Genomic DNA, 52,925 nt, shown 5'->3' on the forward strand with positions numbered 1-52,925 from the left:
TGGATGTGAAAGTTGCACATACAAAGGCAGATCGCTGAAAGGATATCCAATGCGAGCCTGGATCATGTCAGACCTACACATCGACACCCGCGACACTGCTGTTCTCTCCTCTCATCCAGAGGCTGAGGTGATCATCATGGCTGGCGATCCTTGCGATGGCGATCACGATCCTTTCCCGTGGCTGCTGTCGACCTTACCGCAATCGACGCACTGAAGCTGGCCAATGTCAGGTCACCAGCAGCCATAGCGCCAACCCAACAATAAGCAGCATCCCTGTGCTAGCGAGCACTAGGCCTGCAATCGACCAGGATTGCGTTATCCTTTTTCGTTTGAGCATTGCATCCCCCTCGGCGCGAGATGTCCAACACGTTAACCCCGTATTAATGGGGCCTCTTTTTAGTAGAATTTGCGTAGCTATGCCAGGCGGAACGTGGCCACGGCGCTTGAGGTCAGCAGGTTTTTAGGTCAAACTGACCTTGTTGACATTCAACTGGCCCAGGGCGTCACCTGGGCCTTCTTTTGGAACCTGCAGCGACGGATATTACGCGTCGACTTTCGGTTTCTTGGTCCGCTTCGTGGGCGCCACTGGCGTCGCCACGGGCTTCCGGCCCAGTCCGCTGGATTTTGCCATCGATGAGCGCGCAGCGGAATAATTGGGTGCAACCATAGGGTAGTCCGACGGCAGGCCCCATTTCGCTCGGTATTCATCTGGCGTCATGCCGAGCACGCTTAGGTGCCGCTTGAGCGATTTGAACTTCTTTCCATTATCCAGGCAGATAATGAAATCCGGGGTAATCGATCTTCTGATCGGCACGGCCGGCTTAAGCTGTTCCGCAACAGGCTGCACTTCGGCATCAGACAATGACCGCAGCGCCTGGTGCGTTTCAGCGATCAGCTTGGGCAGATCAGTTGGCGATATGGAGTTCTTCGAGACAAACGCGGACACGATCTCTGTCACCTGCTCCAAACGATCGGCGGCAAGCAAGGCGCCTTCAGCAACGTCATTCATTCAGTCGTCTTTCTTGAGATTTCAAGCGGCGGGGCAGGGGCGAAATACAGCGCGTCTGATGCTAGACAGCGCTAACATGTTTGTTGATTAGGGCAACATCAAGCCTTCGGGAGAAACATCCAGCGCTTTGGCTAATTTCTCCACAATGTCCAGACTGACATTGCGCTGGCCGTTCTCGACCTCACTGAGATAGGCGCGCTTCACCCCAGCCTCAAAGGCCAGTTGTTCTTGCGTCCAACCCTTGTCTTTTCGGGCTTGGCGAACATTGCGGCCAAAGGTTTCGATTAGCGTCATGTCCGCAAACTCTGTTGCGGCTGGCTGCTTCTCTATCCCCTATAGGGGACATTTCGGTTTACACGTGATCTATCCACCACTAATGTCCCTAATAGTGGACATTTGATGGCGAGGCACGCATGCGAGGATTGGTAGTGGTGGCGATTTTGGTGGTGGCGATGTGTGGAAGCTGCGCTGCAGCAGATCTTGCTGTGGTCGCGACAATGGACAGTTCAGGTCCGACCCAAGCCAACGTGATCAATCCATATGACCTGCTGGACCTGACACCCGAACAGTTGGCCGAACGCTTCCCCAATTTGCCCGCATCGGAACTCGACAAGCTGGTGTTCAAGATTGCTGACATCAACTCCATGCGCACGCTTCCGCGCTAACCCCATAGCAGGCGACAGATCCCTCTGCGCGCTTGCTAACTTGCCCTGTTGGTTCGACGCCCTGTCTGGCCAGCAGGGCATTTTGCCAATCCGAGCACCACTGCTCGTACCCGTGCACGGTGCCCTAAGAAGCCTTAGATCACGCCTTAAAGAGTTCGCTGCTAACAGCTATGCTGCTAGCCAAAGCCAACGCAAACAGGGTTTCGCTGACGCATTGTATTTGCTATCAAAATAGCGTGGTCTCGTAGCTCAGTTGGATAGAGCACAGGATTCCTAATCCTGGGGTCAGCAGTTCGAATCTGCTCGAGATCACCACCACAGTTTTCGGCACCAAATAGGCAAAGTTTTAGCACGTTGCTAGCACGCCCTAAAATTCATCATCAATTTCATGCGGTTAGACCCGCTGCGCGCAAATTCCTAATCCTGGGGTCGTGGGTTCGAATCCCGCCGAGATCACCACCGCATGTCGCATTTGTCAGTCAGCAGGGCGTCGTGGTGTATGGAGCTGCCGCACCATGATTTGGCCTTGGTGCCGCTTTATCGGCCTGCCAGCCACTTTTGCCATCAGGATTGCTTCATGCCCGCTCTGCGACACATCAAACCCGCCATTCTGCCGCTTGCGGCGCTTCTTGCCGCGCTGACGATTTCGGCCTGCTCCATGGGCGGCATGGCGGGCGGCAGCTCGGCGGCGGCTTTGGCCCCCGGCCTGTCAGCCCGCATGGACCAGCCCGGCGCCAGCCTGGACCGCGCCCAGGCCATTGCCATGATCAATGCCTATCGCGCCACCCAGGGCCGGCCGGCACTGACGCCCGATGCCGGGCTCGACGGTACTGCCCAGGCTCTGGCCGACCAATATGCCCGCACCGGCACCCCGCCGCAGACCCCACAGGATCTGGCCGGCATGAAGCTGAGCGCCGGCTACGCTACCTTTGCGGAAACCTTTTCGGGCTGGCGCAACAACCCAGCCGACGCAGCAGGGCTGACCAGCAGCGCCACCAGGGCCGGTATTGCCGTCAACTATAATGGCAGCTCGACCTATGGCACGCATTGGGTGCTGGTTCTTGCCCAGTGAGATCATCGACGCATGCGGGCTCAAATGCCCGCTGCCGGTACTGAAAATGGAAAAGCGTCTTGCGAGCATGGCCTCGGGCGCCACGCTGACCGTGCTGGCCACCGACCCGATGGCCCGGATCGATATCCCGCTCTTCTGCCGTCAGCACGGCCACGCCTGCAGCCTCGAAGCGGCGGCGGACACCATGCGCTTCACCATTGTGAAGGGCTAAGGCCCAGCGGGATTTCAGCGAAGCTGGCGCCACTTTTGCGCGTCGAAAACCCGGCCCATCAAGAGCCTAGAGCCGATTGGGACGTGGCTGCGGAAAAGGGGCCGGCGAACTGGTGCTTGCCAGGCTGGGCCGCAGATCCCCGCTCAGCGCCATGTCATTGCCCGGCGCGGCAAAGCGCGGCAGATGGGCCGGGCGTGGGCGCGGCAGGCTGACCCCGACGGCGATGCGCCCCAGATCGGTCGCTACATAGGCGCGCGGCGCCACGTGATCATTGAGATAGCTCGGCTGGCCCTTCAGCCCGAGCGGAAACGCTGCCTCCTGCGCCGCCACATAGGCCTTGGCTTCCTTGCCGCAAATCTGCGGGCGCATGTTCACCGGCGGCACGCCAGGCTGGTTAGCCAGTGTCAGCACCTGCTGCCCGGTCGGCTGGGCGGCGCCCGAAAACCCCTTCAGCAACAGTTCGGCGGCCCGTTCATTGCGATCCCGGGCGGATGCGCCGCCCAGCACGACCGCCAGCAGATTGCGGCCATTGCGCTCGACAGTCGCCACCATATTGAGCCCCGAGGCACAGACAAAGCCGGTCTTCATCCCCGTGGTGCCGGCAAATTTGGTCAGCAGGTCATTATTGGAATCCAGCTCGGCCGCACCCAGCTTCACCGCCTCGGTACCAAACATTGGCATGTATTGCGGAAAACTCTGCCTGATATAGAGCGAGAGCAGCGCCATATCGCGCGCCGAGCTGAATTGGGCCGGGTCATGCAACCCGTGCGGATTGGTGTAGTGCGTGGCGGTCAACCCCATGCGGGCGGCCACATCGTTCATCTTGGCGACAAACCCGGCCTCACTGCCGCCAACCGTTTCGGCAATGGCCATGGCCACGTCATTGGCCGATTTGACGACGAGAATATACAGCGCGTCCTTCAGTGTCAGCGCACTGCCCACCGCCAGCCCGGAGCGGGAGGGTGCCTGGCTGACGGCGTGCTTGGACAGCAGCACCGGGGTATCGAGCGTGATCGTGCCCTTGGCGATCTCCTCGAAGGTCACATAGGCCGTCATCAGCTTGGTCAGCGAGGCCGGGTGCCAGGGCTGGCCGGCCTCCTGGGCATAGAGCACATCAAGCGTCTCCATATCGACCAGCAACATCGGATTGGCCTGGGCCCGCCCCAGGCTGAGCACGGCAAGCAGGACCACAAGGGCAATCTGGCGAATAAACGACCGAACAAACGACAAGGACAAACAACTCCGACACAAGGCAGGCATAGCCCACCCCCCCTTAGCAGTGCCGACCGCCCGGCTCAACCAAGCGGACGCGCTGCTGACAGTGTTTTGAAGGCCCGCGTCGACGGTGATGATTTTTGCCGCATTTGCGTGCATGCTGAAGCCATTGTTTGCGGGGCCTGATTTGCGCACAACCAGTCTTGTTCAACTCGCCACGCTGGCGGCGCTCTCGTCAGTGTCGACTGCTGCCCTGGCCTGTCCCGAGCTGGCCATGGTGCCCGGCGGCGTGGTCGTTCAGGTCACCGACGGCGACACCGTGGTGCTTGATGACGGGCGCGTGGTGCGCATGATCGGCACCCAGGCGCCCAAGCTGGCGCTGGGTCGCGATGACTTTGACGCCTGGCCGCTGGCCCCCGAGGCCAAGCAGGCACTCGAGCTTCTGGTCCTCAACAAGACCGTGCAACTGGGCTTTGGCGGCGAAACCATCGACCGCTACGACCGCCAGCTGGCCCATGTGTTTGTCGACACACCAGACGGCCCGGCCTGGGCGCAGCAGGCCATGGTCGCGCTGGGGCTGGCGCGCGTCTATTCATTTCCTGACAATCGCCAGTGTCTCGACTTGTTGTTCGCTGCCGAGGGCCGCGCGCGCCTGTCCGGCCTTGGCATCTGGCGTGATCCCTATTACAGCGTACGTGCGGCGGCCGCGCCCGGTGACGTGCTCACCCGGGCAGGCCATTACGAACTTGTCGAAGGCAGGGTTCTGTTGGCCGAGCAGCGCGCCGGACGGATCTACCTCAATTTCGGCCGGTTCTGGAAACAGGACTTCACCGCCGTGATCGAAGCGCCCGCAGTGAAACTGTTCACTGCCGATGGCGTTGATCCGTTGATACTGGAAGGCGCACTGGTGCGGGTGCGCGGATGGGTGGATGACCGGGATGGTCCACGCATCGAAATTACCCATCCCGAGCAGCTTGAGGTCTTGGCGATACAATGATGGGTTCCGGGCATATCGCAAAGGGTTTGCGCGTCGGTCTGCTGGCCGTGTCGCTGCTGGCACTGTCGGCCTGCACGACTCTGACCAGTTCCAATATTGCCGTGAGCCAGACCGGCGACCGCCGGGCGCCCACCGTGGTGCCCGAGGGTACCGATCCCGATGACGCGGTGATCGGCCGCCGCGAACATCCGCGCATTGTCGCCGCCTATGGCGGCATCTACTCTGATCGCCCCGCCGAAATCATGGTGGCACGTATTGTCGGACGCCTGCTGGCTGCCGCCGACCAGCCCAATGCGCAGTTCCAGGTGACCATCCTCGACACGTCCGAAGTCAACGCCTTTGCCCTGCCCGGCGGCTATATCTACGTGACACGCGGCATTCTGGCGCTGGCCAGCGACACCAGTGAACTGGCCGCCGTGCTGGCCCATGAAATTGCCCACGTCACCCTGCGCCATGCCCGGGCCCGCACCGACCGCACCCGCACCACCGAAATCGTTGATCGCGTCATCACCAGCGTCTTTGGCGGCGACACCTCCACCGACGCCACCGCCAACCGCACCCGTGAATCCCTGGCCGCCTTTGGCCAGAGCCAGGAACTTGAGTCCGATCGGGAAGGCATCAAGTTTTCCGGCAAGGCCGGCTATGACCCGCAGGCCGCTGCCCGCTTCCTGGGGGTTATGAGCCGTTTTGCCAGTTTCTCGGCGGGCGCCGGCCAGGGCACTGAAGGGTTCCTGTCCTCCCATCCCTCCACCCCGGCCCGCATTCAGAAGGCCATCGACATCGCCAGCTCCATGTTCGGCAAGGCTGGCCTGGGCGAGGTCGATCGCGATGGCTATCTGGCCTCGATTGCCGGTCTGACCTTTGGCGACAGCCCGGCCCAGGGTTCCATCATCGGCCGCCGCTTCGTGCATCCGGCGTCAAAATTCACCTTCACCGTGCCACAGGGCTATGCGCTGCAGAACGCGCAGAGCGCCGTGGTTGGGGTAGCCGGTGATGGCGAAGCCGTGCGCTTTGACAGCGCCGATGTACAAGCCAATGTGGCGCTGACTGATTATCTGAAATCGGGCTGGATCGCCGGGCTCAAGACCGACAGCGTCACCAGCCAGACCCGCAATGGCATCGACATGGCCTCGGGCGTCGCCCAGACTGACCAGTGGTTCTTCCGCGTCTCCGTGATGCGGCTGGACGGTCAGGTCTATCGCTTCATCTTCGCCGCCAAGGCCGACAGCACGCGCTTTGCCCAGGGCGCCGCCGCCACGCTGGAGAGCTTCCGCCGCACCACGGCCAGCGATCTGGCCAATATCCGCAAGCTGGCGATCCGCATTGTCAGGGCCAAAGCCGGCGACACTGCCGAGAGCCTCGCCAAGCAGATGAACGCGATCAGTCGCGGTGCTGATCTGTTCTACATCATCAACAACCTCTATCCCGGCGACCCGATTACGGTGGGTGAGCAGTACAAGATCGTCAGCCTGCAATAGCTATTTGGCGTTGGCGGCTGCCAGCGCCTCGCTCGCGCCATTGTTGAACAGCTCTTCCAGACTATTGCCCAGCACCGCGAAGCTGCCGATAATAGCCACCGCGATCAGCATGGCGAGCAGCCCGTATTCGATGGCGGTCGCGCCCGATTCCTCGGTGAGGAATGTCCTGATCTTGCCTGCCAACATGTCCATTCCCCCAAGCTCCAATCCCGCTGCGCTAGAGCAGATCGCACAGGGCGGCGATCAATGGCGCGTCGGCCGGCGGCATGGGATAATCGCGCAGCGCCTGCGGGCGCACCCATTTGAGCGCGCTATGCTCCCGGGCCTGCGGCGTACCCTGCCATTTCCGGCACACATAGAGTGGCATCAACAGGTGAAATTTCTCGTAAGAGTGACTGGCAAATGAAACCGGTGCCAGGCAGGCGGTCTGGGTCGCTACACCCAGCTCTTCTTCCAGTTCGCGGATCAGCGCCGCTTCGGGCGTTTCTCCCGCTTCCACCTTGCCGCCAGGAAACTCCCAGAGCCCGGCCATGGCCTTGCCCTCGGGACGCCGCGCAATCAGCACCCGGCGATCCGCATCAACCAGCGCACAGGCAACGACCAGAAGTATCGATTGGCTCATGCGGTCCCCGGCAGTCGGTAATGATAGTCATATTGGTGGGCATAGCCCAGGCTCTGATAGAGCGCCTGCGCCCCCAGATTGTCCGCCTGCACATTGAGCGCGGCGACCCGCGCCCCGGCCGCATGGGCCCAGGCATGGCCGGTGCGCATCATGGCACCGGCATGGCCCTGGCGGCGCCGGCTGGCATCGGTCACCACATTGCCGGTAACGACAATGCCATCGGCGATGGCCATCAGGGCGGTGGCGACCGGCGCGCCATCGTCATCATGAAGTACCACGCCGCAGGCTGCCACCGTCATCGCGGCCAGCAGCGCATCGAGCTTGCCGAGTCGTTCGTCATCATAGCCCGACAGCCGCTGCTGCACGGCGAGAAAGGCCGGATCGCGCACCTTGTAGATCTGTCCGCGCGGATCGGGTTCGCCGGCCGCAAGCTGCATGGCAAAGAGATAGCTCGCGTCGATGCTCCGCCAGCCCAAGCCATCCAGCGCGATGGCGAGGCCGGGGCCCGCCAGCGGCGTCATGCGGAAAACCGGCGGCAAACCGCGCGCCGAGAACCAGTCCACGGCATTGGCGATGCGGGCGTCAACGTCGCCTTCATCGCTCGGGTCGAGGCACTGCACCGAATTGGCCCGCTTGGTATAGCCATTGGCGGCGCGGCGCACCCAGCCGCCATCCCAGTCGACTTCGATACCGGGCCAGGCGGCGAGCCCGGCGCGTTCAAGAACGCTCGCGTCAGGCAGGCCCATGGCTAGCTCCGGTAATCGCCATTGATGGTGATGTAACCATGGGTCAGGTCGCAGGTGTAGACGGTCGCCTTGCCGGTGCCGAGCCCCAGGCTGGCCGTGATCTCGATCTCCTCGCCCCGCATATAGGCGCTGGTGGCGGCTTCATCATAGATCGGCGCGCGTTCACCATCCCTGGCCACCAGCAGGTCGCCAAAGCGGATCGCCAGCCTGTCGCGGTCAGCTGGCTCGCCCGCCTTGCCCACCGCCATCACCACGCGCCCCCAATTGGCGTCTTCCCCGGCAATGGCCGTCTTGACCAGCGGCGAGTCGGCGATCGACTTGGCGATGCGGAAGGCGCTGGCGTCAGTCACCGCGCCCTCGACATGAATGCAGACCTGCTTGGTGGCGCCTTCGCCATCGCGCACCACCTGAATGGCCAGGTCGAACAGCACATCGCGCAGCGCTTCGCCGAAGACCTCCGCACGCGGATCATCGAGACTCTCGATCGGCTCGACCGCCGCCTTGCCGGTGGCAAAGGCCAGAAGCGTGTCCGAGGTGGAGGTGTCGCTATCGACCGTGATGGCATTGAAGCTGGTGGCGACATGGCGGGCCAGCAGCGCCTGCAGCACCGGGGCGGCAATCGGCATGTCGGTGACCACAAAGCTGAGCATGGTGGCCATGTCCGGCGCGATCATCCCCGATCCCTTGGCAATGCCGTTGATCTTGACCTCGACCCCGTCGATCTCGAGAATCGCGCCATTGAGCTTGGGAAAGGTGTCGGTGGTCATGATCGCCTTGGCTGGGTCCATCCAGGGCGTCGTGCCGAGCTGCGTCGCCATGCTGTCGAGCACGCCGGCAAATTTGTTGGCGTCGAGCGGCTCGCCGATCACCCCGGTGGAGGCCAGAAAGATCTCGTCCGTCGAGCAGCCCAGTGCCTTGGCGGCAAAATCGGCCGTCAGCTGCACGCTGGCGGCGCCCCTGGCGCCAGTAAAGGCATTGGCATTGCCCGAATTGACCACGAGGCCCCGGGCCAGGCCACCCGCCAGCTTGGCCTTGCACCAATCCACCGCCGCCGAGGAGCATTTCGACCTGGTGAGAACGCCAGCGACAGTGGTGCCGGCGTCGAACGCCATCAGCAGCACATCGGTGCGGTTCTGGTATTTGATGCCCGCTGCAGCCGTGACAAAGCGCACGCCGGCTATGGCCGGCAGGTCCGGATAAGATTTGGGGGCGAGCGGGGAAACCGGATGGGCAGCCATGGTGAAGTCCTCATGCGACGTGGCAAGGGTTTGCCCGAAACGTACGGCAATCGCAAGACATGCCAAAGCGCCGCCTGTAGTGCGGTTGTCGTTTTGTCAGGGTTCGCTCTGGCTAGAGCGATGGTGGCGAGGCGCTTGCCTCGATCAATTGTTAGAGTGTGAGGCAATTGCCTCGCCACCATATCGGGATTTTTTGCAGGTCCGGTTCAGGCGGTACCACTATTGCAGGCCCGGCTGCCGAGTTTCCAACCCGCACGAGGAAGGCGACCCCTCCTCCCCGACAATTCCCACGACCATCACTCGTCATGACTGGGCTCTGACGTGGGCAACGTGGAACAGTATGCAGCAGGTGAAGCTGGCGGGGACAAGTTTTATCGAGGGACGAAATCTGCCCGGTCGCCGGGCGTCACCCTCGGGTCAAGCCCGAGGGTGACGATCGAGTGCGGGAGGGACCAAAGGCCCCAGGCGCCGGAATGGCGGATGCGCTCCCGGCGTAGCGATGGCTGGAGGTCGTCAGGCCGTCGCGGCAGTGGATTTCCTCTTGCCGGCGATGAAGGCGCCGAAATACCGGCTGATGAAGGGCACGATCAGCATGACGATGGTGGTGGCCATGAAGGGGACCAGCACCAGGCTGCGCTGCCACATTTCCCAGCCGGGGGTCAGCGGCATCAGGATGTAGAGATAGAGGGTGACGATGGGATAGACGGCCAGGCTCATGACCAGTGCCATGCGCAGCCTGGAGGCAAGGGAGGGTTGCATTTACGATGCTCCTAATAGAAACGGTACGTTCCGTTACGTATCGGAACGGCACGTTTCGTTCAAGTGCTTTCTTTCGCGTTTCTTTTGACCCATATTGGGGCCATGAACGAAGACACCAACGAGCGCCGCCGGTCTATCGGCGCACGCCGCAACCCCGAGACGGAACAGGCCATTCTCGAAGCCGCCGAGGCGATCATGGCCGAGGAGGGGATCGCCGGCTTCTCCATCGACGCCGTGGCCAGGCGGGCGCGGGCGGGAAAGCCGACCATCTACAAGTGGTGGCCGGGCAAGACGGCCTTGCTGCTTGACGTCTATCACCGGCACAAGCCCGCCTCGGTTCATATGGATACGGGCACCGTGGAGGGTGACGTGTTCGCCTTCCTGACCGGGGTGTTTGCTCATTGGGGCGATACCGGCGCGGGACAGGTGTTTCGCTTCGTGATTGCCGAAGCGCAGCGCGACGCGGTGGCGGCGGCGGCGCTGGCTGAATATTCAGCGGAGCGGCGCATCCAGAGCGGGAGAGTTTTCCAGCGCGGCGTCGAGCGGGGCGAGTTGCGCTCCGATGTCGATGTGGGGCTGTGTGCGGACATGCTGGCCGGGTTCATCTGGCAGCGGCTGCTGACCGGGCGGATCGAGCGCGATCCTGAACAGTTGCGGCTGGTGGCGCGGCAGATGGTGCAGGGGCTGCTGGCGCCCTAGCGCGGCGCCAATGGCCACCGGACGTCACCCTCGGGCTTGACGCGGGGGTGACGATCCGGAGTAGCGGCGACGTGCGGTGTCGTCAGCGCTTACTGCGCCGGCGCCTCGCCGGCGGTCGCTTCGGTTTCGGTCTGTGCCGCAACAGCGGCGGCCAGATCGGCATCAGGAATGTCGATCGCCACCCCTTCCATCAGCCTTGCGACGGTGTCGTCAAAGCTGGTCATCAGCAATTGCTGCTGCAGCTGCGGGGCCAACTGCTCAAATGTCGGCGGCGCTGACTGGCGCTTTTCTTCCAGACGAATGACATGCCAGCCGAACTGGCTCTCCACCGGCTCGGACACCTGGCCGATATCGCTCAGCCCATAGGCCGCCGTCTCGAACGGCGCCACCATCATGCCCTTGCTGAAAAAGCCCAGATCGCCGCCATTGGCAGCGCCCGGATCGATCGACTTTTCCTTGGCCAGCTCGGCGAAATCGGCGCCGCCGTCAAGCTGCTCCTTGATCGCCTTGGCTTCGTCTTCGCTTGGCACCAGAATGTGGCTGGCCCGGATTTCCTCGGTCGGCTGGAAATCGGCGACGCTCTTGTCATAGGCTGCCCGCACCGCCTCTTCAGTGATGCCCTTGGCAATGGTATCGGCAAAATAGGCGCGGCGCAGCGAACGATCCTTGAGATAGTCGAGGCGCTGCTGGAACAGCGGCGTATCGGCCATGCCGGCGTCGGCACCGGCCTTGGCCATCACCTTCATGTCGATCAGCACCCGCAACAGGAACGGCTTGCGCTGCGCGGGCGGCATCTGCTGCAGTTCCTGGCTCAGATCTTCAGCAGCAAAGCCCAGATCAGCCTCGGTGATCGGGGCACCATCAACGGTGGCTACCACGGCTTCGGGCGACACTGCGGCCGGTGCGGCATCCTGAGCCGGTGCAGCTGGTGCGGCATCCTGCGCCAGAACCGGGGTCAGCGCCGTCGCCGCCACCATGGTGGCAATAACGCTCGCGGTGCGGGCAAGGCGCAGGGGGGAAAACTTCATCAGGTCGATCTCCTTGGCCGGTGCCAACGGGCAGCGTCCCGGCGTATTGATGGCTGGCAAACAGGTGCCACTATATAGTCGGGTGACTGGCTGACACGACAAGGGGGCCAAATTGCGCCACAGGCCATTTTGTCAGCAACCAAAGCGGGCAAAGCACCATTTCGGTCCGGTTTTCGGCAGGCCAAAACAGGTGTGGCTGATTTCGGCGACGTTGACAAGACAGGGGCCCGCTCTTACATCTCACGCGCTTTTCCGTCGCTCGGCGGGGATACATGAATTCAAAGCCGGAAAGGCTTTCTCATCGCGCTGACGATGGCCTGGCGGAGCCTGTCCGCTTCCCCAACCGCGCCCCGATGAGTCATCGAAGGACCTGACATATGGCACTTGCTGCGCTCGCCCGGCGGATTTTCGGGTCTACCTCCGATCGGCACGTCAAGCGGTACCACGGCAAGGTTGCCGCCATCAACGCGCTGGAGACAGAACTCGAGCAACTCAGCGACGAAGCGCTGCAGGCCCGCACTGCCCAGTTCAAGCAGCAACTTGAACAGGGCGCCGATCTTGACGATCTGATTGTCCCCGCTTTCGCCACCGTGCGCGAAGCGTCCAAGCGCGTGCTCGGCATGCGCCATTTCGACGTGCAGTTGATCGGCGGCATGGTGATGAATGAGCGCGGTATCGCCGAGATGCGTACCGGTGAAGGCAAGACCCTGGTGGCAACGCTGCCAATGTATCTCAACGCCCTGACCGGCAAGGGCGCCCATCTGCTCACCGTCCACGACTATCTGTTCAAGCGCGACGCCGCCTGGATGGGCCATGTCTACAATTTCCACGGCCTGACCACCGTCACCATCGTGCATGGCATGACCGATATGGAGCGCAAGGCCGCCTACGCCGCCGACATCACCTACGGCACCAATAACGAGCTCGGCTTCGACTATCTGCGCGACAATATGAAATATACCCGCGAGCAGATGGTGCAGCGTGGCCATGTCTTCGCCATCGTCGATGAGGTGGACTCCATCCTGATCGACGAGGCGCGCACACCCCTGATCATCTCGGGCCCCTCGGAAGACCGCTCCACGCTCTACACCACGCTTGATGCCCTGATGCCGATCATCGAGGAGGGTGATTTCGAGCTCGACGAAAAACAGCGCGCCGCCACCTTTACCGATGCCGGCATCGAAAAGCTCGAGGCCCGGCTGGCCGCCGACGGCCTGCTCAAGGGCGATTCCATGTATGACGTGGAAAACGTCGCCCTGGTGCACCACGCCAATTCGGCCCTGCGCGCCCACAAGCTGTTCCGCAAGGACAAGGACTACATCGTCCGCGACACGCCTGAGGGCGGTGAAGTGGTGATCATTGATGAGTTCTCGGGCCGCATGATGCCGGGCCGCCGCTATTCGGAAGGCCTGCACCAGGCCCTCGAAGCCAAGGAACACGTCAAGATCCAGCCGGAAAACCAGACCCTGGCCTCGATCACCTTCCAGAACTATTTCCGCCTCTATGAAAAGCTTGCCGGCATGACCGGTACGGCAGCCACCGAGGCCGAGGAATTCGCCGACATCTACAAGCTCGACGTGGTGACCATCCCCACCAACCTGCCGGTGATGCGCGTCGATGATGAAGACGCCATCTTCCGCACCGCCGAGGAGAAATTCGACGCCATCGCCACGCTGATCAAGGAATGCCAGGATCGCAACCAGCCCGTACTGGTCGGCACCACCTCGATCGAGAAGTCGGAAATGCTGGCCGACCTGCTGCGCAAGAAGAATGTCGGCAGCATGAACGTGCTCAATGCCCGTCATCATGAGCAGGAAGCCTTCATCGTCGCCGATGCCGGCCTGCCCGGCGCCATCACCATCGCCACCAATATGGCTGGTCGCGGCACCGATATCCAGCTTGGCGGCAATCTCGAAATGCGCATCGAGCGCGAAACCGCGGGCCTCGAAGGGGAAGCCCGCGAGGCCAAGATCGCCGATATCAAAACCACCATCGCCGCCGACAAGGCCAAGGCGCTGGCCGCTGGCGGGCTGATGGTGATCGGTACCGAGCGCCATGAAAGCCGCCGCATCGACAACCAGTTGCGCGGCCGTTCCGGCCGTCAGGGCGACCCGGGCCATTCGGCCTTCTTCCTGAGTCTGCAGGACGATCTGATGCGCATCTTCCCGGTCGAAAGCATGGATTCCATGCTCGGCAAGCTGGGGCTCGAACAGGGCGAATCGATCACCCATCCCTGGGTGTCCAAGGCCATCGAACGCGCGCAGGGCAAGGTGGAAGCCCGCAATTTCGACATCCGCAAGAACATCCTGAAATATGACGACGTGATGAACGATCAGCGCAAGGTGATCTTCGAGCAGCGTCTCGAAATGATGGACGCCGAGGACATCAGCGAGATCGTCATCGATATGCGGCACGACGTGATCGACAACATCGTCGCCAAGGCCATTCCACCCCGCTCCTATCCCGAGCAGTGGAAGGCCGAGCAATTGCAGGCCGCCGCCAAGACCTATCTCAATATCGACGTGCCGGTGAGCGAATGGGTCGCCGAGGAAGGGATTGATGCCGAGACGGTCACCCAGCGCCTGATCGAAGCCGCCGATGCCCAGACCGCCGCCAAGGAGGCGCGCACCATTGCCGCCATGCAGGCAGCCGGCTCGGCCAATCCGGCCGTCATGCGCCAGGTGGAAAAATCCATCGTGCTGCAATCGATCGACGGGCTGTGGCGCGAACATCTGGTGACGCTCGACCATCTCTCCAAGGTGGTGGGTTGGCGCGGCATTGCCCAGCGCGATCCGCTCACCGAATACAAGCAGGAAGCCTATGAGCTGTTCCAGAGCCTGCTGGAAAACCTGCGCGAGCTGGTGACGACCCAGCTCAGTCATGTCGAGCTGCAGCCGCGCCCGGTAGCACCGCCCGCGCCTGACCTGACTGGCCTGCGCGAGACCCATATCGACCCGCTGACCGGCGAGAACGACGCAAGCGGCGACGACACCGTCTACGACGCCGTGGCGGGCGCCGACAGCGATGCCGCGCTGCGGCCGGTTGATCCCAAGCTGCTGGTTGGCGTGGCCCGCAACGCCCCCTGCCCCTGTGGCTCGGGCAAGAAGTTCAAGCACTGCCACGGCCAGTTCTAGCCGCAGGCTGCGATAGTCAAAGGCCCGGGAGCGATCTCGGGCCTTTTTTATGTGTCGCTCGGCAAGCGCCTAGACCAGCGCGGTGATGGTTTTCTTCTTCCACACCAGCATGTACCAGGCGCCCTGCAGCACCATCATCATGGTGAAGCTGGCGGCATAGGCCACCCAGATTCCGGTCAGTCCCAGGCTGGTCTGGCTCAGCCAGATGGCGCCCGGCAGCTCAATGCCCAAAATGCAGGCCAGCGACAGCACCATGGGCGCCAGCACCGTGCCGCTGGAACGCATCACCCCCGAGAACACGACGCTCCAGCCAAAGGCGATGACGCTCCACAGCACCACATGCAGCAGCGTCGCGGTCATCTCGATCACCGCCGGATCGGTGATGAACAGCGCCACCAGATGCCCGCTGAACAGATAGGCCAGCAGCACCAGCGTGCCGGTGATGATACCATTGAGCAGCAGCGCCGTGCGGGTGATGGCCCCGAGCTGGTGGATCTGCCCGGCGCCGATCGCCTGCGCCCCGAATATCGAGGCAGCAATGCCGATCGACATGGCCGGGAACTGCACATAGCTCATCACCTGCCCCAGGGCGCCATAGGCGGCCGTCGCGTCAGAACCGAAGCGGTTGACCAACCCGACAATGACGATACCCGCCACCGATGACACCACCATCTGCAGCCCTGCCGGCACGCCCAGCCGCAGGATCAGTCCAAGCAGCTTGAAGTCGGGTCGCAGCATGGCGCCCAGCAGCTGGGCATCAGGCGCCAGGGGCATCTTCCGCGCCCGCATGAAGAGGAACAGGAAGGTCAGCACGCTGGCAAAGCCGGCAATGAAGGCCACTGCCGCCGCATTGACCCCCAACTGCGGCAGGCCGAACCAGCCCAGGATCAGTGCCGGCGTCACCACCAGGGTAACGGCCAGCGACAGGATCAGCGCAAACAGCGGCGTCATGGTATCGCCAACGCCGCGCAGCACCGAGGTCACCACGATGAAAACAAAGAAGCCCGGCATGCCGATCAGCATGATGCGGGCATAGCCCACCGTCAGGGGCAGGATATTGGCCGGCACCCCCAGCAGGCCCATGATCTGCTCGGTCCACACCCCGCCGATCACCGCCACCACCAGCCCGAGCGCAATGGCGGTGACCAGCGTCGTACCGGCCACCTGCTTGACCTTGTCGAGTTTGCGCGCCCCCCAGGCCTGGCCGATCAGAATGGTCGACCCCGCCGACAGGCCGATGAGGAAACTGAGCAGGAAAAACAGGATCGGAAAGAAGGTGGCAACCGCCGCCAGCGCTTCGACACCGATCAGCTGCCCGATATAGATCGAACTGACCGTGCCAGAGAGCGCCTGCAGGATATTGGCCGCCATCAGCGGCACCAGGAAGCTGGCAAAGCGTTGCCACAGCGGCCGGGATTGGGGGATCATCTGAACACTCCAGGAAATCGCTTGACCAGAAATCGCGTCATGATGCGCACCACATCACGGGCCCGGTTGCAAGCCGCCGCCAAACAGGGTTCGGGGCCGATCCAGGGGCCACAGCGGCAGGCTGGGAGACGGGTGCGGGAGGCTTGAAAACGATACGGGCGCTGTCCTTAGGCCCGGGCCGCCTACCCGTCAATGCCCCATTGCCGGTCCCGTTGCGGCGCCCCATCAGCGCCGGCAATGGCAGTGATCACCAGATGTCATCGCCGCACACCGATTTGCCGGTGCGCTCGCCGCCCCCGAACGCTATGGAAAGGCCATGAGCCGTATCGCCCCGCCCGCCCCCCGTTTTGCCGACCAGTTCTATGCCGGCGCCCGCGCCTGCCTGCCCGTGGTCATTTCGGTGGCCGCCTATGGTCTGGTCTGGGGCGTGCTGGCGCGGGGCGCCGGCCTGAGCCTGCTTGAAGTGATGCTGATGAGCGGGCTGGTATTTGCCGGCGCCGCCCAGTTCGTGGCGCTCGACCTGTGGACCATAACCCCGGCCACTCTGCCCATCGGCCCGCTGATCATCGCCGCACTGATCATCAATCTGCGCTATCTGCTGCTCACCGCCACCCTGCGCCCGCTGTTCAAACCCGATTCGGGCGTGAAGGATGCGCTGAAGATGGCGCTGGTGACCGACGAAAACTGGGCCATGACCGTGCTCGAAATGAAACGGGGCCGCGGCAGCGTCGGCTTTCTCATGGGTGGCGGCGCTCTGGCCTATGTCTGCTGGATGGCCACCACCATGACCGGCCATATTCTGGGCTCGGTGATTGATGACCCGGCCCGCTATGGCCTCGACTTCGCCTTTACCGCCACCTTCCTGGTGCTGCTGCTGGGGATGTGGAAATCCAGGGCCGATCTGCTGCCCTGGGCGGTCGCAGCGCTCAGCGCCATCATCGCCTCGCGGCTGGTCGATGGCAGCTGGCATATCCTGATCGGCGGCCTGGTGGGCAGTCTGGCCGGGGCCCTTGCCGACAAGGTACGCCATGTGGACTAGCCCCGAAGCCCTTTATGCCATTGCCGGCATGGCGCTGGTCAGCTTTGCCGTCAAGGCGGCTGGCCTGCTGCTGGCCAATCGCCTGCCCCGGCACGGCTTTGCCGCCGCCTGGCTCAGCCACATTCCGGGCGCCGTGCTGGCGGCGCTGGTGGCGCCAGCCCTGGTCACCGGCAGCCTGGCCGAGATCATCGCCGCTGCCGCCACCGCCCTGGTCTATCTGGCCAGCCGGAACCTCTTTGCCGCCATGGCCTGCGGCGTGTTCTGCGTCTATCTCGCCCGGCTGGCGCTCGGCGCCTAAACCCGCAAACAGCCAGTTGCAGCGCAACCCGACCTGCGCTAGAGACTTGCCTCGTGCCCTCCTGGCGGAATGGTAGACGCAGAGGATTCAAAATCCTCCGCTGCGAGGCGTGCCGGTTCGAGTCCGGCGGAGGGCACCACTTTCACCTCAAGAGCGTCGTCGTCAGGCGAAGATGGGCCCGGCCAGCGTCGTAGCCGCCTGCCCAAGGTGGGCGCGGCGGCGCAGCCTCGCTATTTTTGGGCGATGGCGATCTTGCGTTCCGCCGGTTTCGTGCCGGGCTTTTTCGGCATGGTGACGGTCAACACACCCTTGTCGAATTTGGCACTGATGGCCGCCTCATCCACATTTGGCGGCACCGGCATCGTCCGTTCGAAGCGGCCATAGCGGCGTTCCACGAGATGGAAGTCGTCTTTGTCGTCCTTCTTTTCCATCTTCTTTTCGCCTCTGAGCAGGAGCATGCCGCTTTGGGTGGAGAGGTCGAAATCCTGCTCGGTCATGCCGGGCAACTCGGCTGTCAGCACAATGGCGGTGTCGTTTTCGACCACGTCAATGGACGGCGACAGGAATTTGTCGAACCCCTTGCCATCGGTCTTGCTGATGTGGCGGCCAAAAAACGATTCCAGCGCAGAATCCATTTCCTTGCGAAACTCTACGAAAGGCCCCTCTGACCAGAGGCTCGGCAGAAAACCGGACGATTTATCGTTCATGTCATCCTCCATCCATGCGCGCTCACGACGCGACTGGAAAGCAGTGTCGGACCGGCCGGCGGCGATGTCATTGATATGGGTCAAAGTCCGGCTTGTGGGCCGCTCCCGGCGAGCTCTGCGGCCTGCGCATATTGGGGCGGACCACCATGCTCATCGCGCATGGCGTTAACCTTATTCCTTACCGGAGACTTAACGGTTTCCGTCGCATTTTACCGGAAAGTTCACCACGCCCTTGCCCAGGAGGTCTTCCATGAAGCGCCAGGCCCTTTCCGTTGCAGCCCTGCTGCTCTTCGTTCCCGCCGTCCACGCCGCCGATCTGGGTTGGAACAGTGGCACCAGCACCATGTATTCGCCGACCCCGGCCGCCGGCTGGGAAGGGTTTTATGCCGGCATCAACGCCGGTTATGGCTGGGGCAATGTGGCCCGGCAGCCGGCTGGCGGCGCCAGGACCGAACACAATTCCGGCGGCTGGCAGCTTGGCGGCCAGGCCGGCTACAATATGGATATGGGTGGCTTCGTGCTGGGCGCCGAGGGCGATCTGCAATTCGCCTCGATCGGCTATGAAGAAGATCAGGGTATCGCCGGCAAATTCAAATCCGGCATGGATCTCTACGGTACCATTCGTGGCCGTGCCGGCATGACGTTTGGCACCGTGATGCCCTATGTCACCGGCGGTTTCGCCGCCGGCCGCGGCAGCGCCAGCGTCACAAGCACAAGCAATGTCGTGACCTCGCAGTCCGCAGCCCATGTCGGCTGGACCCTTGGCGTCGGCCTTGAAGCACAGGCCACCGACAAGATCACCGTCAAGGCCGAGTATCTCTATGTCGATCTGGGCACCCAGGCCTATAATGGCCTGCCCGGCGGCAATCAGGACATCACGCAGCGCTTCGGCGTGGTCCGGGCCGGCCTCAACTACAAGTTCTAGTCTTGCCCGCACCCACCGCGCCGGGCCATGCTCGGCACGGTGGAGGGTTGAACATGGGCACAGCAGGCATGGTGCGCACCGGAACGGCCGGCTGGGTTTTCGCCCCTTGGCGCGGCACGTTTTATCCTGACGGTCTGGTGCAGAAAGACGAGCTGGCCTATGCCAGCTCGCGCCTGGGCAGTATCGAGATCAACGCCACGTTCCGCGCCAACCAGAAGCCGGCCAGCTTCGCCAAATGGGGTGAGCAGACCCGCACGGGCTTTGTGTTTTCCATCAAGGGCCCGCAGCTGGTCACCCATATCAGGCGGCTGCAGCACTGCGAGATCGAGCTCGCCAATTTCTTCGCTTCCGGCCCCCTGGCCCTGGGCAGCAAACTCGGCCCCTTTATCTGGCAATTGCCGCCCAGCCTGAGTTTTGACGCAGCAGTGCTGGGCGATTTTCTTGACCTGCTGCCCAAGACCATTCCCGACTATGTGGCGCTGGCCGGCAAGTCGGATGGGCGGCTCAAGAGCGATCCCTATCTGCAGGCCGAAGGCGTCGGCCCGATCCGCCACGCCATCGAATTGCGCCACCCCAGTCTCGATGACCCCGCCGTCAATGCCCTGCTGGCCGCGCACAATGTGGCGCGGGTGATCGCCGATACCGCCGACAACCCGCACCGCACGCTGACCGCCGACTTTGCCTATTGCCGCCTGCAAGGCCCGGCCCATGACGCCACCCAGGGCTACCAGCCCGCCGATATTGCCAGCTGGGCGGAAACGATGGGCGGCTGGACGGCAGCGGGCAAGGACGTGTTTGCCTATTTCGTGCATGAGGACAAACTGCACGCCCCCGCCAACGCCATCGCCCTGCGTCAGGCCCTCGGCATCACCCTGCCCGGCGATTGATCAAAACCACGTTTCCCGGCTGGTCCTTGCGCCCCGGGCAGGCTAATCATTTCCCTGTCTCAAGCGTCACCCGAAAGACCTCCCATGCCGGCATCACTCCTGCACCCGCTCGACAAGAAATCAGCCGGCCTCGCCTTCATTCTGGGACTGGCAACGATTTGGGGCGCCTGGATCAGCCAGCTCGTATTCGGCCTGTTCCCCTGCGAACTCTGCCTGGAACAGCGCATGGCCTATTATTATGGCCTGCCCCTGCTGCTGGTGGTGCTGATGACCTGGAACCGCCTGCCGCTGACCGTCTGGTACATTGCCATGGCCATCGTCACCGCGATTTTTGTCTGGAGCGTTTACATGGGCAGCTATCACGCCGGCGTCGAATGGGGCTTCTGGCCCGGCCCGACCGCCTGCACCGGCGTTGGTGAGGCCATGGATTTTGGGGCCCTGAGCAGCATGACCCCGGTGATTGGCTGCGATGTGGTGCAGTTCCGCTTCCTGGGCCTGTCGCTGGCCGGCTATAATGCGCTGATCTCGCTGGCCATCGTGGGGCTGCTCGGCCTGTCGATCTGGGCCCAGGCGCGGCGGCCAAAGCGGGGCTAGTCGCCGAGGGCCCGCTCAATATCCATCGCCGTCGACAGAATGCGCAGGACCTGAACCCGGTCCTCTGCCACGGCATGAAGGATGGCATATCGGCCATGCGGCCGACGACGGATGGCCTGCCTTTCAAAGCCAGGCAGGACCGGATAGCGCCGAGCCCGATCGGCCAGACCCTCGCACGCCTCTTGCAACTCGTCGACAAAGCTGAAGGCTCGATCGGGATTGTCGGCGGCGATATAGAGCGCGATATCGAGCAAGTCGCTTTCGGCCTGCTCGGACAGTTCCACTCGGATCACGACGCCTTCTTGGCCGCCGCTTCCTCTATGCGTTTTCGAACCCGCTTAAACACCTCATCGGCGGAATGGACCCGACCGGCATCGATGTCGTCCTGCCCCACCTGAATTTTAGCGGCGAGTTCGCGAAATCGCGCCTCGCGCTCCTGCACCAGGCGCACGCCTTCGCGCAGCACTTCGCTTTTGGAATTATAGCGGCCGGTCGCGACGAGCTCGCTGACCGCCTGTTCAAGGGCTTCGCCCAGTTCTGCACTGATCGCCATGAAGTGACCTCCGGAATGCGCCAACCAATAATAGTTATTGGCAGGCTTGCCGGCAAGGGACCCTAGGGCTCGAGCTCGATGTCCCAGTATAGATAATCCAGCCAGCTCTGGTGCAGATGATTGGGCGGGAAGGCCCGGCCATTATTGTGCAGATCATGCACGCTGGGATGGTAGGGCGCCTGATGGGGAAACATGCGGATCTCGCTCGGCATCCGGTTGGCCTTGCGCAGATTGCACGGCGCGCAGGCGGCCACCACGTTCTCCCAGGTCGTCTGTCCGCCCTTGGAACGGGGAATGACATGGTCAAAGGTCAGATCTTCGCGCGAGCCGCAATACTGGCAGGTGAAGCGATCGCGCAGGAAGACGTTGAAGCGGGTGAACGCCGGATTGCGCGCCGGCTTGACGTAATCGCGCAGCGACACCACGCTGGGCAACCGCATCTCAAAGCTGGGTGAGTGGATGATGGTATCGTACTGGCTGACGATATTGACGCGATCCAGACACACCGCCTTGATCGCGTCCTGCCAGGACCAGAGCGATAGCGGGTAGTAGCTGAGAGGCCGGAAATCGGCATTCAGCACCAGCGCGGGACAGGCCTCAGGCGACACGTGGATGGTCACTTGAGTCTCCCGGAAAGAGAATCGCGTAAGTCCATATCTCCTTTATACTATGCCCTTTGTGTCAGGGCTGTGAAGCGGGGATCGCGCTTATTTTGCGGCGACCCGGGCGATGAACTGGCTGGCAAATTCTAGCCCATCCGGGGCGATGCCATGTCCGGTGCCGGGGCTGACATGATAGTGCACCGGCACACCGGCCAGCCGCAGCGCGATGTCGGCATCAGCACTGCGCTCGGGGTCAACCACCGTATCGGCATCGCCATGCACCAGGCACACGGGCGGTTGCGCCAACCCCGGCTGACCAAAGCCCTCGGGCGGCAGAAACGCCCCGGAGAACGCAACAATCCCCATCAGCCGCTCAGGCAGCGACAGGCCGACATGCAGCGCCATCATGGCGCCCTGGCTGAAGCCGACCAGCAGGGTCTGTTCCGGCGCGATCCCGGTCTGCGCCCACAGATCGGTCAGAAATTCGAGCAGCACCGGCCGTGCCCTGGTGCAGCCAGTCTGCCGGCTGGCCAGCTTGTTGCCGACAAAATCCACCGCGAACCACTGAAAGCCATCGGCCAGACCCTCACAGCGCTGCGGCGCATTGGGCGAAATGAACACCGCATCGGGCAGCACATCCTGCCAGTGGGGCGCCAGCCCGATCAGATCGGCGCCATTGGAGCCATAGCCATGCAGCAGCACCACCGCCTGTTGCGGCGCACCGCCCGATCTGGGGGGCAGCATGGGGCCGGAGAGCTTGGTCACAGGGCAATTCCTTCCTGGTCGCGCAGCGCCGCAAAATAGCGCCAGAATAGCAGCGCCGCTGCTGAACGATGCGGCGTCCACGCTGCGGCAAGGCCGATCATGTCCTTGATCGTCGGCCGAGCGTCAAGGGCCAGCCCATGCTGCACCGATTTGAGCAGCGCCAGATCGCCGGCCGGGAACACATCGGGATGCCCGGCGCAAAACATCAGATAGACTTCCGCGGTCCACGGCCCGATCCCTTTATGCGCCGTCAGATAGGCCACCGCCTCACGGGCCGGCAGGGTTTCGAGATGGTCGAAATCCAGCTCGCCCGCCACCATTGCCTCGGCAATCACCCGCACCGCACGAAACTTGCTGCCCGAAAAGCCCGCTCCCCGCACGGTCTCCTCGCTGAGCTGCAGATAGCTGGCCGGATCAAGCGCCCCCGGCAGCTGTTCGAAGCGGCTCCAGATGGCGCGCGCACTGGCCACCGAAACCTGCTGGCCGGTAATGACCTTGGCGATGCCGGCAAAGCCCGGCGTGGTGGTGCGTGGCAGCACCACCCCGGCGCGCGCCCGTACCGGCACCAGCCGAGGATCAATCTTGACCAGCCCATCAAGATGAAACGCAATGACCTCGACACTGTCCAGACGCGGTGACGGGACAATTGTTGTCATGCTAGAAGGCGCCCGTGTCGAAAAAACCATCCCACCATCCTGTCCTGCGCTTTGCCCCCAGTCCCAATGGCCTGCTCCATCTCGGCCATGCCTTTTCCGCGCTGGTAACCTGGCAGGCTGCCCGGGCCCTGGGTGGCACCAGCTTGCTGCGGATCGAAGACATCGACACCGAACGCTGTAAACCCGAATTCGTCGACGCCATCTTTTCTGATCTGGCCTGGCTGGGCCTCGACTGGCCGACCCCGGTCATGCTGCAGTCCGAACGGCTCGATGTCTATGCGGATGCCGGCAACCATTTGCGCCATGCCGATCTGCTTTACCCCTGCTTCTGCAGCCGCAGCGACATTGCCGCGCTGTCCAGCGCAACCGATCCCGATGGCGCCCCGCTCTATGCCGGCACCTGCCGGCAGCTCGATCGTGGCCAGCAGATTGAACGGCTGCAACGCGGCGATCCGGTGCAGTTCCGGCTCGATTCGCAAACGGCACTGGACCGCGTCGGCATGCTGACTTATTCGGTCGTGGGGCCGCTGATTACCGACCGGCCACAGATCCGCTATGCCCTGCCCGAACGCTGGGGCGACGTGGTGTTGCAGCGCAAGGGTATCCCAACCAGCTACCACCTCAGCGTCGTTGTCGACGACGCCGCGCAGGCCATCACCCATGTCACCCGGGGCCGCGACCTGGAGGCCGCCACGGACCTGCATGTGCTGCTGCAAATGCTGCTGGGTCTGCCCACCCCGATCTATCATTTCCACCGGCTGATCCTGGCCGACGACGGCAAGAAGCTGGCCAAATCCAAGGGTTCGCCATCCCTGGCGAGCCTGCGCGATGCGGGCTGGACGCCCGACGATGTGCGCCGGGCCCTGGGGCTCTAGCGCTTCTGCCGGCCGATCGGCCCCAAATGGGTGAAGCCGAACCCCTCGGTTGATTTGAGACCATAGCCCAGCATCCGGTCGAACCCCGCATGGGCCAGCCACAGCGCGCCCAGTCCCGCGAGCAGCGGCAGGCCGAGGGTCGAGCCGACCGCCATCAGCACCAGGCCCAGGCCATAAAGATGGACGCTGTTATAAACCACCGCGCCCACCTTGCGGCCCAGCCCATAGGCGGCAAAGCTGAGGTCAGGGGCAAAGAACAGCGCCAGGGCGCTCCACCAGGCCAGCCCCGTATCGATCCGGGCAAACAGCGCCAGGGCCGCCCCGAACACCAGCGCCCCCTCCGCCCGCTGCCAGAGCACCACGCCCGTCGTTTCTTCCGCTCTCATCGCCATGTCCTTACGCTGCTCTGCGAGTCTGGAGCCGTTCGCCCAGCGTGGCCGCCACGGCCGCGTCGAACGGGGTCGCAAAATCGGCGCCCAGCAGGGCGTCGAGCCGGCTGTCGACCAGCTCCATTGGATTGTTCCACAAATAGCGCATCTTGACGATCTCGCGCACGACACCATTGACCAATCCCATGGCGCGCAGGGCCAGCCACGGCATGGGCGCCACTTGGAGCGGCGCCCCCCATCCCTTGATCACGGCGTCCATCATTTGCCTGTTGGTGACAAAATGCCCGGCGAAGTGAAAATTCTCGAAGGCACCCAGCGTGTCGCGTTGCGCGCCGAGCACCGCGAAGGCGCGGCCCAGATCGGGCAGATAGGCCCAGGCATGCGCCAGGTCGAGATCCGCCAGATGCAGAACCCTGCCCTTGCCGATATCCATCAACATGGCCTGATCGAACCAGTCGCCGGTACTGTGGGGACCATAGAAGTCGCCGGCCCGCACGATGATGGTCTGGAACTTGCCCGCCCGTGACGCGGCAGCCAGCATCTCCTCCTGCCGCACCCTGATGGCGCCGCGCGGCGTCTGCGGCACCTGCGGTGTGTGCGGCGTCATGCGCCGGTCGCTGGCGGCGTAATTATACACATTGCCCGGAAACATCAGTGTTTTGCCGCTATTGCCCATAGCGGCAATCACCGTCGCCAGCTGCGCCTCGGCGCGGCCCTTGTCCCATTTGTCATAGGGCAGGTTCAGCGCGTTGACGACGATATCGGCCTGGGCGATGGCGGCGGTGACATCGTCCAGCCGGCCGGCATCACCCTTGACGAATTCCACCCCGGGGATCGGTTGTCGATTGGTGCGGCCAAAGCCGCGCACGGTAAATCCGGCAGCGTTGAACGCCACCGCCGCGTGATGGCCGATATGGCCATTGATACCCAGAACCGTAATATTGCCTTTACTCATGACCGCTCTCCATTGCTGGTGTCGGCAATTTGGCCTATTCATTTCCGTCATGAAATTAGCCACGATCGCAGAATAGGTATTCAATAATGAATAGGGAGCCAGACTGGGCATTGTGGCGCAGCTTTGCGGCAGTGGTGGCCAATGGCTCGCTGTCAGCTGCGGGCCGTGAGTTGGGCATCAGCCAGCCCACCGTGGGCCGCCACATTGAAACCCTCGAAGCCGATCTTGGCCTTGCCCTGTTCGAGCGCACGCTGAGCGGCCTCAAACCCAACAGCATCGCGCTGCGCCTGTACGAGCCGGTGTCAGAGGCCCAGTCGGCGCTGGCCGGGGCGGCCATCATGGCCGAAGGCGCCCAGGCCGAATGGGGGGGCACGGTCCGCCTCACCGCAAGTGCGGTGATTTCCAACTATGTATTGCCGCAATTGCTCGGACCGATTCGCGAGCGCTACCCCGGCATCGCTATCGAAACGGTGCCCTCTGATTCTGCCGAAAACCTGCTGCTGCGCGAGGCCGATATCGCCATCCGCATGTTTCGCCCGACGCAGCTGGAACTGATCTCCCGCCATCTCGGCGACCTGCCCCTGGTCGCAACCGCCCGGCAAAGCTACCTCGACCGGCGCGGTACGCCGCGTCAGGCCGCCGACCTCTACCACCACGATCTGATCGGGTTTGATCGCTCCGACGCCATCATTGCCCACGCCCGGACGCTCGGCCTGGTGCTGCGGCGCGACCAATTTGCCCTGCGCTCGGACGATCAGCCGCACCTGTGGGAGTTGATCAAGGCGGGGCTGGGTATAGGATTTGCACAGGCCCGGCTGGTGCATGATACGCCCGGCATGGTCGCCTTGCCCATCGATCTGTCCATTCCCCCGCTGCCGGTCTGGCTGACCACCCACAGGGAATTGTTCACCTCGCACCGAATTCGTGCCATCTATGATGCGCTGGCCGACGGGCTCGTTGCGTATATAGTTGGCTAGCCAGCTTCTGTAGGAAAACATGCAAATCGCCCTCAATATCGCCGTCGCGCTTGCCCTGATGTTCGTCGTGGTTGTCCTGGGCCTGGGCCTGTGGAACATGGTCAAAGGCGGTTCGGGCAATACCAGCCAGCGCCTGATGCGCCTGCGCGTGCTGGGTCAGGCCGTTGCCCTGGCACTGCTGCTGGGCGTCCTGTTTCTTTCCGGCGGCGGTAGGGGTTAACCAGCATGATCAAGATCAATCGCATCTATACTAGGCAGGGCGACAGTGGCAGCACCGGGCTGGTGCGGGGTCCCCGGCGCCCGAAATATGATCTGCGGGTGGAAGCCTATGGCACGGTTGAAGAGGCCAATGCCTGCGTCGGCGTGGCCCGCATTCATTCGGGTGCGCAACCCAAGATCGACAAACTCCTGAGCCGTATCCAGAACGATCTGTTCGATGTCGGATCCGATCTGGCGACCCCCGGCGCCGACGATACCGACACGGACCACCCCACGCTGCGCGTCCGCCCGATCCAGACCGAGGCGCTGGAAAAAATGATCGACCAGTACAATGAGTCGATCGCGCCACTGAACAGCTTCGTGCTGCCGGGTGGGACGCCGCTGGCGGCCGCCCTGCATGTGGCCCGCACCGTGACCCGGCGCGCCGAGCGCATCACCGTGGAGCTGGCGGCGAACGAACCCGATACCAATCCTGAAACCCTGCGTTACCTCAACCGGCTCTCGGATCTGCTGTTTGTGCTGTCGCGGGTTGCCAATGCCAATGGCACGGCCGATGTGCTGTGGGTGCCCGGCAGCAATAGCGATCTGAAAAAGGGCTGAGACTGTCCGGTGGCCGGCGGTCCCATGGCGTTAATCGCCGGTTAACGCCGCAGACTCGCGATCAGGAGCAATACCACCATTCATTGCAGGATTTGTTTACACCTGCCCGGTAGAATCAGCACCTGGACCATGATCGAAAAGGAGGTCCGCCATGAATACTGACCTCTCGACCCAGATGCTGTCCATGAACGCGGCCTCGCTGCAGAACAGCGTCCAGATCGCCGTGTTCAAGAAGCAGCACGACATGCAGAGTGATCTGCTCAATACCCTGATGCAGACCGCCCTGTCCGCGCCGCCGCCCGGCCAGGGCCTCAAGATCGACAAGCAGGCCTGACCTCGGCGCACCGTATCGGGAGCACCAGACCATGAGCAGTGATCTGTCCGTCAGCCCCATCGTCATGATCAATCGCATCGCCGCGCGCGAAGTGGCGTCCGACGACGTGCATCTGGCCAAGGTCGCCGAACTGCGCATGCGCCTTGCCACAGCCGAGAGCGCGCAGCAGGCCCGCGCCGCCTTGTTCGATCCCAGCCCTGCTCTACCGCCCGCGCTCACCGGCGCCGACGTCGACCGACTGGTCTAGCGCGCCGCCTGCAGCCCGATCAGGGCTTCAACCACCGCTTCGCCATCGGCTGTGTTCCACTCCGCTGGCCCCTGCAGCACGCCCAGCTCACAGCCATTTTCATCCAGCACCAGCGTCGCCGGCAGGCCGACCGCGACCGCCTGCTGCTTGAGGCGATCGAAAGCGGCAAAGGTGTTGTCGGCATAGAGCGGCAGGTTGGCGAATGTGTTGTCGGCGAGGAATTTCTCGGCCTTCACCAGGCCATTTTCCCCGATATCGAGATTGATCGGCAGCACCATGAAGCTGTCGGAATTATACTTGGTGGCCAGTGCGTCGAGCGCCGGCATCTCCTCGCGGCATGGCACGCACCAGCTGGCCCAGAAATTGACCAGCAGCGCCTTGCCCCTGAAATCGGCAATGGTCAGCGCGGTACCTGCGGCATCCTTGAACGCCAGGGTGGCATAACCGCGCCCTTCGCCAGTGCCATTGAGCGCGGCCAGTTCACCCACCGCCGCCGCATCAATGGCCGCGGCAGCGTCTGCCTGCACCGGACATTCCCGGGCCACCCCGGCATTGCCGAGCCACACCCACGCCGCTATAGCTACGGCCAATCCCGCCACCCCCAGCGTGACCAGCAGCCGAACCCGGCTGGAAGCTCCGGGGCGAGGCGCGTGCGTATCGGTCATAACAGGTCTCCGAGGTATTCGATGAGCAACAAAATGTGGGGCGGCCGGTTTGCTACCGGTCCCGACGCCATCATGGAGGAAATCAACGCCTCGATCGGTTTCGATCAGCGCCTGTTCCGCCAGGATATTGCCGGATCGATCGCCCATGCCACAATGCTCGCCGAGACGGGCATTCTGACGCAGGACGATCGCCAGACCATTATTGCCGGTCTAACCGAGGTGCTCGCCGAAATCGAGAGCGGCAGTTTCACGTTCTCGCGGGCGCTTGAAGACATTCACATGAATGTGGAAAGCCGGCTGCGCGAAAAGATCGGCGATGCGGCCGGCAGGCTGCACACCGCCCGCTCGCGCAACGATCAGGTGGCGACCGATTTCAAGCTCTATGTTCGCGACACCATTGATACGCTGGTGGCCCAGATCGCCGCCCTGCAACTGGCACTGGTGACCAGGGCCGAAGATGAAGCCGAGACCATCATGCCCGGCTTCACCCATTTGCAGAATGCCCAGCCGGTGACCTTCGGCCACCATTTGCTGGCCTATGTGGAAATGCTCGGCCGCGATGCCGGCCGCCTGCTCGACGCCCGCAAGCGGCTCAATGAAAGCCCGCTCGGTTCGGCCGCGCTGGCCGGCACGCCCTACCCCATCGATCGCTCCATGACCGCCGAAAAGCTCGGCTTTGACCGCCTCACCGCCAATTCGCTCGATGCCGTCTCGGACCGCGACTTCATCCTCGAAACCCTGGCAGCAGCATCCATTTGCGCCATGCATCTGTCGCGGTTCGCCGAGGAGATGGTGATCTGGAGTTCGGCCCAGTTCGGCTTCATCAAGCTGAGCGACAAATTCACCACCGGCTCCTCGATCATGCCGCAAAAGCGCAATCCGGACGCCGCCGAACTGGTACGCGCCAAGATCGGCCGCATTGTCGGCGCGCTGACCAGCCTGCTGATGGTGATGAAGGGGCTGCCGCTCGCCTATTCCAAGGACATGCAGGAAGACAAGGAAGTCGCCTTTGATGCCCTTGATGCCCTGTCGCTGTCGCTGGCGGCGATGACCGGCATGGTCGGCGACCTGACGGCCAATCGCGAGGCCATGCGCGCCTCGGCCACCGCCGGCTTCTCCACCGCCACCGACATTGCCGACTGGCTGGTGCGCGAACTCGATATTCCGTTCCGCGATGCCCACCACATTACCGGACAGATCGTCGCTCTGGCCGAGCAGAAGAATTGCGGGCTGGAAGGGCTGACCATCGAAGATTTCAAATCCATCGATCAGCGCATCGACAGCCGCATCCACAAGGTGCTGACCGTCGAGGCCTCGGTCGCCGCCCGCCAGAGCTATGGCGGCACCGCGCCCGCCAATGTGCTGACCCAGGCGGCGCGCTGGAAGAGCGAACTCACCGGCCAGCCGCATGAGCCCAGGCCACTGGCGCGCAAAAAGCATGGCGGCCATGGTGATGGCGGGGTTGCTTAGGCCGCGCCGCCACCTAGATTGATCTCTGCACGAATCTGGAAGTGAAGTGATGATCGGCAGACAGCGACAGATGCGCCTCACCCAGCGTCATGTCGACTATCTGCAGCCAGAGTGTGTCTCTGACCAGATGCCGCCACCGCCCGCAGGCATGCGCGCGGCAACGCCGGAGGACCATCAGGCCACGATTGCCGACCTGCTCGGTTCCCAGCGCCATGGCGACGAACTCTGGGTGTTCGCCTATGGTTCGCTGATCTGGAAACCGGCCTGCGACTTTGTCGAAATGCGCACTGCACTGGTGCATGGCTGGCACCGCGCCTTCTGCCTGGGCTGGAATACCCGCTTTCGCGGCTCGGACGAAAATCCGGGCCTGATGCTGGCACTTGATCGCGGCGGTGCCTGCAATGGCGTGCTCTATCGATTGCCGCCCGACCGCATTGACGACAGCATGACCCGCCTGCTCGAGCGCGAGATGGGTTGGCTGCCATCGGCCTTCCCTCCCCGCTGGGTCAATGCCCGAACCGGCGAGCGCACCATCCGCGCCCTGACCTTCTGCATTGATCGTCACTCCGGCCGCTATGTGACCGGACTGCCCCCCGAGCGGATCGCCGCGGTTCTGGCCACTGCGGTGGGCAATCGCGGCTCGATGGCCGAATATCTCTATGCTACCGTCCGTCACCTCGAAGAAGCCGGCATTCACGACCCCCATCTCTGGCATTTGCAGGCACTGGTGGCCGCCCAGATTGAAGCTGCTTATGAGCCGAACCGATAAGTCGTGCTTTCGTTTTGCGCCGCGCTGGACTAGAGCATGACCATCCTCCCTTGTCCCCTTGCGGGACAAGGTGGCGCGCAGCGCCGGATGAGGGGTCCGAGAGGGTGGACAGAACCCTTTACCCGCCCTTCGGGCACCCTCTCCCGCAAGGGAAGATGGAAGGCAGGAATCGACGCATATGGTCCACCATTTCGAACACCGTGACGGCACGCTTTATGCCGAGGACGTCAATCTGAACGATCTGGCAGACAAGGTCGGCACCCCGTTCTACGTCTATTCCAGCGCCACCTTGCGCCGGCACGTGCGGGTGGTGAAGGCCGCGTTTGAGGGCATCCCGACCCTGCTGGCCTATGCCATGAAGGCCAATTCCAATCAGGCTGTGCTCAAGCTGATGGCATCCGAAGGCGCTGGCGCCGACGTGGTGTCGCTGGGCGAACTCGAACGCGCCCTGGCCGCCGGCATTCCGCCCGAGATGATTGTATTCTCCGGCGTCGCCAAGACCATTACCGAGATGCGCCGCGGCCTGAGCGCCGGCATCAAGTGTTTCAACGTCGAGAGCGAGCCCGAACTGGAGCGCCTCTCCATGGTGGCTTCGGAAATGGGCATGACCGCCTCTGTCTCGGTGCGCATCAACCCCGATGTCGATGCCCGCACCCATGCCAAGATTTCTACCGGCATGGCCGACAGCAAGTTCGGCATTCCCTTGTCGCGCGCCCGCGAGGTCTATCGCCGCATTGCCGCACTGCCGGGCGTGGAGGCCGTAGGCGTTGACATGCATATCGGCAGCCAGCTGACCGATCTCGAACCCTTCGGCAATGCCTTTGGCTTGCTGGCTGAGCTGGTAAAGGCGTTACGGGCCGATGGCCACGATATTCGCCATGTCGATATCGGTGGCGGTCTCGGCATTCCCTATCACCACAACCAGGAAGCCCCGCCGCACCCGGAGGCCTATGCCGCCGTGGTGCGCGACAAGATCGGCCAGCTCGGCTGCACCCTGGTGATCGAGCCGGGCCGGCTGCTGGTGGGCAATGCCGGCATCATGGTAACCAAGGTGGAATACGTCAAACAGGGCAGCACCAGCTTCATCATCGTTGACGCGGCGATGAATGATCTGCTGCGCCCCACGCTGTATGAAGCCCATCACGACGTGGTGCCGGTGAACTATTCCAACCTGCCCCCGATCACCGCCGATATCGTCGGTCCGGTCTGCGAAACCGGCGATTATCTCGCCAAGGGCCGCACCATGGCCGGTGTGCAGGAGGGTGATCTGCTCTCCATCATGAGTGCGGGCGCCTATGGCGCGGTGATGGCCTCGACCTATAATTCCCGGCTGTTGATCCCTGAAGTGCTGGTTGACGGTGACAAATTTCATGTCATCCGCCCGCGCAAGTCGCTGGCGGAACTGATCGCGCTCGACAGCGTGCCCGACTGGGTCTAGGGCTCGCGCGCCTGCCGGGCCAGCGAAACCACCTCGACTGGCTTGCCGGCCAGCGCATCGTCGATCTTGGCGAGCAGCTCGGCCAGGGTGAACGGCTTGACAATCACATCATAGATCAGCGCATCGAGCCCATGGGCCCGTTCGCGCTGATCGGCAAAGCCGGTCATCAGCACAATGATGATGTCGGGATATTTGGCCGCCACATCGAGCGCCAGCGCAATGCCATCCATGATGGGCATCTTGATATCGCTGAGCAGCAGGTCGAACCGGCCGCCTTCGGCATCCACCGTTTCCGCGGCGAGGCCGCCATCTTCTTCGGCGACGACGTCATGGCCCTTCATGGTCAGGGCGCTGACCACAAAGGCACGAACCGAAGGATCGTCTTCGGCAACAAGAATGCGGGCCATCAACGATGCTCCGGATTGGCAGTTGGGAGGGCGGCGGCAGCGCCGGGATCAGATTGCCCGGCAGCACCGGGACGGGTGGATGCGCCGGCCGACCGGACGGTCTTGCCCGTGAGCCGCGCACCACCGGCAAAACTCAGCCGTACCCGCGACGCCTCGCCGGGCGGCAGGGTCAACTGGGTTTCAAAGGTCGAACGCTCGCCAATCATCAGATCGCGGACCGCTGGCCGCACACTCCACTGATAGATGCCCTGCCCGTTCGGGCCGATCAGGGTAACGACCACGGAAGGCACTGGCACCGGGACGGGTGACAGGCCGACGATCTGGGCGGAGACGATCAGCACTTCCTTGCCATTGCGCAGCGTCTGCATCGAGCTCACATTGGAAAAATCCAGACCAACGACATTGATCTGCAGCCCGACCGCCTCATAAATGCCGGCCATCGCCGGAAAGCGCTGCACCACCTGCACCCGGCCCCAATAGGCGTAGGCCAGGACCGCCACCAGCGCGACACCCCAGATGATCCGCAGCGCCAGGCGCAAGCGCTCCACCGGTTGCTCCTCGCTCACGCTTTCTTCGCGCGAAAAGGCCTTGCGCCGCTTGCGCACCACGGCCGGATCAAGCCTGCCGGCCGCCGACTGACCGCGCGACTGGTCGTCCTCGAGGTCGTCCTTCTTGGTCTTTTTGGGCTTGGTGGCTTTTTCTTTGCCGGGTTTGCCGGCCGCAGCCGTTGCCACTTTCTCCTCGGCGCTCAGGGCATCGTCCAGAGCATCTTCGGCAAGCGCCTGCTCGGCCTGGCGGATCGCGGGCGGCGGCTCGTCCGGCTCGATCGGCCCCTGATCCCAGGCCTGCTGACAATGCGCACACTGCACCTTGCGACCAGCCGAGCCGATGGCCTCGTAGGTCACCTGATACTTGGTCTGGCAATGTGGACAGGAGATGATCATGGAGCCAGACTATTGGTGCAGATGCGAAAATGACGTCGTTCAAATTACCCGCAGGGTGTTAAGACTCCTCAAACTTGCGACCAGCCGGGCGCCATCCACCACATTTGTGCCGCTTTATTGCGGCCAAGCACGGTGTGTGCGGTTTCGATACTGCGCCGCTGTTATGATGCGGCCCATGCCTGATTCGTCCCAACCACGCCGAGCAATGGGGAGCCCCCAATCTTGATCGAATTTTCCGATGTAGGATTGCGCTACGGCAATGGCCCCGAGGTGCTGCGCGATTTGACGTTTTCCGTCGAACCGGGCTCCTTCCATTTCCTGACCGGTCCGTCGGGCGCCGGCAAGACCAGCCTGCTGCGCCTGCTGCTGCTGGCTCTCAAGCCATCGCGCGGCCAAGTCACCATGTTTGATGAGGACGTCAGCAATCTCAACCAGGACCGGCTGCTGCAAATGCGCCGCCATATCGGCATTGTGTTCCAGGAATTTCGCCTGCTCGACCATCTGACCACCTTCGAGAATGTGGCGCTGCCGCTGCGTGTACTGGGTCAACCCGAGAGCGAGTACCGCCCCAATGTCACCGAATTGCTCGAATGGGTGGGGCTGGGCGAACGCATGAATGCACCGCCATCCCTGCTATCTGGCGGCGAGAAACAGCGCGCTGCCATTGCCCGCGCCGTCATCGCCCGCCCCAAAGTGCTGCTGGCCGACGAACCGACCGGCAATGTTGACCCCGATCTGTCCAGCCGGCTGGTGCACCTGTTTGCCGAACTCAACCGCACGCTGGGCATGACCATCATTCTGGCGACCCACGAACTGCCGCTGCTCGACAAGTTCAACTATCCGCGCATGCTGCTGAGCAAAGGGGAACTGACGATCCATGATTGAGCGCGTTCTCGCCCTGTTGCCGCGCCATGGCGGCGCTGCCCCCATCGTTCCCGAAAAGAGCGTCGCGGGGCGGACCCTGTTGCTGCTGATTACCATTATGGGCTTTCTGTCGGCGGTGACGCTGGGCGGGGTGGTGCTGGTGCAGAAATCGGCCATTGCCTGGTCATCCGATGTCGGGCGCGAGGTGACCATTCAGATCCGCCCCGTGGCTGGCGAGGTGATGGAATCCAATCTGCGCACGGCGGTTTCCCTGGCCGAAACCACCGCCGGGGTTGCCTCGGCTCGCGCCCTGACCCTGCAGGAAAGCGAGAAACTGCTGGAGCCATGGCTCGGGGCCGGGCTTGACCTGACGGCCATCGAAATTCCCCGCCTGGTGGTGGTGCAACTCTCAGACCCCCAAGATGCCGACCTTGCCGGGCTGGAGCGCAATCTGGCAGCCGTCAAGGGCGCCAGTCTCGACACCCATGCTGCCTGGCGCCAGCAACTCAACACCATGGCCGGCACCATCGTGCTCTCGGGCCTGCTGGTGCTGCTGCTGATCGGCGCCGCAACCGTGCTGGCCATTATCTTCGCCACCCGGGGCGCCATGGCCACCAACCGGGAGATCGTCGATGTGCTGCACTATATCGGCGCCTCCAACAGGTTCATTGCCGGCGAGTTTCAGGGCCGGTTTCTGTCAATCGGTCTGCAAGGTGGACTGCTGGGCGCTGTTGCCGCCTTGCTGTTTTTCGTCCTGATCGGCATGGCGGCTGGCAATATGCTGTCGAGCGAGGCCGGGGCCCAGGTTGGCGTGCTGTTCGGACGTTTTGCCTTGGGCTTTGACGGCTTGCTCAGTATTGCCGCGGTGATCCCGGTGATCGCGGCGTTGACCGCCATCACCTCGCGCCACACCGTGCGGCGCTATCTGGTGCAGACCTCCTGAACTGCGCGTTTAGCGCCCGCCGCCGGGCCGTCCGGCCTCGCCAAAACCGTTGCCGCCCGCTATGACGCTGGCAGCAGCCCCAGGGAGAAATTGAGCATGGTCATTCAGGCAATTCGCACCGCGGTATTTTATGCGCTGTTTATCGGCCAGACCATCGTGATCGCCCTCGTGCTCGGCACCATCGCCCTGATTTCCGGCCGGACCCGGGCAAGCTGGGCCATTGCCGTGTACTGGGGCACCTCCACGCTGCGCATTCTGCGCTGGCTGACCGGCGTCAGGACCAAGGTCAGCGGCCAGGAAAACATCCCCGAGGGCGGCTGCATCATTGCCGCCAAACACCAGAGCGACTGGGATGTGTTTTCGATTTTCCCCCATACCGGCCGGCCGGCCTACATCATCAAGGCCGAGTTGATGCGCATTCCCTTCTTCGGCTGGGCGGCGCGTTCGCTCGACTGCATCGAGGTGGACCGCAAGAAGGGCGCCAAGGCGATCCCCGCCATGATGGCCCAGGCTCATGCCGCCATCGCGCGCGGCTGCCGCATCGTCATCTTCCCCGAAGGCACGCGCCGCGCGCCCCTGGCACCGCCCGATTACCGGCAGGGAATTGTGCGTCTATATATGGAACTGAACGTACCGGTGGTGCCGGTGGCGCTCAATTCCGGCCTGTTCTGGGGGCGCAACAGCCCGATCATCTGGCCCGGCACCGCCGAAGCCAAATTTCTGCCGCCCATTGAGGCTGGACTGTCCGCTGACGTTTTCGTCGAGCGACTCAAAAAAGCCATCGAAACCGAATCCAATGCCCTGGCCCTCAAAGCCGAGGCCCAAGGCTTGTCGCGCCCGATTGGCCCCGAATTGCGGGCCCGGTTCGATGCGCTCAAGCAGCAATCGTCCGGAACGCCCTGATCCACTACATATTGACGAAACAACCGAACGGCACCATACATATAGTTACCAAGCCACGGACGGCTTGACATCCACTGCATTTTGTTCTATTTTTGTTCCAATGCAAAGCATCGCTATCGGGATGGCGTCATATGATCGGAAATTGCCGCACAGTCGTGACCCATAATTTCATCCGGCACAGCCACTGGCAGGGCCGCTCCGGTCGTGACTATGACCTTGCCATCGAAAATTTCGAACATTTCTCCATGGACGATACCGCGCTCTACCTGATCGCCAAGGGCAGCCACGTGCTCTGGGTCGGATCAACCAGCGAACTGGTCGGTGATCACCTCAGCCGCTCACGCTTCCGTCTGGCGCTCGATTGCGCCGACCGCGTGTATCGCTTGCTGACACCGGGCGCTGCTGGCGAGCGGCTCTCGACCATCTGGGATCTGGAAGGCGCGCACCCCCTGGCGGGCGCGCAGGCGGCCTAAGCGGCCGTTGACGCCTCTTCGCGCAGCAGGTCGGCCAGTGTCTGCAACTGCCGATCAGTGATACCCAGCAACTGCAGGTGGCTGGCGGTATTGAGCACATAGTCAATATTGCGCCCCGACAGGCCGACCCCGGCGCGGACCATGGCCAATTGCTGCTCCAGTGTCAGCTTGCCGGCAAATTGTTCGTGTCGCTCATCAACCACGAAGGTCAGCGCCCGGATCGCCCGGCCATCGGCCAGACGCACCGGTCGGGTCACATCCCGATAGACTTTGGTCACCTGTTCGCGCTGCTCGAGATAAGCCCGCACCGCGCCCCAGTCACTGCTTGCCACCTCAAAGGCCATGCCGCGGCACGAGCCGCCGCGCGCCAGTCCGAACACCAGACCCGGCCGCTCCAGTGTGCCGCGATGATGGTGCGAGACAATCGACAGGCTGCGATGGGCACCGCGCAACAGGCCCTGCTGGGCGCCGATATGGGCAAACCCGGGATTCCAGATCAGCGACCCGTAGCCGAACACCCAATATGTGCTGTCGTTACTCTGTTCTGCCATTGCCATACCCTGACCAGAAATCTAGGCAATCCTGCCCGCCGAAACAATTGCCATCCTGCCATAGCGGCCCTGCACTGCCGGCGCGACCCGGTTTGAACCAACACCGCGACGGCCCGCGCCAATAGCGCTTTGTCGCAGCCAACGCTAAGAATGCCAGCCATGAAGAAACGAATCATTATTCTGGGCAGTTTTGTGCTGGCCGTCCTCGCCCTGTGGAGCCTGGCCTGGTTCGTACTGGCCGGGCTGGTCAAGCAGCAGATCACCGCTCAGGCGCAAGCCGACGGCACTACCGCGCCCCAGATCAGCTGCGGCACGCTGACCGTCGGCGGCTTCCCGTTCCGCTTTGACGTCGATTGCGACCAGGCGCGTCTGGTCAGCGGTGATTCGATCGTCGCCCTGCGCGGCCTGCGCGCCAGTGTGCGCATCTATGCGCCCACCCATGTGCTGGCCTCGGCGCTGGGCCCACTCCAGCTCACCGACACGTTCACCGGCTCGCGCAATCAGCTGAGTTGGTCAGGGCTGGAAGCCAGCCTGCGTCTTGCCGATTGGCGGATCGCCCGCGCCTCGGTATCGGCCAGGGATATCATCTGGTCCGACACGCTGGTGGGTGAAAGCCTGATCGCCCAGGCTCCCCTGGCCGAACTGCATTTGTTCGATATCCCCGAACAGCACGACGCTGCACGCCGCACCACCGCACTGGCCGGCTATCTGCTGGCCAGCGATCTGGCCTATCCCGGCCTGACCCTGAGCGACACCAATGCCGAACTGCAGGTGGAACTCTCCGGCCTACCCGACGATGTGCGCAATTGGGGTGAGCCCGATCTCTTGCCCAGACTGCAGGCGGCCGATGGCCAGCTCAGGCTGGTGGCGATCCGCGGCACCGATGCCAGCGCGACACTGGACGCCAGCGGCGCCCTGATGCTCGACCCGCAGGGGCAGCTCGATGGCCAGATCAGCATCAGCTCGACCGGCGTGGCCGAACGCATAGGGCCGCTGCTGGAAGAGCCCTGGCGCACTCTGGTGCTCGGCACGCCCGCCACCGACGGCAGTTATGCCAACCAGCTCAACTTCCGCGCCGGTGGGGTGTTTTCAGGACTGGTGCCGATCGCCGCCATCGGTCCGCTCTATTAGGCGTCGTCGCCGCCACCATGTTCGCGGATAAATGGCACGTCCGGGATCGGCGGCGATTCGTGCGGCCGGCCGAAATCGGGCGCGGCGGTTTCCTGCCCGGCCGAAATGATCGAGCGGCGAATTTCCCGGGTCCGGGTAAACATCGCCTCCAGCGCTGGGCCGTCACCGGTACGCACGGCGCGCTGCAACACCGACAAATCCTCGGAGAACCGGCCCAGCATTTCCAGCACCGCCTCGCGATTGGTCAGGAACACGTCGCGCCACATCACCGGATCTGACGCTGCGATGCGGGTAAAATCGCGGAAACCTGACGCAGAGAACTTGATCACCTCCGACTGGGTCGCCGCTTCCAGATCCGCCACCGTGCCCACGATATTGTAGGCCACCAGATGGGGAATGTGACTGGTGATGGCCAGCACCATGTCATGGTGGTCGGCCTCCATGATTTCGACCTGGCTGCCCATGGCCCGCCAGAAGGCGCTCAACTTCGCGGTCAGGGCGGGATCGACCTCGGGACCCGGCGTCAACACGCACCAGCGCCCGGCAAACAATTCGGCAAAGCCCGCCGACGGCCCCGAATGCTCGGTGCCGGCAATCGGGTGGCCTGGAATCAGACTTACCCCGGCCGGAATATGCGGCGCCAGCGCCTTGACCACATGACCTTTGACCGAGCCCACATCGGAGACAATGGCGCCCGGCTGCAGCGCCGGCGCAATTGCCTTGATGACGCTCTCATAGGCCCCAACCGGCGTACACAAGATCACCAGATCGGCGCCCCGTACCGCTTCGGCGGCATCAAGGGTATAGATATCGCCCAGCCCCAGTTCGCGCGCCTCGTCCAGCGTGCCCTGCTGGCGCGTGGCAATGGCAATCACCTCGACCAGGCCCTGTCGCCGCGCGGCCAGGGCAATTGAGGAACCGATCAGGCCAATGCCGATCAGAGCGAGCTTGCGAAACTGTGCACTCATGCGATTTGAACCAATGCCTTGAGGATGCCAACGACGCCGCGCATCGCCTGTTCGGAGCCGATGGAAATGCGCAGGCCGTGCGGGATGCCATAGGAATTGCCGATTTCACGGACCACCAGCCCCCGCTCCATCAGCGTGTCGAAGGCCAGTTGGGCATGTTCGGAATCGGGGAACAGCACCATGACGAAATTGCCCTGGCTGGGCACGACATGCATGTGGTTGGAATCCAGCTCCTGGGTGATCCAGTCCCGCCACTGCGCATTGTGCGCCTTGAGGCGGGCGGTGAATTCCGTGTCGCGCACCGCTGCCGCCCCTGCCAACTGCCCGGGCAGATTGACATTGAACGGTCCGCGAATGCGGTTGATGGCATCAATCACTGCGGCGGGTCCCACCATCCAGCCAACCCGGGCCGCCGCCAGACCCATTTTCGACAGCGTCCGCACCATCACCACATTGCTGGCCTGGGTCGCAAGATCGAGGCCCACCGAATAGTCGGCAGCCGTAACATATTCCGCATAGGCGCTATCGATCACCAGCAGAATATCCGGGCGCAGGCCGGCATGCAGCCGCCGCACTTCGGCATCGCTGAGATAGGTGCCGGTGGGATTGTTCGGATTGGCCAGCCAGACAATTTTGGTTTTGGGCGTCACCGCCGCCAGCAACAGATCGACATCGGCCGTGTAGTCGGTCTCCTCGACCATGACGATCGACGCACCGGCCGCCTTGGTGATGATCGGATACACCGAAAAACCATAGCGGTTCATCACCGCCTCATCGCCTTCGCCCAGATAGCACTGCGCGAGCAGGTGCAGCAGGTCACCAGAACCATTGCCGCACACGATCCGCTCGGCGGCCACGCCATGTACGTCGGACAGCGCCGTCCGCAGCAGGTTCGATGAGCCTTCGGGATAGATTTCCAGATGCTCAGACGCCGCGCGAAAGGCGGCGACTGCCTTGGGGCTGGCCCCCAGCGGGCTTTCATTGGCCGAAAGCTTGACGGCATGGCTGCCCGCCGCGCCGGCCTTGCCGGGCACATAGGCCGCAATATCGAGAATACCAGGCTGCGGAAGGGGGCGAATATCGTCTGCCATGATGCCAGTTCTGGGTGGAAAAACCGCGCGGACCATAGTCAAACTGCTCGGTCTTGGCAAAGCGCTTCTCACGTTCGGGCCGTGCCCGCCTCCAATTGCCATCGCCTTGCGTTCTGTCCTGGAACAGGACGGTCAATCGGCTTATCGTGAATTTGTCCGGCGCCAAGCCAGCCGGGCCGGGCTGCCAGGCAAGAACGGGCCAGAAAAATCGCTGCCGCAGCGATTAACGCTTTGCTAACAAAACGACGCCAAAGCCACACAATTCATCCCCTGTTAGGCAAGCTGAAGCGGCCCGAGCCGTTCTGGCCAACGAGGACACCGCACCCGACAGCTCTTGTGGCTATCGCCGCCAGCTACCCACCACCCCTAGCGGTGAACAAAACAGGATTTTGTGATTCGCACCGATTCGGTGCCGTTTCGTTCGCGCCTTGTTCCATCCCTTAAGCCCGATGACAAAAACGTCGCACTGGCTGTCCTTTGTTGGCACAGCCCATCGTGCCACTCGCAACTGTCGCACGGACCACCTACATTGGCTCGAAATGAGTTTCCCGCCCGCCCAGTCGGTCAAGGCAATCCTTGGCCCCACCAATACCGGCAAGACCTATTTTGCCATTGAACGCATGCTGGCCCATCCCACCGGGATGATCGGCCTGCCTTTGCGTTTGCTGGCCCGCGAAGTCTATCAGCGCTGCGTCGAGCGGGTGGGCGAACAGGCTGTCGCGCTGATCACCGGCGAGGAACGCATCGTCCCCGCCAAGCCGCGCTACTGGGTCTGTACCGTGGAGGCCATGCCCACCGATATTCGCGTCGATTGCCTGGCCATCGACGAAATCCAGACCGCGACCGACTTTGATCGTGGCCATGTGTTTACCGACCGCATCCTGCATGCGCGCGGCAGGCACGAAACCCTGCTGCTGGGTGCCGCCACCATGGCGCCGCTGATCCGCAGGCTGTTGCCCGATGCCGAGATCATCGACCGGCCGCGCTTCAGCCAGCTCACCTATTCGGGCTCCCGCAAGATTTCGCGCCAGCCGGCCCGTTCGGCCATTGTCGCCTTTTCGAGCCGTCAGGTTTACGCCATTGCCGAACTGATCCGCCGCGAACGCGGTGGCGCGGCCGTGGTGATGGGGGCGCTCAGCCCGCGCACGCGCAATGCCCAGGTCGAGCTCTATCAGAATGGCGATGTCGATTTTCTCGTCGCCACCGATGCCATCGGCATGGGGCTCAATCTCGATATCCACCATGTCGCCTTCGCCGACGACAGCAAGTTTGATGGCCGCACCAGCCGTCCACTGACCCCCGCCGAACTTGGTCAGATCGCCGGCCGGGCCGGTCGCCACGCCCGCAATGGCACCTTTGGCGTTACCGCCGGCACCGAAGGATTCGACGAAGAAATGGTCGTGGCGCTCGAATCGCACGACTTTGCGCCCATCAAAGTGCTGCAATGGCGCAACAATCGGCTGGATTATTCATCCATCCCGGCCCTGCTCAACAGTCTCGAAGCCACTGCCCAGGACCGCAATCTGACCCGCGTTCCCATTGCCACCGATCAGCGCGCCCTCGAATTCGTCGCCCGCAATGAGGCCGGCAAACTGGCGCGTGGCCTCGATGGCGCCCGTTTGCTCTGGGAATGTTGCCAAATCCCTGACTATCAGGGCATTTCACCGGCCAATCACGGCGAAATCGTCACCCGTATTTACTCCGACTTAGTCAAGCATGCGAAGGTTGACGCGGATTGGATTGCCGAGCAGGTCCGCTTTTGCGACAATGCGAGCGGCGACATCGACACCTTGAGCAACCGGATCAAGCAGATTCGCACATGGACCTTCGTCGCCAACCGCAAAAACTGGCTTGCAGACCCTTCACATTGGCGCGAAAAGACCCGAGACATTGAGGACCGACTGAGTGACGCGCTGCACGAGCGACTAACTCAACGCTTCGTCGACCGGCGCACCAGCGTGTTGCTTCGTCACCTGAAAGACAAACGTATGGCATCTCCCGAGATCAATGAGCGCGGCGAAGTACGGCTGGAAGGCCATCTCATCGGCACGCTCGAAGGCTTCCGCTTCACCCTGGCCCGCAACGATGGCGACGCCGACATCAAGAATCTGCGGTCCGCCGCCGATCAGGTTGTGGCGCCCGAAATCCACCACCGGGCCGATCGCCTGGCTGGCGCGCCCAATGAAGAACTTGTGCTGGCCACCGATGGTCGCATGCGCTGGAAAGGCGATATCGTCGCCGAACTGGTCGAGGGCGATACGCTGTATCGGCCGCGCCTGCTGATTCTGGCCGATGAGACGCTGACCGGAACCGATCTTGAACGGGTGCAGCATCGCCTGAACCTGTGGCTGCGCCACCACGTCAACACCATTCTCGAATCCGTCATGGCGCTCGAAGCGCCGGCAGATCTTGACGGTACCGCGCGCGGCATTGCCTTTCAGCTGTTCGAGCATCTCGGGCTGATCCCGCGCAGCCAGGTCGCCGATGAGGTAAAGAACCTCGACCAGGACGTCCGCGGCAAGATGCGCAAGCTAGGCATCAAGTTTGGCGCCTATCACATCTACCTGCCGCTTTCGCTCAAGCCCGCCCCGCGCGAACTGGCGCTGATTCTGTTCGCGCTGAAGAATGGCGGCATTCGCCAGCCCGGCGTCACCGATATTCCCCATATCGTGCTGTCGGGTCGCACCAGCTTTCTCGTTGATCCCGAAGTCGACACCCGGCTTTACGAGATCGCCGGCTTCAAGGTCGCTGGCAAGCGCGCCGTGCGGGTCGACATTCTCGAACGCCTGGCCGACATCATCCGCCCCTTGATCGCCCTCGATCCAACCCGCCACCAGGGCGAAGTGCCCGCCGGGGCGGCCGAAGGCAATGGCTTCCGCGTCACCGTGGAAATGACCTCGCTGCTGGGCTGCTCGGGCGAAGACTTTGCCTCGATCCTCAATTCGCTTGGCTATCGCGTCAAACGCACGCCAAAAATCGCCGCGCCCGTCACGCCGGCCGAAGCCAGTGCCGAAGCGCCCGCGCTCGAGGAAACCCTGGCCGAAAACCCCGTCACCACCGACGCTGCTGAGGAAGCGCCAACCACAGCGCTGGCGGACGAGGCGACGCCGGCCCAGGACGCAGCCATTCCGGCCACCACCATTGTCGAGGCTGCGCCAGAGACCGAGGCACTGGCTGGCGAAACCGCCCCGACCCCACCGGCCGAACCCGAGTTCGACGAAATCTGGTCGCCCAGCGGCAAGCGTCCCGAGGCCAAGCGGCATGAAAGCCGCCGCCGGCCCGAGGGCGAGCCGCGGCAGCGCCCCAACCGTTCGCAGGCCCCGCGCCGCCCTGAAGGGGAAGTGCAGGATCTGACCAAGGCGCAGCACCTCAATCCCAAGGCCAGGCCGGAAGGCCGGCCGCGCAATGAGAATCGCCGGCCGGACAGCCAGAAGGGCGAACGCGCCAAGTTCCAGCAGCCGCGTGAAGAAAAGCGCGACAAGGTCTTTGATCCCGATAGCCCCTTCGCCAAGCTTGCTGCCCTGCGCGACAGCAAGGTGAACTAGCACTTGCCGGGGCCTGTCGAGCCCGCCGCCCGCAAGGAGCGGCTCGACAGGTTCCTGTTCTTTGCGCGCGCCATAAAGTCGCGCACCCTGGCGCAGAAATTCATCGAATCCGGTGCCGTTCGGGTCAATTCCGAGCGCACCGATCGCAGCGATTTCAAAATCGGTGCCGGCGATGTGCTGACCATGGCGCTGCACAATCGCATTGTGGTCTGGCGCATCGTCGCCCCGGGCAGCCGTCGCGGCCCCGCCACCGAAGCGCAGGGGCTGTATGAGGATCTGTCGCCGCCCGCCCTGCCCAAGGCCGAACAATCGCCCTATGAGGCTGCCATCGCCCCGCGCGATGCGGGCACCGGCCGTCCCACCAAAAAGCAGCGACGCGACACGGACCGCCTGCAGGACGGGTCCGACTGAGCTGTGGCAAATGGTTCCGCGGATGGACGGATTCGCGCCAAACCCTGCCTCCGGCTGACCTTGCAGCCCACCTGAAAAGAGTTTAGCACCGGACTGTTGAGATCACTCCGGTTGCGCCGCCTGGCGCGCCGGCTTCTATGCGGGATTGCCCCTGGATGACCTACATCGTCACCGACAATTGCATCGTCTGCAAATACACCGACTGCGTTGAAGTCTGTCCCGTGGACTGCTTCTACGAAGGCGAGAACATGCTGGTGATCCATCCGGACGAGTGTATCGACTGCGGCGTGTGCGAACCCGAGTGCCCGGCCGAGGCCATCAGCCCTGACACCGAAAGCGGGCTCGACCACTGGCTGGAGATCAACACCAAATACGCCTCGATCTGGCCCAATCTCACCGAACGGCGCGATCCCATGCCCGAGGCCAAGGAGCGGGACGGCGAGACGGGCAAGTTTGAAAAATACTTCTCGGAAAAGCCCGGCGAAGGCGACTGATCGAGCTCAGCCGCCCCGCGGCAAGTTCAGACTGCCAAAGCGTCGCGGCCGGCCAGCCGGTCCCGCAGCGTCTTGTAGGGCACCAGCAGCAACACGGCGAGCACCAGCTTCACGGTGAAGTCGCCCAGGCCCAGTGACACCCACAACTCGACCTCGGGACCCACGCCCAGTAGCGGGGCCGGAAATGCCAGTGAACCATCCTCGCGGCCAAACAGGGTGTCGAGTACGCCGAACGGCGCGGCAAAGGCCAGCGAAAAGAAGATCACCGTATCCATTGCCGAGCCGAACAGCGATGACACCACCGGGGCCTTCCACCACGCACTGGTGCGCAGGCGGTTGAATATGGTGATGTCGAGCAATTGCGCCGTCAGGAACGCCGTGCCCGAGGCAATGGCGATGCGCGGCGTCGCCAGATAGATCGAGATCAGCACCGCAACCGCAAAACCGGCCAGCACCGCCTGCCGGGCCCGCGCCGGGCCAAAGCTGCGATTGGTCAGGTCGGTGACCAGAAAGGCGATTGGATAGGTAAAGGCCCCCCAGGTGAGAATGTCTCCCAGATGGATGGAGCCAAGCTGGAAATCGACGGGGAACTGGACCAGGAAATTGGAGGCCGCGACAACAACGACCATGGCGGCAATGGCCACCCAAAAGCGAGCAAGCATCAGAATGCACCTCTATGAGCCGCTCACTGGCAGTAGACCAGGGCGGGATGTGCCGAGATTGGCACAAAACAAAACCGCGCGGAGCTTAACCCCACGCGGTCAATTCGTCACCGGGACAGGTCGCTCAGGCAGCCAGAGCTGCGCGAACTTCCTTCTTGATGCCCTGAGCCAGCGTCGACAGCGTGTCGTCGTTCTGCTTGAGCAGGAAGGCATCCAGCCCGCCGCGGTGTTCAACCGAACGCAGGGCGTACGCACTGATGCGCAGCTTGACGGAGCGGTTCAACGCTTCCGACATCAGCGTCACTTTCACCAGGTTCGGAAGGAACCGGCGACGAGTGCGATTGAGAGCGTGCGAAACGTTGTTGCCAACCATAACGCCCTTGCCAGTAAGTTCACAGCGCCGTGCCATGGTCATGTATCCTGTTGCAAAAGGCCTCTCATGCGGGGATCGAGCCCCGCAACGGGCCTAGCTGTCCTGAAATCTGAGGGCTCTTTAGAGAATATGGGCGGCCCCGTCAAGACAAACGCCAGCTCAATCCAGCGCGAGCGGCTTGCGCCGGACCATTGCAGACGGCACTTTCAGACCTTAGTCCGATTCGCGCCGCCCATTGCAGAGACGCCCGACCTTGACCCAGCTCCGTTTCGCCGCCTTTGCCGCACTCGCCCTGTTCGCCAGCCTGCCCGCCAGCGCGGCCCCGGTCGAGGCCCGAGCCAGCTATATCCTGACCCTGGGCGGCATCAATATCGCCAGCATGGATGTCGATCTCAGGGATGACGACACCAGCTATAGTCTGGACCTGTCCGCCAATGTTGCGGGCATGGGCGCCATTGTCGCCAGCGGCACCGCCAAGGCCAGCGCCTCGGGCGTCTCGCGCGGGGGCAAGCTCGCCGCCCGTGCCTTCAGTCTGCAAACCCGCGCCCGTGGTGACAGTTTCGATGTCGCCGTCACCTTTGCCGGTGGCGATGTCGGCACCTTCAAGGTCGAGCCGCCCATCATCGACAATTATGACCGCGTGCCGCTCGAACGCAGCCATCTGAGCGGTGTCAGCGATTTTCTGTCGGCCTTTGTGTTCAAGGGCGGCTCGTTGGACGCCAGCCTGTGCGCGCGCAAGGTCGGCATCTTCACCGGCGTTGAACGCTTCAACCTGGCGATGGCCTTTGCCGGCACCGACGAGGCGACCTCCCCCCGCACCGGCTATCAGGGCCCGGTGGTACTGTGCTCGCTCGACTACATCCCCGTATCGGGCCATTTCACCACATCCGAAATCACCAATTATCTCGCCGATAGCGACCGCATCATCATCTGGTATGCCCCGCTCGGCCCCACCGGCTATTTCATCCCCTATCGGGTACTGCTGGGCACCAATATGGGCGATCTGTCCATGGTCCTGACCGGCATGCGCTTCTAGCGCCGCGTCCCGCTTCGGGACGGTCAATCGCTTTATTGCTAAGATGCAGCTTGCGGGCCCCCGATAGCGGGGCCCGAACTGTTAACGCGCTGTCACAATCAGGGCGGGGCGCCGGCAGGATCATCGCAAGCTTTGCGCCGATCGGACCAATCTTCATGCTTTGCTCATCAAGATGAACGTCATCTGCGTGATTTTGCCTGCCCCCGTGGCCACATCGCGCCGCTAGTGCCGCGCCCTGACCCACACCCCCAGATACAGTAGTGAACAAAGCCGGATTTTGACCCCAGACCTGATTCGACCTTGGTTCGTTCCCGCTTTGGTGCAGGCATGAACAGGCGCGCGCGCCGCAGCCGCCAAACGTGCCGAAATGGTACAGGCCTCACCCCTGCCGCGCGGTCGCTGCACTCATGCCCGGCACCCGGACGAATCGCTCCTCGCGCTGGCGACGCGGAATGGCCGGAAACGCCTGCTTGCGGGCGCGCACACAGATCACCCCGCTCATGGCCGGGCCAAACACCCGCCCCAGCCGCTCGAACAGCCGGGTGGATTTGAGCACGAACGAACTCTGGAACGGCGGCACGAACAGCCCGGCGCGCCAGGACACCGGCACAAAGCCATGCTCGCGCAGCAGCTTGTCGAGCTGGCCACCCGAATAGGGGCTGCCCTGCCCGAACGGGGTATTGTCGCGCTGGGCCCAGATGCCCCGCCGTCGCGGCACCACCAGAATCAGATCGCCATTGGGCGCGGTGATCCGCCACAATTCGCGCATCAGCTCCTCGGCATCGGCCACATGCTCGATGGCGTGAATGGCGATGGTCAGATCGATCGCCGCGTCGGTCAGCGGCATTTCCAGCGGATCGCACAGCACCGTGTGCGACGGCCCCTCGCGCGGCCAGGCCGAGGCCCCCTGCCGCGAGGGCATGAAGGCCAGTACCCGTTCAGCCTGATCGAGCGTGAAGCGCAGATAGGGGGTGGCAAAGCCCAGCCCCAGCACACGCTTGCCCTGCACATCATGGGCCAGCGCAACCACCTGCTCGCGCACCAGCGCCCGCGCGATCCGGCCCAGCGGCGAGCGATAAAAGCCAATCAGGCGTTGAACGTCAGCGGTCATGATCACAACTCTGCCGGTTTCGGCCCAACTTGTCTAATCGCTGGTTGTTATCTCGTCTCGCTCTCCCTAGCTTGCAGGCAATGGTGATGATGCGGAGTGATGGTTGTGACGGTGATTGTGGATGTGTTTGGCGCGCGCGACGATAACTTCGGCTATCTGGTGCACGATACCGCTACCGGGCGCACGGCAGCGATTGACGCCCCCGATGCCGCCGCCATCCGCAATGCCCTGCTGCAGCGCGGCTGGGATCTGAGCGACATCTTCGTCACCCACCACCATATCGACCATGTTGAGGCCATTCCCGAGCTCAAGGCCGAGTTTGGCGCCCGCGTGGTGGGGCCACGCGCCGAAGCCGACAAGATTGCCGACCTAGATGTCCTGGTGGGCGGCGGCGACACGGTAACGCTGGGCGAAACCAGCTTCGATGTTTACGACACGCCCGGCCACACGCTGGGCCACATCGTATTCCACGAGCCGGTCGGCAAGCATCTGTTCAGCGCCGATGCGTTGTTCTCGCTCGGCGTCGGCCGCATGTTCGAGGGCACGCCAGGGCCCATGTGGGAAGCGCTCAAGGTGTTGCGCGCCCTACCCGACGACACGCTGGTCTATTGCGGCCACGAATATACCGCCAGCAACGCCAAATTCGCGCTGTCGATTGATCCCGACAATGCCGCGCTGCAGCAGCGCGCCGCCGAGGTGGCCCAATTGCGGGCCGCCGGACGACCCACGATTCCCTTCGCGCTGGGTCAGGACAAGGCGGCCAATCCATTCCTGCGCGCCGATGACCCGGCTCTGGCCCGCCACTATGGCCTTGCGGGCGCCGATCCGGCCGAGGTGTTTGCCGCCATCCGCAAGGGCAAGGACAACTTCTAGCCCCAGCCCCAAAGCAGCATTGGTCAGGTTCAATCGGCGCCTTGCGGGCGCCGGTTTTCTAGTGCGCGACCCCAGCCGGACGCCGATCACCTCACTTTGATGTTAACTATGCCGCGTTTTACCGTCGTAATTGCTTAACAAAGCGTTACCATCTGGCACACCGATTGCTCTTAAAGGGATAGTGGGCCAGATAATGTGTCTCAGTTTGAGACAGCCTGGCCCGTTTCGAGACAAACGAGGCGAATATGGCCAGTAGTGAAACACCCCAGCCCGGCCTTCCCGTGACCACGCAGCCGGCCACCCCCCGTCCCTCGCTGGCGCGCAGCCAGACCGGGGCCGCCTTTGTCAGCCAGCTGCTGGCCGCCCGCGCCAACCTGCCCGCCCAGCGCCTGCGCCGCCGTGGCAGCAGCGAAGGCGCCATCGGCGCCTATGCCGACGGCGCCAAGGTCGCCGTCAAGCGCATGCCGGCGGGGTTTCGCAAGAGCGTGATGGCTTGACGGTGTCAATTCCCGGTCTGCGCACCAACAGCAAGCCCGCATGGGCGCTTGATCTGCGTCAAGTGCCGGCGTCGCGGCCCTGCTAGGGTAAGCTAGTTCACCTGACATATGAGGGCTGAAATGGTTGACGTGGCTTCTCCCGCTCCCCGCGCGGTCCGCCTGGACATCGACTATCCTGGCAAGATGGATCGGCTGTCCACCTTCTTTCGGCCGATCTGGGCCATTCCCATCCTGATCATTCTCGGGCTGCTATCGGGTGCCGGCAACAGCCGTTACGTCACAGAAGCGGGCCGGGTGGTCGAATCCAGCGCCGGCGGCATCACCGCTGGCCTGTTCGCGGCCACGCTGCTGATGCTCCTGTTCCGGCAACGCTATCCACGCTGGTGGTTCGATTTCGCCCTGGAGCTGGGCCGCTTCGGCGCGCGCGTGGCCAGCTACTTGCTGCTGCTGACGGACCGCTACCCGTCCACCACCGAGGCACAGTCGGTCCACCTCGACGTCGCCTATCCTGACGCCGAACATGATCTCAACCGCTGGCTGCCGCTGGTCAAATGGCTGCTCGCCCTGCCCCACTACATCGTCTTGCTCGTGCTCGGCGCAGCAGTCGTGCTGGTGACCATCATTGCCTGGTTCGCCATCCTGCTGACCGGCAGCTATCCGCGCGGCATGTTCGACTTCGTCGTCGGTGTCGGGCGCTGGGCGGTGCGGGTCTGGGCCTATGCCTTCCTGCTCGCCACCGATGACTATCCGCCCTTCAGCCTGCAATAGCGCCAGCGCACCGGCCCGCTAGTTCATCGTGACATCGCGGTGTGCGCTGGTGATTGACACCGTAAACCCGGCGACCACATCGATCAGCGCCATCACCATGAGCAGGAAGAACACCGAACTCGCGGCGGCCCCTACCAGCAGGAATTCGATCAGAAATGCCACGAACAGCACCATGGAGAGCATGTGCTCGGTGATGGAATTGCGCCCGCTATTGGTGGCTTTCAACACTTCGAAAAACAGCATGATGATGCCGATGACCAACAGGAAATCGCCGGCAGTGATCGCCCAGGGCGTGCCCGACACCATGGGGATGGTGAACAGGCCCTGGCCCCAGCCGAGCGGCGCGCCGGCATAGAACAGGAAGGCCACCACATTGTAGAGCACAAAGGGCACCACCAGCAGCGGCGGCACGAACCGCCCATTGCGGCGTGGCGAGCGATGGGTGGGCATGATCACGGTTTCGGTCATGGCAAGGGCCTCGGGTTGCGGACGTCAGCATGGCAGAGCCAGGTGACGCCGTGAAGCAAAACCAACGCGGGCCCGCCCTGCCCGCTCCCCTGAGTGGCCCGGGCCGGTCGTCCCCTCGCCCCCCAGGGAGAGAGGACGAACGACAAGCGGTTACGACTTCAGTTTGAGGGGACCGACCATTTGTTCGGGCTTCACTTCAGCGTCGAATTCTTCGCCGCTGAGCAGGCCCAGTGCGATGGCTTCTTCGCGCAGCGTCGTACCGTTCCGGTGCGCCGTCTTGGCGATCTTGGCGGCATTGTCATAGCCGATGCGCCGGTTGAGCGCGGTCACCAGCATCAGCGACTTGTCGACCAGTTCCTGAATGCGCGCGCGATCGGGCTCGATGCCGACCGCGCAATGGTCGTTGAATGACTGGGCCGCATCGGCCAGCAGCCGCACCGACTGCAGGAAATTATAGGCAATCACCGGCTTGAACACGTTGAGCTCAAAATTGCCCTGACTGGCGGCAAAGCCGATCGCCGCATCATTGCCCATCACCTGGGCCGCCACCATGGTCATGGCTTCCGACTGGGTCGGATTGACCTTGCCCGGCATGATCGAGCTGCCCGGCTCGTTCTCCGGAATGGTCAGCTCGCCCAGCCCCGAACGCGGGCCGGAGGCCAGCCAGCGCACGTCATTGGCAATCTTCATGAAGGCGACGGCAAGCTGCTTGAGCGCCCCCGAAGAGCCCACAAAGGCATCGTGGCCGGCCAGCAGCGCGAACTTGTTGGGACCGGTCACGAAATCACGCCCGGTCAGCGTGGCGATCTCCTCGGCCACCGCAACGGCGTAATCGGGATGGGCATTGAGCCCGGTGCCGACCGCTGTTCCACCCAGCGCCAGTTCCTTGAGCTGGGGCAGCGTCGCCTTGATATTGGCCAGTGCATAGTCGATCTGCGCCACCCAGCCGGAAATCTCCTGGCCCAGCGTCAACGGCGTCGCATCCTGCAAATGGGTGCGGCCGATCTTGACCACGTCCATATAGGCTTCCGCCTTGGCCGCCAGCGTGTCGCGCAGCAGCATGACGCGCTTGAACAGATAGCCTTCAATGGCCTCGACCGCCGCAATGTGCATGGCGGTGGGATAGGTATCGTTGGACGACTGGCTCATATTGACGTGGTCATTGGGGTGCACGGGCGTTTTCGAGCCCATGGTGCCGCCGGCCAGTTCGATGCCGCGATTGGAGATCACCTCGTTGACGTTCATGTTGGACTGGGTGCCCGAGCCGGTCTGCCACACCACCAGCGGGAAATGCGCTGCCAGCTTGCCGGCAATCACTTCATCGGCCGCCGCGACGATCAGGTCGCGCGTGGTCTCATCAAGCAGGCCCAGCTTGTGATTGGCCAGCGCCGCGGCCTTTTTCAGAACGCCGAAGGCGGTGATGATCTCGCGCGGCATCTTTTCGCCGCCAATGTCGAAATTGGCCAGGCTGCGCGCGGTCTGGGCGCCATAATATTTGTCGGCGGGCACATTGATGGTGCCCATGGTGTCCGATTCAACGCGCATCGTCATGGCAATCTCCGGGAATTGGGGCCGCGCCGAACCGCGGCAAGGCAAAGAAAAACGGCCGACCCCGTCAGAGGGTCGACCGTTGGCATATCAGAAGGGAGCGCATCGCGCTGCCAGACTCAAGAACTACTACTTCTTGACTTCAAAAACTTGACGACCGCGATACATGCCGGACTTGAGGTCGACGTGATGCGGGCGACGCAGCTCGCCCGAATCCTTGTCTTCGACATAGGTGGGGGCGGACAGAGCGTCATGCGAACGGCGGAAGCCGCGCTTCATCGGCGAGGTCTTGCGTTTTGGCACTGCCATGATCGGTACTCCGAATTCAATATCGTTGCGCCGCCAGAGCGGCCCAGAGACTTATCTCTGATGGGGTTGCTGGGCTCTATAGAGGAACTCCGAGCCCTTGGCTAGAGGCTTGATGCTGACTCTGGCCAACAAATCCAGCACCGCCCAAAGCCGCCAGGCTAGAGCGCCAGCTGGCCATTCCTGCCGACGCAATTGGCCCGCTCTCCGTAGTCCTGTACCCGGCGCGCGATGATCCCGGCAATCCGCACCATGCCCGCCGAGGGCCGCCCCGGCTGACGCAGCATGGGATT

The 52,925-nt window shown here is 63.1% G+C and carries 64 protein-coding genes, 2 tRNA genes and 1 pseudogene (1 of these 67 running past the window's edge); 36 read left to right on the forward strand and 31 right to left on the reverse strand.

The annotated features are described in order from the left end of the window. Window positions 1-214: pseudogene (locus tag Q8O80_RS01985) on the forward strand (hypothetical protein); the annotation flags it as partial. A 327-nt stretch (window positions 215-541) separates the two neighbouring features. Here Q8O80_RS01985 and Q8O80_RS01990 read toward each other — a convergent pair. Together Q8O80_RS01990 and Q8O80_RS01995 are read right to left on the reverse strand one after the other, a co-directional pair. Further along, on the reverse strand, window positions 542-1,009 hold the full coding sequence (locus Q8O80_RS01990) for a MucR family transcriptional regulator (protein ID WP_305576373.1): 468 nt from the start codon (window positions 1,007-1,009) through the stop codon (window positions 542-544). An 87-nt stretch (window positions 1,010-1,096) separates the two neighbouring features. Further along, on the reverse strand, window positions 1,097-1,303 hold the full coding sequence (locus Q8O80_RS01995; protein ID WP_305576375.1) for a helix-turn-helix domain-containing protein: 207 nt from the start codon (window positions 1,301-1,303) through the stop codon (window positions 1,097-1,099). Window positions 1,304-1,440: 137 nt separating this feature from the next. On the opposite strand from Q8O80_RS01995, the gene Q8O80_RS02000 reads away from it, so the two are divergent. From Q8O80_RS02000 to Q8O80_RS02015, 4 genes are all read left to right on the forward strand, one after another. Then, window positions 1,441-1,674: a hypothetical protein gene (locus tag Q8O80_RS02000; protein WP_305576377.1), complete on the forward strand. Its 234-nt coding sequence runs from the start codon at window positions 1,441-1,443 to the stop codon at window positions 1,672-1,674. Window positions 1,675-1,912: 238 nt separating this feature from the next. After that, a tRNA-Arg gene (locus Q8O80_RS02005) sits at window positions 1,913-1,989 on the forward strand. Between the two features lie 262 nt (window positions 1,990-2,251). Further along, window positions 2,252-2,746 carry a CAP domain-containing protein gene (locus Q8O80_RS02010; protein ID WP_305576379.1) on the forward strand — a complete coding sequence of 165 codons (495 nt, stop codon included), beginning with the start codon at window positions 2,252-2,254 and terminating at the stop codon, window positions 2,744-2,746. Further along, a complete protein-coding gene (locus Q8O80_RS02015; protein WP_305576381.1) occupies window positions 2,712-2,957 on the forward strand; it encodes a sulfurtransferase TusA family protein in 246 nt (81 codons plus the stop codon). Before Q8O80_RS02010 ends, Q8O80_RS02015 begins: the two co-directional genes overlap by 35 nt. 66 nt (window positions 2,958-3,023) lie before the next feature. On the opposite strand, the gene Q8O80_RS02020 is transcribed toward Q8O80_RS02015, so the two are convergent. Continuing rightward, complete coding sequence (locus Q8O80_RS02020) at window positions 3,024-4,187, reverse strand: D-alanyl-D-alanine carboxypeptidase family protein (protein WP_305576383.1); 1,164 nt, start codon at window positions 4,185-4,187, stop codon at window positions 3,024-3,026. 172 nt (window positions 4,188-4,359) lie between these two features. Here Q8O80_RS02020 and Q8O80_RS02025 point away from each other — a divergent pair, with 172 nt between their 5' ends. Together Q8O80_RS02025 and Q8O80_RS02030 are read left to right on the forward strand one after the other, a co-directional pair. Beyond that, complete coding sequence (locus Q8O80_RS02025) at window positions 4,360-5,169, forward strand: thermonuclease family protein (RefSeq protein ID WP_305576385.1); 810 nt, start codon at window positions 4,360-4,362, stop codon at window positions 5,167-5,169. Continuing rightward, the gene (locus tag Q8O80_RS02030; protein WP_305576387.1) at window positions 5,166-6,647 is read left to right on the forward strand and encodes a M48 family metalloprotease; all 1,482 of its coding nucleotides are present in this window, start codon (window positions 5,166-5,168) and stop codon (window positions 6,645-6,647) included. The genes Q8O80_RS02025 and Q8O80_RS02030 overlap by 4 nt, the downstream gene beginning before the upstream one ends. On the opposite strand, the gene Q8O80_RS02035 is transcribed toward Q8O80_RS02030, so the two are convergent. From Q8O80_RS02035 to Q8O80_RS02055, 5 genes are all read right to left on the reverse strand, one after another. After that, window positions 6,648-6,839, reverse strand: coding sequence for a Flp family type IVb pilin (locus Q8O80_RS02035; protein WP_305576389.1), 192 nt, complete (start codon window positions 6,837-6,839; stop codon window positions 6,648-6,650). Window positions 6,840-6,864: 25 nt separating this feature from the next. Next, window positions 6,865-7,269, reverse strand: coding sequence for an 8-oxo-dGTP diphosphatase MutT (gene mutT, locus Q8O80_RS02040; RefSeq protein ID WP_305576391.1), 405 nt, complete (start codon window positions 7,267-7,269; stop codon window positions 6,865-6,867). Then, the gene (locus Q8O80_RS02045) at window positions 7,266-8,015 is read right to left on the reverse strand and encodes a GNAT family N-acetyltransferase (protein ID WP_305576394.1); all 750 of its coding nucleotides are present in this window, start codon (window positions 8,013-8,015) and stop codon (window positions 7,266-7,268) included. The genes mutT and Q8O80_RS02045 overlap by 4 nt, the downstream gene beginning before the upstream one ends. Before the next feature lie 2 nt (window positions 8,016-8,017). Further along, window positions 8,018-9,253 carry a bifunctional glutamate N-acetyltransferase/amino-acid acetyltransferase ArgJ gene (gene argJ, locus Q8O80_RS02050; RefSeq protein WP_305576396.1) on the reverse strand — a complete coding sequence of 412 codons (1,236 nt, stop codon included), beginning with the start codon at window positions 9,251-9,253 and terminating at the stop codon, window positions 8,018-8,020. A 513-nt stretch (window positions 9,254-9,766) separates the two neighbouring features. Then, window positions 9,767-10,012, reverse strand: coding sequence for a hypothetical protein (locus Q8O80_RS02055; protein WP_305576398.1), 246 nt, complete (start codon window positions 10,010-10,012; stop codon window positions 9,767-9,769). A 102-nt stretch (window positions 10,013-10,114) separates the two neighbouring features. On the opposite strand from Q8O80_RS02055, the gene Q8O80_RS02060 reads away from it, so the two are divergent. Next, a complete protein-coding gene (locus Q8O80_RS02060; protein ID WP_305576400.1) occupies window positions 10,115-10,711 on the forward strand; it encodes a TetR/AcrR family transcriptional regulator in 597 nt (198 codons plus the stop codon). A gap of 89 nt (window positions 10,712-10,800) precedes the next feature. On the opposite strand, the gene Q8O80_RS02065 is transcribed toward Q8O80_RS02060, so the two are convergent. Next, complete coding sequence (locus Q8O80_RS02065; RefSeq protein WP_305576402.1) at window positions 10,801-11,739, reverse strand: peptidylprolyl isomerase; 939 nt, start codon at window positions 11,737-11,739, stop codon at window positions 10,801-10,803. 377 nt (window positions 11,740-12,116) lie between these two features. On the opposite strand from Q8O80_RS02065, the gene secA reads away from it, so the two are divergent. Continuing rightward, entirely contained in the window at window positions 12,117-14,873 is a 2,757-nt protein-coding gene (secA, locus tag Q8O80_RS02070; RefSeq protein WP_305576404.1) for a preprotein translocase subunit SecA, read from the forward strand. Window positions 14,874-14,942: 69 nt separating this feature from the next. Here secA and Q8O80_RS02075 read toward each other — a convergent pair whose 3' ends face one another. Beyond that, complete coding sequence (locus Q8O80_RS02075) at window positions 14,943-16,301, reverse strand: MATE family efflux transporter (RefSeq protein ID WP_305576406.1); 1,359 nt, start codon at window positions 16,299-16,301, stop codon at window positions 14,943-14,945. 316 nt (window positions 16,302-16,617) lie between these two features. Here Q8O80_RS02075 and Q8O80_RS02080 point away from each other — a divergent pair, with 316 nt between their 5' ends. The 3 genes from Q8O80_RS02080 to Q8O80_RS02090 all read left to right on the forward strand — a co-directional run bounded on the left by Q8O80_RS02080 (window position 16,618) and on the right by Q8O80_RS02090 (window position 17,777). After that, a complete protein-coding gene (locus Q8O80_RS02080; RefSeq protein WP_305576408.1) occupies window positions 16,618-17,340 on the forward strand; it encodes an AzlC family ABC transporter permease in 723 nt (240 codons plus the stop codon). Continuing rightward, entirely contained in the window at window positions 17,330-17,638 is a 309-nt protein-coding gene (locus Q8O80_RS02085) for an AzlD domain-containing protein (protein WP_305576410.1), read from the forward strand. The genes Q8O80_RS02080 and Q8O80_RS02085 overlap by 11 nt, the downstream gene beginning before the upstream one ends. Before the next feature lie 55 nt (window positions 17,639-17,693). Continuing rightward, window positions 17,694-17,777: transfer RNA gene (locus tag Q8O80_RS02090), tRNA-Leu, on the forward strand. Window positions 17,778-17,868: 91 nt separating this feature from the next. Here the strand turns inward: Q8O80_RS02090 and Q8O80_RS02095 are convergent. Further along, window positions 17,869-18,429, reverse strand: coding sequence for an Hsp20/alpha crystallin family protein (locus tag Q8O80_RS02095; RefSeq protein ID WP_305576412.1), 561 nt, complete (start codon window positions 18,427-18,429; stop codon window positions 17,869-17,871). A gap of 166 nt (window positions 18,430-18,595) precedes the next feature. Between Q8O80_RS02095 and Q8O80_RS02100 the strand changes: the two genes are divergently transcribed. The 3 genes from Q8O80_RS02100 to Q8O80_RS02110 all read left to right on the forward strand — a co-directional run bounded on the left by Q8O80_RS02100 (window position 18,596) and on the right by Q8O80_RS02110 (window position 20,751). Beyond that, complete coding sequence (locus tag Q8O80_RS02100; RefSeq protein ID WP_305576414.1) at window positions 18,596-19,270, forward strand: outer membrane protein; 675 nt, start codon at window positions 18,596-18,598, stop codon at window positions 19,268-19,270. Window positions 19,271-19,323: 53 nt separating this feature from the next. Then, window positions 19,324-20,157, forward strand: coding sequence for a DUF72 domain-containing protein (locus Q8O80_RS02105; protein WP_305576416.1), 834 nt, complete (start codon window positions 19,324-19,326; stop codon window positions 20,155-20,157). 84 nt (window positions 20,158-20,241) lie between these two features. Continuing rightward, window positions 20,242-20,751 carry a disulfide bond formation protein B gene (locus tag Q8O80_RS02110; protein WP_305576418.1) on the forward strand — a complete coding sequence of 170 codons (510 nt, stop codon included), beginning with the start codon at window positions 20,242-20,244 and terminating at the stop codon, window positions 20,749-20,751. On the opposite strand, the gene Q8O80_RS02115 is transcribed toward Q8O80_RS02110, so the two are convergent. The 5 genes from Q8O80_RS02115 to Q8O80_RS02135 form a co-directional block, all read right to left on the reverse strand. After that, window positions 20,748-21,044: a type II toxin-antitoxin system RelE/ParE family toxin gene (locus tag Q8O80_RS02115; protein ID WP_305576420.1), complete on the reverse strand. Its 297-nt coding sequence runs from the start codon at window positions 21,042-21,044 to the stop codon at window positions 20,748-20,750. The genes Q8O80_RS02110 and Q8O80_RS02115 overlap by 4 nt on opposite strands. Continuing rightward, window positions 21,041-21,304: a type II toxin-antitoxin system ParD family antitoxin gene (locus Q8O80_RS02120; protein ID WP_305576422.1), complete on the reverse strand. Its 264-nt coding sequence runs from the start codon at window positions 21,302-21,304 to the stop codon at window positions 21,041-21,043. Before Q8O80_RS02120 ends, Q8O80_RS02115 begins: the two co-directional genes overlap by 4 nt. Before the next feature lie 62 nt (window positions 21,305-21,366). After that, entirely contained in the window at window positions 21,367-21,924 is a 558-nt protein-coding gene (locus Q8O80_RS02125) for an HNH endonuclease (RefSeq protein ID WP_305576424.1), read from the reverse strand. 87 nt (window positions 21,925-22,011) lie between these two features. Further along, on the reverse strand, window positions 22,012-22,671 hold the full coding sequence (locus tag Q8O80_RS02130; RefSeq protein ID WP_305576427.1) for an alpha/beta hydrolase: 660 nt from the start codon (window positions 22,669-22,671) through the stop codon (window positions 22,012-22,014). Further along, the gene (locus Q8O80_RS02135) at window positions 22,668-23,327 is read right to left on the reverse strand and encodes a DNA-3-methyladenine glycosylase (protein ID WP_305576429.1); all 660 of its coding nucleotides are present in this window, start codon (window positions 23,325-23,327) and stop codon (window positions 22,668-22,670) included. The genes Q8O80_RS02130 and Q8O80_RS02135 overlap by 4 nt, the downstream gene beginning before the upstream one ends. A gap of 14 nt (window positions 23,328-23,341) precedes the next feature. Between Q8O80_RS02135 and gluQRS the strand changes: the two genes are divergently transcribed. After that, window positions 23,342-24,202, forward strand: coding sequence for a tRNA glutamyl-Q(34) synthetase GluQRS (gene gluQRS / locus Q8O80_RS02140; protein ID WP_305576431.1), 861 nt, complete (start codon window positions 23,342-23,344; stop codon window positions 24,200-24,202). On the opposite strand, the gene Q8O80_RS02145 is transcribed toward gluQRS, so the two are convergent. Together Q8O80_RS02145 and Q8O80_RS02150 are read right to left on the reverse strand one after the other, a co-directional pair. Beyond that, window positions 24,199-24,588, reverse strand: coding sequence for a DUF4260 domain-containing protein (locus Q8O80_RS02145; RefSeq protein WP_305576433.1), 390 nt, complete (start codon window positions 24,586-24,588; stop codon window positions 24,199-24,201). The genes gluQRS and Q8O80_RS02145 overlap by 4 nt on opposite strands. A gap of 10 nt (window positions 24,589-24,598) precedes the next feature. Continuing rightward, window positions 24,599-25,546, reverse strand: a complete 948-nt coding sequence (locus Q8O80_RS02150; RefSeq protein ID WP_305576435.1) for an NAD-dependent epimerase/dehydratase family protein — start codon at window positions 25,544-25,546, stop codon at window positions 24,599-24,601. An 86-nt stretch (window positions 25,547-25,632) separates the two neighbouring features. Here Q8O80_RS02150 and Q8O80_RS02155 point away from each other — a divergent pair, with 86 nt between their 5' ends. The 5 genes from Q8O80_RS02155 to Q8O80_RS02175 all read left to right on the forward strand — a co-directional run bounded on the left by Q8O80_RS02155 (window position 25,633) and on the right by Q8O80_RS02175 (window position 27,923). Then, window positions 25,633-26,523 (forward strand): LysR family transcriptional regulator, encoded by an 891-nt coding sequence (locus Q8O80_RS02155; protein WP_305576437.1) that lies wholly within the window; start codon window positions 25,633-25,635, stop codon window positions 26,521-26,523. A gap of 19 nt (window positions 26,524-26,542) precedes the next feature. Next, window positions 26,543-26,743 (forward strand): twin transmembrane helix small protein, encoded by a 201-nt coding sequence (locus Q8O80_RS02160; protein ID WP_305576439.1) that lies wholly within the window; start codon window positions 26,543-26,545, stop codon window positions 26,741-26,743. Window positions 26,744-26,748: 5 nt separating this feature from the next. Next, window positions 26,749-27,342, forward strand: coding sequence for a cob(I)yrinic acid a,c-diamide adenosyltransferase (locus Q8O80_RS02165; protein WP_305576441.1), 594 nt, complete (start codon window positions 26,749-26,751; stop codon window positions 27,340-27,342). 151 nt (window positions 27,343-27,493) lie between these two features. Beyond that, window positions 27,494-27,676 (forward strand): putative motility protein, encoded by a 183-nt coding sequence (locus tag Q8O80_RS02170; protein ID WP_305576443.1) that lies wholly within the window; start codon window positions 27,494-27,496, stop codon window positions 27,674-27,676. A 31-nt stretch (window positions 27,677-27,707) separates the two neighbouring features. Continuing rightward, window positions 27,708-27,923: a hypothetical protein gene (locus Q8O80_RS02175; protein ID WP_305576445.1), complete on the forward strand. Its 216-nt coding sequence runs from the start codon at window positions 27,708-27,710 to the stop codon at window positions 27,921-27,923. Here the strand turns inward: Q8O80_RS02175 and Q8O80_RS02180 are convergent. Continuing rightward, window positions 27,920-28,588: a TlpA disulfide reductase family protein gene (locus Q8O80_RS02180; protein WP_305576447.1), complete on the reverse strand. Its 669-nt coding sequence runs from the start codon at window positions 28,586-28,588 to the stop codon at window positions 27,920-27,922. The genes Q8O80_RS02175 and Q8O80_RS02180 overlap by 4 nt on opposite strands. 21 nt (window positions 28,589-28,609) lie before the next feature. Here Q8O80_RS02180 and argH point away from each other — a divergent pair, with 21 nt between their 5' ends. From argH to lysA, 3 genes are all read left to right on the forward strand, one after another. Continuing rightward, window positions 28,610-30,058 (forward strand): argininosuccinate lyase, encoded by a 1,449-nt coding sequence (gene argH / locus Q8O80_RS02185; RefSeq protein ID WP_305576449.1) that lies wholly within the window; start codon window positions 28,610-28,612, stop codon window positions 30,056-30,058. Window positions 30,059-30,107: 49 nt separating this feature from the next. Further along, window positions 30,108-30,827, forward strand: coding sequence for a gamma-glutamylcyclotransferase (locus tag Q8O80_RS02190; protein WP_305576451.1), 720 nt, complete (start codon window positions 30,108-30,110; stop codon window positions 30,825-30,827). Between the two features lie 178 nt (window positions 30,828-31,005). Next, window positions 31,006-32,265, forward strand: a complete 1,260-nt coding sequence (lysA, locus tag Q8O80_RS02195; protein ID WP_305576453.1) for a diaminopimelate decarboxylase — start codon at window positions 31,006-31,008, stop codon at window positions 32,263-32,265. Here the strand turns inward: lysA and Q8O80_RS02200 are convergent. Then, a complete protein-coding gene (locus Q8O80_RS02200) occupies window positions 32,262-32,672 on the reverse strand; it encodes a response regulator (RefSeq protein ID WP_305576455.1) in 411 nt (136 codons plus the stop codon). The genes lysA and Q8O80_RS02200 overlap by 4 nt on opposite strands. Beyond that, window positions 32,672-33,616: a zinc-ribbon domain-containing protein gene (locus Q8O80_RS02205; protein WP_305576457.1), complete on the reverse strand. Its 945-nt coding sequence runs from the start codon at window positions 33,614-33,616 to the stop codon at window positions 32,672-32,674. Before Q8O80_RS02205 ends, Q8O80_RS02200 begins: the two co-directional genes overlap by 1 nt. A gap of 222 nt (window positions 33,617-33,838) precedes the next feature. On the opposite strand from Q8O80_RS02205, the gene ftsE reads away from it, so the two are divergent. The 4 genes from ftsE to Q8O80_RS02225 all read left to right on the forward strand — a co-directional run bounded on the left by ftsE (window position 33,839) and on the right by Q8O80_RS02225 (window position 36,799). After that, the gene (ftsE, locus tag Q8O80_RS02210; RefSeq protein WP_305576459.1) at window positions 33,839-34,501 is read left to right on the forward strand and encodes a cell division ATP-binding protein FtsE; all 663 of its coding nucleotides are present in this window, start codon (window positions 33,839-33,841) and stop codon (window positions 34,499-34,501) included. Next, on the forward strand, window positions 34,494-35,423 hold the full coding sequence (locus Q8O80_RS02215; RefSeq protein WP_305576461.1) for an ABC transporter permease: 930 nt from the start codon (window positions 34,494-34,496) through the stop codon (window positions 35,421-35,423). The genes ftsE and Q8O80_RS02215 overlap by 8 nt, the downstream gene beginning before the upstream one ends. A 96-nt stretch (window positions 35,424-35,519) precedes the next feature. Next, window positions 35,520-36,326, forward strand: coding sequence for a 1-acyl-sn-glycerol-3-phosphate acyltransferase (locus tag Q8O80_RS02220; protein WP_305576464.1), 807 nt, complete (start codon window positions 35,520-35,522; stop codon window positions 36,324-36,326). A 131-nt stretch (window positions 36,327-36,457) separates the two neighbouring features. Then, window positions 36,458-36,799 carry a hypothetical protein gene (locus tag Q8O80_RS02225; RefSeq protein ID WP_305576466.1) on the forward strand — a complete coding sequence of 114 codons (342 nt, stop codon included), beginning with the start codon at window positions 36,458-36,460 and terminating at the stop codon, window positions 36,797-36,799. On the opposite strand, the gene Q8O80_RS02230 is transcribed toward Q8O80_RS02225, so the two are convergent. Then, window positions 36,796-37,350 (reverse strand): gamma-glutamylcyclotransferase, encoded by a 555-nt coding sequence (locus Q8O80_RS02230; RefSeq protein WP_305576468.1) that lies wholly within the window; start codon window positions 37,348-37,350, stop codon window positions 36,796-36,798. The genes Q8O80_RS02225 and Q8O80_RS02230 overlap by 4 nt on opposite strands. A gap of 159 nt (window positions 37,351-37,509) precedes the next feature. On the opposite strand from Q8O80_RS02230, the gene Q8O80_RS02235 reads away from it, so the two are divergent. Beyond that, window positions 37,510-38,481 carry a DUF2125 domain-containing protein gene (locus Q8O80_RS02235; RefSeq protein WP_305576470.1) on the forward strand — a complete coding sequence of 324 codons (972 nt, stop codon included), beginning with the start codon at window positions 37,510-37,512 and terminating at the stop codon, window positions 38,479-38,481. Here the strand turns inward: Q8O80_RS02235 and Q8O80_RS02240 are convergent. After that, complete coding sequence (locus Q8O80_RS02240) at window positions 38,478-39,449, reverse strand: prephenate/arogenate dehydrogenase family protein (RefSeq protein WP_305576472.1); 972 nt, start codon at window positions 39,447-39,449, stop codon at window positions 38,478-38,480. The genes Q8O80_RS02235 and Q8O80_RS02240 overlap by 4 nt on opposite strands. Further along, window positions 39,446-40,540, reverse strand: a complete 1,095-nt coding sequence (locus Q8O80_RS02245; protein ID WP_305576474.1) for a histidinol-phosphate transaminase — start codon at window positions 40,538-40,540, stop codon at window positions 39,446-39,448. The genes Q8O80_RS02240 and Q8O80_RS02245 overlap by 4 nt, the downstream gene beginning before the upstream one ends. A 539-nt stretch (window positions 40,541-41,079) precedes the next feature. Here Q8O80_RS02245 and Q8O80_RS02250 point away from each other — a divergent pair. The 3 genes from Q8O80_RS02250 (at window position 41,080) to fdxA (ending at window position 44,990) form a co-directional block, all read left to right on the forward strand. After that, window positions 41,080-44,085, forward strand: a complete 3,006-nt coding sequence (locus tag Q8O80_RS02250; protein WP_305576476.1) for a helicase-related protein — start codon at window positions 41,080-41,082, stop codon at window positions 44,083-44,085. Between the two features lie 3 nt (window positions 44,086-44,088). Then, a complete protein-coding gene (locus tag Q8O80_RS02255; protein ID WP_305576478.1) occupies window positions 44,089-44,496 on the forward strand; it encodes an RNA-binding S4 domain-containing protein in 408 nt (135 codons plus the stop codon). Window positions 44,497-44,651: 155 nt separating this feature from the next. Next, complete coding sequence (gene fdxA, locus Q8O80_RS02260) at window positions 44,652-44,990, forward strand: ferredoxin FdxA (RefSeq protein WP_305576480.1); 339 nt, start codon at window positions 44,652-44,654, stop codon at window positions 44,988-44,990. A 26-nt stretch (window positions 44,991-45,016) separates the two neighbouring features. Here fdxA and Q8O80_RS02265 read toward each other — a convergent pair whose 3' ends face one another. Together Q8O80_RS02265 and rpmB are read right to left on the reverse strand one after the other, a co-directional pair. Beyond that, a complete protein-coding gene (locus tag Q8O80_RS02265; RefSeq protein WP_305576482.1) occupies window positions 45,017-45,652 on the reverse strand; it encodes a VUT family protein in 636 nt (211 codons plus the stop codon). Window positions 45,653-45,776: 124 nt separating this feature from the next. After that, the gene (gene rpmB, locus Q8O80_RS02270) at window positions 45,777-46,061 is read right to left on the reverse strand and encodes a 50S ribosomal protein L28 (RefSeq protein ID WP_305576484.1); all 285 of its coding nucleotides are present in this window, start codon (window positions 46,059-46,061) and stop codon (window positions 45,777-45,779) included. A 217-nt stretch (window positions 46,062-46,278) separates the two neighbouring features. Between rpmB and Q8O80_RS02275 the strand changes: the two genes are divergently transcribed. Then, complete coding sequence (locus Q8O80_RS02275) at window positions 46,279-47,061, forward strand: DUF3108 domain-containing protein (protein ID WP_305576486.1); 783 nt, start codon at window positions 46,279-46,281, stop codon at window positions 47,059-47,061. 379 nt (window positions 47,062-47,440) lie between these two features. Here Q8O80_RS02275 and Q8O80_RS02280 read toward each other — a convergent pair whose 3' ends face one another. Then, window positions 47,441-48,172: a class I SAM-dependent methyltransferase gene (locus Q8O80_RS02280; protein ID WP_305576488.1), complete on the reverse strand. Its 732-nt coding sequence runs from the start codon at window positions 48,170-48,172 to the stop codon at window positions 47,441-47,443. 99 nt (window positions 48,173-48,271) lie between these two features. Here Q8O80_RS02280 and gloB point away from each other — a divergent pair, with 99 nt between their 5' ends. From gloB to Q8O80_RS02295, 3 genes are all read left to right on the forward strand, one after another. After that, window positions 48,272-49,045 (forward strand): hydroxyacylglutathione hydrolase, encoded by a 774-nt coding sequence (gloB, locus tag Q8O80_RS02285; protein ID WP_305576490.1) that lies wholly within the window; start codon window positions 48,272-48,274, stop codon window positions 49,043-49,045. A 245-nt stretch (window positions 49,046-49,290) separates the two neighbouring features. Further along, window positions 49,291-49,542 (forward strand): hypothetical protein, encoded by a 252-nt coding sequence (locus tag Q8O80_RS02290; protein ID WP_305576492.1) that lies wholly within the window; start codon window positions 49,291-49,293, stop codon window positions 49,540-49,542. 120 nt (window positions 49,543-49,662) lie between these two features. Further along, window positions 49,663-50,310 (forward strand): DUF4389 domain-containing protein, encoded by a 648-nt coding sequence (locus tag Q8O80_RS02295; RefSeq protein ID WP_305576494.1) that lies wholly within the window; start codon window positions 49,663-49,665, stop codon window positions 50,308-50,310. 18 nt (window positions 50,311-50,328) lie between these two features. On the opposite strand, the gene Q8O80_RS02300 is transcribed toward Q8O80_RS02295, so the two are convergent. The 4 genes from Q8O80_RS02300 to Q8O80_RS02315 form a co-directional block, all read right to left on the reverse strand. Next, window positions 50,329-50,778 carry a hypothetical protein gene (locus Q8O80_RS02300; protein WP_305576496.1) on the reverse strand — a complete coding sequence of 150 codons (450 nt, stop codon included), beginning with the start codon at window positions 50,776-50,778 and terminating at the stop codon, window positions 50,329-50,331. Window positions 50,779-50,928: 150 nt separating this feature from the next. Next, on the reverse strand, window positions 50,929-52,329 hold the full coding sequence (gene fumC, locus Q8O80_RS02305; RefSeq protein ID WP_305576498.1) for a class II fumarate hydratase: 1,401 nt from the start codon (window positions 52,327-52,329) through the stop codon (window positions 50,929-50,931). A gap of 126 nt (window positions 52,330-52,455) precedes the next feature. Beyond that, window positions 52,456-52,635, reverse strand: coding sequence for a 50S ribosomal protein L32 (rpmF, locus tag Q8O80_RS02310; protein ID WP_305576500.1), 180 nt, complete (start codon window positions 52,633-52,635; stop codon window positions 52,456-52,458). A gap of 158 nt (window positions 52,636-52,793) precedes the next feature. Next, window positions 52,794-52,925, reverse strand: partial view of a transglycosylase domain-containing protein gene (locus tag Q8O80_RS02315; protein WP_305576502.1) — the 3' end only. Its footprint extends 582 nt past the window's final position; only the last 132 of its 714 coding nucleotides appear in the window; its start codon lies beyond the right edge, outside the window — the gene reads right to left on this strand; it ends in the stop codon at window positions 52,794-52,796.

This window comes from Devosia sp. (genome assembly GCF_030689745.1).
GTDB lineage: Bacteria > Pseudomonadota > Alphaproteobacteria > Rhizobiales > Devosiaceae > Devosia > Devosia alba.

Bases quoted from the DNA above. Each gene is read 5' to 3' on its own strand.
- Q8O80_RS02085 (WP_305576410.1), top strand. From the start codon at position 17,330: ATGTGGACTAGCCCCGAAGCCCTTTATGCCATTGCCGGCATGGCGCTG.
- Q8O80_RS02225 (WP_305576466.1), top strand. From the start codon at position 36,458: ATGATCGGAAATTGCCGCACAGTCGTGACCCATAATTTCATCCGGCAC.
- Q8O80_RS02010 (WP_305576379.1), top strand. From the start codon at position 2,252: ATGCCCGCTCTGCGACACATCAAACCCGCCATTCTGCCGCTTGCGGCG.
- Q8O80_RS02165 (WP_305576441.1), top strand. From the start codon at position 26,749: ATGATCAAGATCAATCGCATCTATACTAGGCAGGGCGACAGTGGCAGC.
- Q8O80_RS02235 (WP_305576470.1), top strand. From the start codon at position 37,510: ATGAAGAAACGAATCATTATTCTGGGCAGTTTTGTGCTGGCCGTCCTC.
- Q8O80_RS02060 (WP_305576400.1), top strand. From the start codon at position 10,115: ATGAACGAAGACACCAACGAGCGCCGCCGGTCTATCGGCGCACGCCGC.
- Q8O80_RS02265 (WP_305576482.1), bottom strand. From the start codon at position 45,652: ATGCTTGCTCGCTTTTGGGTGGCCATTGCCGCCATGGTCGTTGTTGTC.
- Q8O80_RS02150 (WP_305576435.1), bottom strand. From the start codon at position 25,546: ATGAGTAAAGGCAATATTACGGTTCTGGGTATCAATGGCCATATCGGC.
- Q8O80_RS02110 (WP_305576418.1), top strand. From the start codon at position 20,242: ATGCCGGCATCACTCCTGCACCCGCTCGACAAGAAATCAGCCGGCCTC.
- Q8O80_RS02155 (WP_305576437.1), top strand. From the start codon at position 25,633: ATGAATAGGGAGCCAGACTGGGCATTGTGGCGCAGCTTTGCGGCAGTG.
- Q8O80_RS01990 (WP_305576373.1), bottom strand. From the start codon at position 1,009: ATGAATGACGTTGCTGAAGGCGCCTTGCTTGCCGCCGATCGTTTGGAG.
- Q8O80_RS01995 (WP_305576375.1), bottom strand. From the start codon at position 1,303: ATGACGCTAATCGAAACCTTTGGCCGCAATGTTCGCCAAGCCCGAAAA.
- Q8O80_RS02035 (WP_305576389.1), bottom strand. From the start codon at position 6,839: ATGGACATGTTGGCAGGCAAGATCAGGACATTCCTCACCGAGGAATCG.
- Q8O80_RS02105 (WP_305576416.1), top strand. From the start codon at position 19,324: ATGGGCACAGCAGGCATGGTGCGCACCGGAACGGCCGGCTGGGTTTTC.
- Q8O80_RS02215 (WP_305576461.1), top strand. From the start codon at position 34,494: ATGATTGAGCGCGTTCTCGCCCTGTTGCCGCGCCATGGCGGCGCTGCC.
- Q8O80_RS02030 (WP_305576387.1), top strand. From the start codon at position 5,166: ATGATGGGTTCCGGGCATATCGCAAAGGGTTTGCGCGTCGGTCTGCTG.
- Q8O80_RS02175 (WP_305576445.1), top strand. From the start codon at position 27,708: ATGAGCAGTGATCTGTCCGTCAGCCCCATCGTCATGATCAATCGCATC.
- argH (WP_305576449.1), top strand. From the start codon at position 28,610: ATGAGCAACAAAATGTGGGGCGGCCGGTTTGCTACCGGTCCCGACGCC.
- Q8O80_RS02120 (WP_305576422.1), bottom strand. From the start codon at position 21,304: ATGGCGATCAGTGCAGAACTGGGCGAAGCCCTTGAACAGGCGGTCAGC.
- Q8O80_RS02295 (WP_305576494.1), top strand. From the start codon at position 49,663: ATGGTTGACGTGGCTTCTCCCGCTCCCCGCGCGGTCCGCCTGGACATC.
- secA (WP_305576404.1), top strand. From the start codon at position 12,117: ATGGCACTTGCTGCGCTCGCCCGGCGGATTTTCGGGTCTACCTCCGAT.
- Q8O80_RS02280 (WP_305576488.1), bottom strand. From the start codon at position 48,172: ATGACCGCTGACGTTCAACGCCTGATTGGCTTTTATCGCTCGCCGCTG.
- rpmB (WP_305576484.1), bottom strand. From the start codon at position 46,061: ATGGCACGGCGCTGTGAACTTACTGGCAAGGGCGTTATGGTTGGCAAC.
- Q8O80_RS02240 (WP_305576472.1), bottom strand. From the start codon at position 39,449: ATGAGTGCACAGTTTCGCAAGCTCGCTCTGATCGGCATTGGCCTGATC.
- Q8O80_RS02220 (WP_305576464.1), top strand. From the start codon at position 35,520: ATGGTCATTCAGGCAATTCGCACCGCGGTATTTTATGCGCTGTTTATC.
- Q8O80_RS02300 (WP_305576496.1), bottom strand. From the start codon at position 50,778: ATGACCGAAACCGTGATCATGCCCACCCATCGCTCGCCACGCCGCAAT.
- Q8O80_RS02200 (WP_305576455.1), bottom strand. From the start codon at position 32,672: ATGGCCCGCATTCTTGTTGCCGAAGACGATCCTTCGGTTCGTGCCTTT.
- Q8O80_RS02080 (WP_305576408.1), top strand. From the start codon at position 16,618: ATGAGCCGTATCGCCCCGCCCGCCCCCCGTTTTGCCGACCAGTTCTAT.
- Q8O80_RS02015 (WP_305576381.1), top strand. From the start codon at position 2,712: ATGGCACGCATTGGGTGCTGGTTCTTGCCCAGTGAGATCATCGACGCA.
- Q8O80_RS02245 (WP_305576474.1), bottom strand. From the start codon at position 40,540: ATGGCAGACGATATTCGCCCCCTTCCGCAGCCTGGTATTCTCGATATT.
- argJ (WP_305576396.1), bottom strand. From the start codon at position 9,253: ATGGCTGCCCATCCGGTTTCCCCGCTCGCCCCCAAATCTTATCCGGAC.
- Q8O80_RS02145 (WP_305576433.1), bottom strand. From the start codon at position 24,588: ATGAGAGCGGAAGAAACGACGGGCGTGGTGCTCTGGCAGCGGGCGGAG.
- Q8O80_RS02045 (WP_305576394.1), bottom strand. From the start codon at position 8,015: ATGGGCCTGCCTGACGCGAGCGTTCTTGAACGCGCCGGGCTCGCCGCC.
- Q8O80_RS02205 (WP_305576457.1), bottom strand. From the start codon at position 33,616: ATGATCATCTCCTGTCCACATTGCCAGACCAAGTATCAGGTGACCTAC.
- Q8O80_RS02230 (WP_305576468.1), bottom strand. From the start codon at position 37,350: ATGGCAGAACAGAGTAACGACAGCACATATTGGGTGTTCGGCTACGGG.
- Q8O80_RS02065 (WP_305576402.1), bottom strand. From the start codon at position 11,739: ATGAAGTTTTCCCCCCTGCGCCTTGCCCGCACCGCGAGCGTTATTGCC.
- Q8O80_RS02100 (WP_305576414.1), top strand. From the start codon at position 18,596: ATGAAGCGCCAGGCCCTTTCCGTTGCAGCCCTGCTGCTCTTCGTTCCC.
- gloB (WP_305576490.1), top strand. From the start codon at position 48,272: ATGGTTGTGACGGTGATTGTGGATGTGTTTGGCGCGCGCGACGATAAC.
- fdxA (WP_305576480.1), top strand. From the start codon at position 44,652: ATGACCTACATCGTCACCGACAATTGCATCGTCTGCAAATACACCGAC.
- Q8O80_RS02170 (WP_305576443.1), top strand. From the start codon at position 27,494: ATGAATACTGACCTCTCGACCCAGATGCTGTCCATGAACGCGGCCTCG.
- Q8O80_RS02135 (WP_305576429.1), bottom strand. From the start codon at position 23,327: ATGACAACAATTGTCCCGTCACCGCGTCTGGACAGTGTCGAGGTCATT.
- Q8O80_RS02075 (WP_305576406.1), bottom strand. From the start codon at position 16,301: ATGATCCCCCAATCCCGGCCGCTGTGGCAACGCTTTGCCAGCTTCCTG.
- Q8O80_RS02250 (WP_305576476.1), top strand. From the start codon at position 41,080: ATGAGTTTCCCGCCCGCCCAGTCGGTCAAGGCAATCCTTGGCCCCACC.
- lysA (WP_305576453.1), top strand. From the start codon at position 31,006: ATGGTCCACCATTTCGAACACCGTGACGGCACGCTTTATGCCGAGGAC.
- Q8O80_RS02190 (WP_305576451.1), top strand. From the start codon at position 30,108: ATGATCGGCAGACAGCGACAGATGCGCCTCACCCAGCGTCATGTCGAC.
- fumC (WP_305576498.1), bottom strand. From the start codon at position 52,329: ATGACGATGCGCGTTGAATCGGACACCATGGGCACCATCAATGTGCCC.
- rpmF (WP_305576500.1), bottom strand. From the start codon at position 52,635: ATGGCAGTGCCAAAACGCAAGACCTCGCCGATGAAGCGCGGCTTCCGC.
- Q8O80_RS02290 (WP_305576492.1), top strand. From the start codon at position 49,291: ATGGCCAGTAGTGAAACACCCCAGCCCGGCCTTCCCGTGACCACGCAG.
- Q8O80_RS02055 (WP_305576398.1), bottom strand. From the start codon at position 10,012: ATGCAACCCTCCCTTGCCTCCAGGCTGCGCATGGCACTGGTCATGAGC.
- mutT (WP_305576391.1), bottom strand. From the start codon at position 7,269: ATGAGCCAATCGATACTTCTGGTCGTTGCCTGTGCGCTGGTTGATGCG.
- Q8O80_RS02160 (WP_305576439.1), top strand. From the start codon at position 26,543: ATGCAAATCGCCCTCAATATCGCCGTCGCGCTTGCCCTGATGTTCGTC.
- Q8O80_RS02180 (WP_305576447.1), bottom strand. From the start codon at position 28,588: ATGACCGATACGCACGCGCCTCGCCCCGGAGCTTCCAGCCGGGTTCGG.